This is a genomic window from Kitasatospora sp. NPDC056531 (assembly GCF_042794375.1).
Taxonomy (GTDB): Bacteria; Actinomycetota; Actinomycetes; order Streptomycetales; family Streptomycetaceae; genus Kitasatospora.
Window position 1 is genome coordinate 1 of sequence record NZ_JBHTTU010000059.1, and the last position, 42,267, is coordinate 42,267.

General features: G+C 72.4%; 37 protein-coding genes and 4 pseudogenes. 15 read left to right on the forward strand and 26 right to left on the reverse strand.

Annotated features, from left to right (window positions below; translation table 11 throughout):
* Positions 1 to 137 precede the first annotated feature (137 nt).
* The 11 genes and pseudogenes from ACFQ87_RS32740 to ACFQ87_RS32790 all read right to left on the reverse strand — a co-directional run bounded on the left by ACFQ87_RS32740 (position 138) and on the right by ACFQ87_RS32790 (position 7,438).
* Positions 138 to 1,280 carry a globin domain-containing protein gene (locus ACFQ87_RS32740; protein ID WP_380614516.1) on the reverse strand — a complete coding sequence of 381 codons (1,143 nt, stop codon included), beginning with the start codon at positions 1,278 to 1,280 and terminating at the stop codon, positions 138 to 140.
* Positions 1,281 to 1,484: 204 nt separating this feature from the next.
* Positions 1,485 to 1,607 (reverse strand): annotated as a pseudogene (locus tag ACFQ87_RS32745) (GntR family transcriptional regulator); the annotation flags it as partial.
* 34 nt (positions 1,608 to 1,641) lie between these two features.
* A pseudogene (locus ACFQ87_RS32750) lies at positions 1,642 to 1,800 on the reverse strand (ATP-binding cassette domain-containing protein); the annotation flags it as partial.
* A 103-nt stretch (positions 1,801 to 1,903) separates the two neighbouring features.
* A complete protein-coding gene (locus tag ACFQ87_RS32755; protein ID WP_380614517.1) occupies positions 1,904 to 2,158 on the reverse strand; it encodes a dsRBD fold-containing protein in 255 nt (84 codons plus the stop codon).
* 81 nt (positions 2,159 to 2,239) lie between these two features.
* Entirely contained in the window at positions 2,240 to 2,668 is a 429-nt protein-coding gene (locus ACFQ87_RS32760) for an Hsp20/alpha crystallin family protein (protein WP_380614518.1), read from the reverse strand.
* Between the two features lie 37 nt (positions 2,669 to 2,705).
* Positions 2,706 to 3,131, reverse strand: coding sequence for a cyclic nucleotide-binding/CBS domain-containing protein (locus ACFQ87_RS32765; RefSeq protein ID WP_380614519.1), 426 nt, complete (start codon positions 3,129 to 3,131; stop codon positions 2,706 to 2,708).
* Positions 3,128 to 3,787 (reverse strand): OsmC family protein, encoded by a 660-nt coding sequence (locus tag ACFQ87_RS32770; protein WP_380614520.1) that lies wholly within the window; start codon positions 3,785 to 3,787, stop codon positions 3,128 to 3,130. The genes ACFQ87_RS32765 and ACFQ87_RS32770 overlap by 4 nt, the downstream gene beginning before the upstream one ends.
* Before the next feature lie 285 nt (positions 3,788 to 4,072).
* Entirely contained in the window at positions 4,073 to 4,228 is a 156-nt protein-coding gene (locus ACFQ87_RS32775) for a hypothetical protein (RefSeq protein ID WP_380614561.1), read from the reverse strand.
* Positions 4,229 to 4,329: 101 nt separating this feature from the next.
* Positions 4,330 to 4,641 (reverse strand): annotated as a pseudogene (locus ACFQ87_RS32780) (nicotinate phosphoribosyltransferase); the annotation flags it as partial.
* Positions 4,642 to 4,645: 4 nt separating this feature from the next.
* Positions 4,646 to 7,180, reverse strand: a complete 2,535-nt coding sequence (locus ACFQ87_RS32785) for a cation-translocating P-type ATPase (protein WP_380614521.1) — start codon at positions 7,178 to 7,180, stop codon at positions 4,646 to 4,648.
* A 12-nt stretch (positions 7,181 to 7,192) separates the two neighbouring features.
* Entirely contained in the window at positions 7,193 to 7,438 is a 246-nt protein-coding gene (locus tag ACFQ87_RS32790; RefSeq protein WP_380614522.1) for a DUF1918 domain-containing protein, read from the reverse strand.
* Positions 7,439 to 7,636: 198 nt separating this feature from the next.
* Here ACFQ87_RS32790 and ACFQ87_RS32795 point away from each other — a divergent pair, with 198 nt between their 5' ends.
* From ACFQ87_RS32795 to ACFQ87_RS32805, 3 genes are all read left to right on the forward strand, one after another.
* On the forward strand, positions 7,637 to 7,801 hold the full coding sequence (locus tag ACFQ87_RS32795; RefSeq protein WP_380614558.1) for a universal stress protein: 165 nt from the start codon (positions 7,637 to 7,639) through the stop codon (positions 7,799 to 7,801).
* 253 nt (positions 7,802 to 8,054) lie between these two features.
* Entirely contained in the window at positions 8,055 to 8,243 is a 189-nt protein-coding gene (locus ACFQ87_RS32800; protein ID WP_380614523.1) for a hypothetical protein, read from the forward strand.
* A gap of 5 nt (positions 8,244 to 8,248) precedes the next feature.
* Entirely contained in the window at positions 8,249 to 8,935 is a 687-nt protein-coding gene (locus ACFQ87_RS32805) for an HPP family protein (protein WP_380614524.1), read from the forward strand.
* A 234-nt stretch (positions 8,936 to 9,169) separates the two neighbouring features.
* On the opposite strand, the gene ACFQ87_RS32810 is transcribed toward ACFQ87_RS32805, so the two are convergent.
* Complete coding sequence (locus ACFQ87_RS32810) at positions 9,170 to 10,147, reverse strand: MBL fold metallo-hydrolase RNA specificity domain-containing protein (protein WP_380614526.1); 978 nt, start codon at positions 10,145 to 10,147, stop codon at positions 9,170 to 9,172.
* A 261-nt stretch (positions 10,148 to 10,408) separates the two neighbouring features.
* On the opposite strand from ACFQ87_RS32810, the gene ACFQ87_RS32815 reads away from it, so the two are divergent.
* From ACFQ87_RS32815 to ACFQ87_RS32825, 3 genes are all read left to right on the forward strand, one after another.
* Positions 10,409 to 11,095 carry a response regulator gene (locus ACFQ87_RS32815; RefSeq protein WP_380614528.1) on the forward strand — a complete coding sequence of 229 codons (687 nt, stop codon included), beginning with the start codon at positions 10,409 to 10,411 and terminating at the stop codon, positions 11,093 to 11,095.
* 113 nt (positions 11,096 to 11,208) lie between these two features.
* Entirely contained in the window at positions 11,209 to 11,496 is a 288-nt protein-coding gene (locus tag ACFQ87_RS32820) for an SHOCT domain-containing protein (protein WP_380614530.1), read from the forward strand.
* Between the two features lie 22 nt (positions 11,497 to 11,518).
* Positions 11,519 to 12,505: an Acg family FMN-binding oxidoreductase gene (locus ACFQ87_RS32825; RefSeq protein ID WP_380614532.1), complete on the forward strand. Its 987-nt coding sequence runs from the start codon at positions 11,519 to 11,521 to the stop codon at positions 12,503 to 12,505.
* Between the two features lie 24 nt (positions 12,506 to 12,529).
* Here ACFQ87_RS32825 and ACFQ87_RS32830 read toward each other — a convergent pair whose 3' ends face one another.
* Positions 12,530 to 14,245, reverse strand: a complete 1,716-nt coding sequence (locus ACFQ87_RS32830; RefSeq protein ID WP_380614533.1) for a GAF domain-containing protein — start codon at positions 14,243 to 14,245, stop codon at positions 12,530 to 12,532.
* Between the two features lie 187 nt (positions 14,246 to 14,432).
* Between ACFQ87_RS32830 and ACFQ87_RS32835 the strand changes: the two are divergent.
* A pseudogene (locus ACFQ87_RS32835) lies at positions 14,433 to 14,606 on the forward strand (alcohol dehydrogenase); the annotation flags it as partial.
* Between the two features lie 91 nt (positions 14,607 to 14,697).
* On the opposite strand, the gene ACFQ87_RS32840 reads toward ACFQ87_RS32835, so the two are convergent.
* From ACFQ87_RS32840 to ACFQ87_RS32870, 7 genes are all read right to left on the reverse strand, one after another.
* Complete coding sequence (locus ACFQ87_RS32840) at positions 14,698 to 16,056, reverse strand: hypothetical protein (RefSeq protein WP_380614535.1); 1,359 nt, start codon at positions 16,054 to 16,056, stop codon at positions 14,698 to 14,700.
* A 60-nt stretch (positions 16,057 to 16,116) separates the two neighbouring features.
* Positions 16,117 to 16,419 (reverse strand): hypothetical protein, encoded by a 303-nt coding sequence (locus ACFQ87_RS32845; protein ID WP_380614537.1) that lies wholly within the window; start codon positions 16,417 to 16,419, stop codon positions 16,117 to 16,119.
* A 255-nt stretch (positions 16,420 to 16,674) separates the two neighbouring features.
* Positions 16,675 to 17,295, reverse strand: coding sequence for a hypothetical protein (locus ACFQ87_RS32850; protein WP_380614538.1), 621 nt, complete (start codon positions 17,293 to 17,295; stop codon positions 16,675 to 16,677).
* Between the two features lie 701 nt (positions 17,296 to 17,996).
* Entirely contained in the window at positions 17,997 to 18,749 is a 753-nt protein-coding gene (gene pflA / locus ACFQ87_RS32855; protein ID WP_380614540.1) for a pyruvate formate-lyase-activating protein, read from the reverse strand.
* 194 nt (positions 18,750 to 18,943) lie between these two features.
* Complete coding sequence (gene pflB / locus ACFQ87_RS32860; RefSeq protein ID WP_380614541.1) at positions 18,944 to 21,208, reverse strand: formate C-acetyltransferase; 2,265 nt, start codon at positions 21,206 to 21,208, stop codon at positions 18,944 to 18,946.
* A gap of 14 nt (positions 21,209 to 21,222) precedes the next feature.
* Positions 21,223 to 23,886: a bifunctional acetaldehyde-CoA/alcohol dehydrogenase gene (gene adhE, locus ACFQ87_RS32865; protein WP_380614542.1), complete on the reverse strand. Its 2,664-nt coding sequence runs from the start codon at positions 23,884 to 23,886 to the stop codon at positions 21,223 to 21,225.
* A 179-nt stretch (positions 23,887 to 24,065) separates the two neighbouring features.
* Positions 24,066 to 24,944, reverse strand: a complete 879-nt coding sequence (locus ACFQ87_RS32870; protein ID WP_380614543.1) for a universal stress protein — start codon at positions 24,942 to 24,944, stop codon at positions 24,066 to 24,068.
* Positions 24,945 to 25,158: 214 nt separating this feature from the next.
* On the opposite strand from ACFQ87_RS32870, the gene ACFQ87_RS32875 reads away from it, so the two are divergent.
* Entirely contained in the window at positions 25,159 to 26,844 is a 1,686-nt protein-coding gene (locus ACFQ87_RS32875; RefSeq protein ID WP_380614559.1) for a GAF domain-containing protein, read from the forward strand.
* A 58-nt stretch (positions 26,845 to 26,902) separates the two neighbouring features.
* Here ACFQ87_RS32875 and ACFQ87_RS32880 read toward each other — a convergent pair whose 3' ends face one another.
* The 4 genes from ACFQ87_RS32880 to ACFQ87_RS32895 all read right to left on the reverse strand — a co-directional run bounded on the left by ACFQ87_RS32880 (position 26,903) and on the right by ACFQ87_RS32895 (position 30,195).
* Complete coding sequence (locus ACFQ87_RS32880; protein ID WP_380614544.1) at positions 26,903 to 27,286, reverse strand: pyridoxamine 5'-phosphate oxidase family protein; 384 nt, start codon at positions 27,284 to 27,286, stop codon at positions 26,903 to 26,905.
* Positions 27,287 to 27,392: 106 nt separating this feature from the next.
* Positions 27,393 to 28,094 (reverse strand): response regulator, encoded by a 702-nt coding sequence (locus ACFQ87_RS32885; RefSeq protein ID WP_380614545.1) that lies wholly within the window; start codon positions 28,092 to 28,094, stop codon positions 27,393 to 27,395.
* 521 nt (positions 28,095 to 28,615) lie between these two features.
* Positions 28,616 to 29,263: a hypothetical protein gene (locus ACFQ87_RS32890; RefSeq protein WP_380614546.1), complete on the reverse strand. Its 648-nt coding sequence runs from the start codon at positions 29,261 to 29,263 to the stop codon at positions 28,616 to 28,618.
* Between the two features lie 53 nt (positions 29,264 to 29,316).
* Positions 29,317 to 30,195: a universal stress protein gene (locus ACFQ87_RS32895; RefSeq protein ID WP_380614547.1), complete on the reverse strand. Its 879-nt coding sequence runs from the start codon at positions 30,193 to 30,195 to the stop codon at positions 29,317 to 29,319.
* 400 nt (positions 30,196 to 30,595) lie between these two features.
* On the opposite strand from ACFQ87_RS32895, the gene ACFQ87_RS32900 reads away from it, so the two are divergent.
* The 5 genes from ACFQ87_RS32900 to ACFQ87_RS32920 are packed head-to-tail and all read left to right on the forward strand — an operon-like array spanning position 30,596 to position 36,204.
* Positions 30,596 to 32,119 (forward strand): amino acid permease, encoded by a 1,524-nt coding sequence (locus ACFQ87_RS32900; protein WP_380614548.1) that lies wholly within the window; start codon positions 30,596 to 30,598, stop codon positions 32,117 to 32,119.
* A gap of 18 nt (positions 32,120 to 32,137) precedes the next feature.
* Positions 32,138 to 33,361, forward strand: coding sequence for an arginine deiminase (locus ACFQ87_RS32905; protein WP_380614549.1), 1,224 nt, complete (start codon positions 32,138 to 32,140; stop codon positions 33,359 to 33,361).
* A 24-nt stretch (positions 33,362 to 33,385) separates the two neighbouring features.
* Positions 33,386 to 34,390: an ornithine carbamoyltransferase gene (gene argF / locus ACFQ87_RS32910; protein ID WP_380614550.1), complete on the forward strand. Its 1,005-nt coding sequence runs from the start codon at positions 33,386 to 33,388 to the stop codon at positions 34,388 to 34,390.
* Between the two features lie 2 nt (positions 34,391 to 34,392).
* Positions 34,393 to 35,388 (forward strand): carbamate kinase, encoded by a 996-nt coding sequence (locus ACFQ87_RS32915; protein WP_380614560.1) that lies wholly within the window; start codon positions 34,393 to 34,395, stop codon positions 35,386 to 35,388.
* Positions 35,389 to 35,415: 27 nt separating this feature from the next.
* Complete coding sequence (locus ACFQ87_RS32920) at positions 35,416 to 36,204, forward strand: HPF/RaiA family ribosome-associated protein (RefSeq protein WP_380614551.1); 789 nt, start codon at positions 35,416 to 35,418, stop codon at positions 36,202 to 36,204.
* Positions 36,205 to 36,478: 274 nt separating this feature from the next.
* On the opposite strand, the gene ACFQ87_RS32925 is transcribed toward ACFQ87_RS32920, so the two are convergent.
* Positions 36,479 to 38,068: an oleate hydratase gene (locus ACFQ87_RS32925; RefSeq protein ID WP_380614552.1), complete on the reverse strand. Its 1,590-nt coding sequence runs from the start codon at positions 38,066 to 38,068 to the stop codon at positions 36,479 to 36,481.
* 250 nt (positions 38,069 to 38,318) lie between these two features.
* Here ACFQ87_RS32925 and ACFQ87_RS32930 point away from each other — a divergent pair, with 250 nt between their 5' ends.
* Positions 38,319 to 40,703, forward strand: a complete 2,385-nt coding sequence (locus tag ACFQ87_RS32930) for a phosphoketolase (RefSeq protein WP_380614554.1) — start codon at positions 38,319 to 38,321, stop codon at positions 40,701 to 40,703.
* A 324-nt stretch (positions 40,704 to 41,027) separates the two neighbouring features.
* Positions 41,028 to 41,174 (forward strand): hypothetical protein, encoded by a 147-nt coding sequence (locus ACFQ87_RS32935; RefSeq protein ID WP_380614556.1) that lies wholly within the window; start codon positions 41,028 to 41,030, stop codon positions 41,172 to 41,174.
* Between the two features lie 250 nt (positions 41,175 to 41,424).
* Here the strand turns inward: ACFQ87_RS32935 and ACFQ87_RS32940 are convergent.
* Positions 41,425 to 42,267 (reverse strand): ABC transporter permease subunit (locus ACFQ87_RS32940; protein ID WP_380614557.1); only part of this gene is annotated, 843 nt, incomplete at its 5' end.

The following is a 42,267-nucleotide window of genomic DNA, read 5'->3' on the forward strand; positions in this document are numbered from 1 at the left end:
TCCCTCTGCCCAACGCCTCTCCACTAAGAACACAGCCCCCCCCCCCCAACACCCCACCCCCCCTGTCCCTAGCCCCGCCCCCCACCCCGCCCCCACCACCGGCGGTCCTTTGGTGCCGGGCGGGGGGTAGTCGGTTCCTACGCCTGGGACAGGTCGGGCCGGACGAAGGGGTCGTGGTGGATGCGTTCGACCGGGACGCCCCCGTGGTGCAGGACCCGGGCGGAGTCGATGATCATCGGGCCGGGCCCGCACAGGTAGGCGTCGTGCCGGGGCCACGGCCCGCACTGCGCCAGCAACTCGGGCAGCGGGCGGTCGGCGTCGGTGAGGACGGCCCGGACGCTGAGCCAGTGGTGCCGCTCGGACAGTCGCAGGAGGTCCTCCGCCGCGTGCAGTGCATCGCCGGTGCGGGCGGCTGCGAAGAGTTCGACCCGGCGTTCCGCCCCGTCCAGGACGGCCTGTTCGATCAGCGCGCGGATCGGCGCGATCCCGGTGCCGCCGGCGACGCACACCACGTCCCGGGTCGAGGCCGGATCGATGGCCAGGTCCCCGAGCGGCCTGCCGAGCCGGAGGGCGTCGCCGACCTTCGCCCGGAACACCAGCAGGTTGCTGATGGCGCCGCCGGGGACGGCTCGGACATAGAAGGTGAGGGTGCCGTCGGGCCGGGCGGCGTTGGCGGGTGAGTAGTAGCGCCAGATCTTCGGGAACCACGGGGTCTCCAGGCTGACGAACTGGCCGCCGGTGAACCGGTACGGCTGGTCGGTCCGCACGGTGATCTCCGCCAGGTCCGGGCCGCGTCGGACGTGTCGGACGATCCGCGCCTCCCACACCGCCGGCCGTACCTCGGCGTCGGCCGTGGCGGCCTGGTCCATGGCGTCCGCGACGGTGGTGTAGGCCCGGGTCCAGGCGGCGGCGATGTCCGGCGTCCAGGCCGGGCCGGCGAAGTGTTCGAGGGTGGCGAGCAGGCATTCGCCGACCGCCGGGTAATGGGCGCTCAACGTTCCGAACTTCCGGTGGTCCCGCCCGAGATCCGCACAGAAGCGCGTCAGATACGCCGGATCGTCGACAAGATCGACAATGAGCAGGAGTGCCCGCACCAGCTTGTCGTGCTGGACGTCCAGGTTCGGCGGGAAAAGATCACGCACTCCCGGATAGCGGCGGAACAGCTCGTCGTAGAAGTACCTCGGGAGATCCGCGACATACGGCTCCACCACGGCCACACTGGCTCTGACCAGGGCTATCTCCTGGTCGGACAGGCCGGCATCGATGGTGCGGAAGCTCACGGCGAATACTCTCCAGGGCGATCACGGGTGGCAAACGGGCATCATCTTGCACATGCCTGCGATCGGGCTGGCAACCAGAATTCGGTGAAGTATTTGTGAATTGGATAACGAAGTCGAATGACCATTCCGATGCGCGGCGGAAAATACTGACGGATAATCATTTCCGTCAAGTTGCGGCACACCGGAGTTCGCGGCCGGAGGGTACGCCAGGAAGCCCCGGAGGAGTGCGGCCGTGGCGGCGAGGTGTTCCTCGGTGGCGCGGCGCGCGGCGTCGCTGTCGCTGTCGCTGTCGCCGGAGAGGAGGGCCCGGACCATCGCCCGGTGCTGCTCGCAGGGCGACGCTGCTGAAGAGCTGGTGGCGGTCGGCGGTTGTGGTGTCTATGCCGTCCCACCGGACGCGGCCCTGGTGAGGCGGGTAGACCCCGCCCAGGATGTCGGCGAGGGTGGACTTGCCGGAGCCGTTCGCGCTGTGAACAACTGGATCAGTTCGGCCTCGGCCCCACCTGCGAGATGTGCGCACTTTACAGGGCAGAGGGGATTCCGGTCGCGCGGCCTGCCCGGGTGCGGAATCGTCGGACTCCCTGCGTCACTGGACACTGAGGACGGCTGAACTGCCAGCCCGGTCAGCCTGCTTCGGAGGGGGCGTTGGCGGCGGAGTCGGAGAGGCCGGCGCGCAGGAGCTGGTGGCCGAGGTCGATGAGGGCGCGGGCGGCGGCGTACTCGTCGCCGATCTCGGGGGCGGGTGGGTCGTTCGGGTTGCGGTGGGCGGCGGTGCGGGCCTCCAGCTTGTTGTCGCCGGTGTCGAGGACGGCGTGGACCTTGGTGGTGTCGCCCTCCTCGAAGAGGTCGATGCGCAGTGACCACTGCTTGGTGCGCATCAGTGTCGTCGTGTGCGGGTTCATTACGGGCCTCCCGGGCTCGGCCGGGCCCGGGGCGCTGTCCCGGGCCCGTGACGGGTGTCAGTCGCCCTGCGTGATCTGGACCTTGCGGGCGGGCTTCTTCTCCTCGCCGATCGGCGCGCGGACGGTCAGCACACCCTTGTCGTAGGCGGCGGTGACGTCCTCCTCCCGTACGCCGGCGGGCAGCCGGACGCTGCGGGTGAACGAGCCGTAGCGGAACTCGGAGCGCTGCTTGTCCTTCTTCTCCTCGCTGCGCTCGGCCTGGACGGTCAGGACGCCGTCGTCGACGCCGATCGTGATGTCCTTGTCCGGGTCGACGCCGGGGAGTTCGGCCTTGAGCTGGTAGACGCCGTCGGTCTCGGACTCCTCGATGCGGATCACGTGTTCGCCCGCCGGCATGCGGAATTCGACGGGGAAGTCCTCGAAGAGGTCCGGCAGCGACGGCCACCGGTAGCCGAAGGGGAATCTCCTGAGCAGGTCGCCGGCCATGATGTCCTCCTGTGGGCGGTGGTGTTTCCTGATGGGCTCAGGCCGCGGTCTCGGGCAGCGCGCTGCGGGAGACCGGGACGAGCAGGTCGAAGAGCCGCTGGACGACGTCGCGCAGCAGGTCGTCGACGGTGAGCATGCCGACCGGGCGCCCGTGGTCGAGGACCGGGAGCCGGCGGACGCCGGAGCTGCGGAAGGTGCGGTAGGCGGTGTCGAGGTCGGCGCCGACGTCGACGGTGGTGACCGGGGTGGTCATGAGGTCCGCGACCGGCTGTCCGGGTCCGAACCCGTGCGCCAGGCCGCGGAGGGTCAGGTCCCGGTCGGTGAGGATGCCGCAGAGCCGGCCGTCCAGGGTGACGAGAACGCAGCCGACGGCCTCCTGCGCCATCCGCCGGGCGACGTCGAAGGCGCTCGCGCCGACGTCGACGGTGACCGGCGGGGCGGTCATGAGGTCCGCGGCCTTCATGACGAGAGGACCTCTCCGGCGCCGTTCAGCGAGACCGTGACGGTGGGCGGGTGGTCGAGGGTGTTCTTCACCGTGCAGTGGCGGACGACCGCGAGCAGGCCGGGCGCCCGCTCGGGCGGCAGGCCGGGGGCGGTGACCTCGATGGCCACCGAGGCGATCCGGGCGGGGCGGTCCTCGGCCATGGTGTAGTCGGCCGTGACGTGGAGCGCGGCACGGCTGAGCCCGTGCCGGTCGAGGTAGCTCCCGGCGTAGTGGGCCGTGCAGGAGGCCAGGGCGGAGGCGCACAGCTCGACCGGGGTCGGTGCCGCGTCGCCGCCGCCGGCCTGGAGGGGCTGGTCGACGGCCAGGGTGTGCGAGCGGAGGTCGATGGCGTACAGGTCCTCGGCGACCGGGTCGACCTCGATCCGGCCGGGTTCCAGGGCAGGGGGGCGTTCGACGGCGGCTGCCTGGCGCAGCAGCATCCCGGCCAGCTGCCGGGCCTCGGCCGGGGTGAGCGAGGCCCAGACCTCGTCCGTGTCGTACGGCTCACAGGCCGTGTCGAGGATGACCCGGCCGGTGTCCGGCAGCACCGCCGGGGCGAAGCGGGACACCGCGATCGTCCGCCCGCCGGCGGTGTGCATCAGCTGCTGGGTGGTGGTGCGGGTGTCGTCGGTCACCACGGCTGTGCCTCCGGTGCTCAGGACCCGGCACGGTGCACCGGGCCTCTGCGTCCATCACACCGCCGCCGGGCGTCGGGCAGCAGGGCCGTTCGGCCCGCCACTGGGCCCCATCGGCGGGGCCGCCGGGGCCGCCCGGGGACTGCCTGGAAAGGCCGGACGTACACCCCCGCTACCTCGCCCACCGTGACCCTCGGCGGCGTCGTGGCGACCGTGGCCCGCGAGGCGCGGATGGAGCGCTTTCCGAGTGCGGGCATCGGCATGGGTCTGCCGATGCCCGGTCTGTCATCCGGACTCCGCGTATCCGGAGTCCACGATCGGCGGGCCGTCGGGGCGGATGATCCGGCCGGTGATCCCCGTGGGCCGGATGCGGGCCCAGGTGTCCCGGTCGCCGCCCGCCCAGGGGCGGGGATCGGCGTGCTGCTCGAACCAGCGCACCACGTCCTCGTCGGCGACGGTCGTGGCGCCCTCTTGGTGCAGAAAAGGTTGAGCAGGTAGGACTGCACGAACTGCGCCTCCGGCAGTGGCGCGGTGACCTCCAGCAGTGGCTCGCCGGACAGCACGATCCGCCCTTCCGGCGCTGCCCGCACCTCGCCGGTGAAGCGCCGATCCAGCAGGGGCTCCAACTCGGCGTACGGGCGGTCCAGCGCTTCGGCGAAGTCTCGTCCACCCGGAGTTCGGCGAGATGCGAGATGGTCGAGGGCCGGTTCCAGGACCGCCGCGACCAGGAAACCGCGTTCGGGTGGCGGCTTCCGGACGAAGAGGCTGAACGTGGCCGGGGCCGTCATGTCCTCCCGCAGGTAGGAGAAGGCCATCGTCACCTGGTACAGGTCGGTGACCTGGGCGTTCGACATGGCGTCAGATCCCTTGCTGGCGGCGCCGGGCGGCGACGAACCCGGCGAGCCCGGCGATGGCGGGTGCGGCGAGATCGGTCCAGGTGAGTGGCACGGTGTCGAGTACGTCGCGGAGGAACGGCAGGTACAGGGCGCCCGCGGCGAGTACGGCGGAGGCGAGGACGGCCAGCGGGAGAAAGAGGTTCGCGCGGGTCAGCAGCCGTTCGCGCAGGCCCAGGACGGTGCCGAGCTGAGCGGCCAGGAGGGCGACGAACAGGACGCTCTGCCAAGGGCGTTCACCGTGGCGGGCCCAGATCGCCGCGCCGAGGGCGGCTGCCGCGAGCACGAGGCCGAGCAGCAGCACCCGCTGCCAGACACCGGAGCCCAGGATGTGTTGATGCGGCGGGCGCGGGGGCCGGGTCATCGCGCCGGGGGAGACCGGCTCGGCGCCCATGGCGACGCCGGTGAGGCCGTGGGTGAGCAGGTTGATCCAGAGGATCTGGCCCGCGCGCAGCGGCAGCGCCAGGCCGAACAGCGGACCGGTCAGCATCACCAGGATCTCGGCGGCGCCGCCAGCCAGCCCGTACACCAGGAAGCGGCGGATGTTGTCGTAGACGCGGCGGCCCTCCTCCACCGCGCCGACCACGGTGGCGAGTTCGTCGTCGGCGAGGACGAGGTCGGCGGCCTGGCGGGCGACTTCCGTGCCTCGTCGGCCCATGGCGACGCCGATGTCCGCCTGGCGCAGGGCGGGACCGTCGTTGACGCCGTCGCCGGTCATCGCGGTGACGGCGCCGCGGGCGCGCCACGCCTGGACGATGTCGAGCTTCTGCCGGGGGTCGGTTCGGGCGAACACCCGCGCGCGGGTGAGGTCGGCAGCGTCTCCGCTCACCACGGCCTCGGGCCCGGCGGTCGGTTCGAGCAGGCCGACGCGGACGGCCAGCGCCCGAGCGGTGGCCGGGTGGTCGCCAGTGACCAGGATCGGAACAATGCCGGCCCGGCGGCACGCGCCCAGGGTGGCGGCGGCCGAAGGTTTCGGTGGGTCGGCGAGCGCGGTCATCCCGAGCAGGCGGAGAGCCGTTTCCGCACGCTCGGGCGGGTCAGGGAGCCGGTCGAGAGTTCTCCGGGCCACGGCAAGCACCCGGAATCCCTCGGCGGCGAGTTCGGCGGCGGCGCGGTGGGCGCCTTCCAGCACTTCCGGTGGTTCGGCCAGGACGGCGGGGTCGAGAACGGCCTCCGGGGCGCCCTTGAGGCAGACCAGCAGCGAACCGTCCGGCGCCCGGTGCACGGTGCTCATCCGCTTGCGAATGCTGTCGAACGGCGCTTCGGCGACCCGGGGGAACGATTCCCGCAGCCGCTCATAGTCCAGGCCGGCCTTGGCGGAGGCCGTCAGCAGCGCGGCCTCGGTGGGGTCGCCGAGCGCTCCCCACTCGCCGTTCTCGCCCGTGGGCGGCCGGAGGGCGGCGTCGTTGCACAGTGCTGCGGTGGTGAGCAGGCCCCGCGTCTCGTCGTCTGCGGCTCCGTCGAGCAGGATCTGGCCCTCCGGCCCGTACCCGAGACCGGTCACGGTGGCCGCCGAGTGCGGTGTCCAGAGGCGTTCGACCACCATGCGGCCCTGGGTGAGGGTGCCGGTCTTGTCCGTGGCCAGTACGGTGACCGAGCCGAGCGTCTCGACGGCCGGCAGCCGCCGCACGACGGCGTGGCGGGCCGCCATCCGGCGCGCGCCCAGGGCGAGCGCGAGCGTGACGACGGCGGGCAGTGACTCCGGCACGGCGGCGACGGCGAGACTGATCGCCGTCACCCCCATCTCGCCAGGCGGCTGGTGGCGGAGCAGGCCGAGGACGAAGACCAGCGCGCACAGCCCGATCGCCACGACGGCCAGTACCCGCCCGAGCCCGGCCAACCGCTGCTGGAGCGGGGTGGGTTCAGGGCGGGGGCGGAGCAGCGCGGCGATCCGGCCGAGCGCGCTGTCGGCGCCGGTGGCGGTGACCACGGCGAGGGCACGGCCGCGCAGCACGACCGTCCCCGCCTGCACGACACCGTCTGCCGACTGCCGCGGCTGTACGGCCTTGGCCACCGGGAGGGACTCGCCGGTCAGCATCGACTCGTCGACCAGCAGAGCCGCGGCCTCGGTGAGCCTGGCGTCGGCCGGGACGATGTCACCCTCGGCGAGGGTTACCACGTCACCCGGTACGACTTCGGTGGACGGTACCCTCCGCTGCTCGCCGTCGCGCAGCACCCGCGCGGCGGGTGCGGAGATCCGCGACAGCGCCGCGACGGCGCTCTCGGCCCGGACCTCCTGAACGACGCCTACGGTCGAGTTGACGACGATCACCAGCGCGATGACCACCGCGTCGGGGTGGTCGCCGATGGCCAGCGTCAGCGCCACGGCCGCGAGCAGCACCGTGATCAGGGGATCGCGCAACTGGGCGGCCACCCGGGTCCACAGCGGCACCCGGTGGTCGGCGCCGACCTCGTTCGGGCCGTGCTCGGCGAGCAGCTGTGCGGCCTCGGCGGTGGTCAGGCCCGTTGTGGTGTCGGGTCCGTGGGTGGAGACGGTCACGGCGGCCGTCCGTCAGTCGGCGAACAGGTGCGGGTGGGGCGGTAGGGTCGCCGCGGCGTCTTCGGGTGCGTGGCGGTAGTGGTGGATCCGGGTGTCCGGGCCGGGGAAGTACTCGGTCACCCGGTCATTGTCGGACCAGCGAACGTCCCACGGCGGGCTGCCGTCCGGGTGGTGCAGGCCGACGATCTCGCCGTCCCTGCGTGCCGCGCCCGGCCGGGTGGCCTGGACGATGATGCGGTCTCCCACGGCGGCTTTCATGCCGTCCTCCTGGGTCGGTGCGGGGCCGGGGCGCGCCCGACCGTCCGTACTCCCATGCCACCACTGCAGGCCGGACGCCGCAGGGGCCGGATGGTCCAGGGCAAGGGGCCCGCCGACCCAAGCGGCCGGTGCTCGGTGGGCGGTGCGCTGGGGAGCGCGGGTGCGGCGGAATGCCCGGGCTGCACGGAGGTGAACGAGATGAACGGCGCTGGCCGGGCAACGGATATGCGGCGGATCATCGTCGGTGTGGACGGCTCGCGCCTGTCCAGTGCGGCGCTGCGTCGGGCTCTGGAGGAGGCCCGGCTGACCGGGAGCGTCGTGGAAGCGGTGACCGGCTGGGATCAGCCGGGTGTCTACGGATAGGGCGTGACCGTGTCCGCCGAGGAGTCCGACGAGGTGGCCGGGGCGAGGCTCGCCGAGGTGGTCGCGCGGGAGGCGGGCCCGGAACCGGGAGTCGTCATCCGTGGTGACTTCGTGGCCGACCCGGCCGGGGACGAGTGGCAGCAGGGGGCGTCTGGGCCTGCAGCCTGGACCGTCCGGCCCTCGGATGGTCGACGAGGAGCAGAAACACTTATCCCTGAGGGAACATGCCACCCCGGCACGGAGGAGGCGCGTCATGTCCGCCGCAGCCACCACGCACAGGCACCCGGTCTTCCCGGAGCTGGTCGAGGCCGACCTCAACCCCGTCATCGCCCGCCCGGACGGGGCGGTCTGCGTGGACGCCGGGGTCCGCCTCGAACCCTGGCCCTCCTTCGACCAATACCTACGACGGTTCCGGCGTCCGGCAGCCGCCGAGGGGAAGTGAACACGATGAAGCACAGCATCCTCGACGGCACCGCGGCCGACATCTTCCCGGCGGGCCCTTCCGCACGGCCACCCGATCGGACCCGGGTCCGCGACTGCATGAGCCGGCCTGGTGTCGCCGTGACCCCTGGCACCGACCTCGCGACTGTCGCCGCCGTGCTCAGCGCCTCGCGGCGCGGCATCGTGCCCGTGGTCACGGCTGACGGCACGGTCACCGGCGTGGTCGCTGCCTCCGACCTCCTTGCCGCCTATGCCGAGGAGGATCCGCCGCAGGAGCTCCTTGCCCGCGACCTCATGACCTCCCCGGCGATCACCGTCACCGACGGAACGAGCGCCGGTGACGCGGTCGCCCTGGTGGCCGAGCACTCCCTGCACCACCTGCCCGTCGTCGACGCCGACGGGCGGCTGATCGGCCTGCTGTCCTCGCACGACCTGCTGGATGCGCTGCGCCGCGATGACGAGGCGATCCGCTTCGACGCGCTCGCCCTCGCCCTGACCCCCGGCAGCGGAGTCGTCCCCGGCTCGCTGCGCGTCCGTTGCGAACGTGGCTTGGTCTCGGTTGCCGGCCGCACCCGCACCCGCAGCGACGCCGCCGCCCTCTGCCTCCAGATCGCCCACCTCGACGGACTCACAGGTCTCGCCGACCACCTCACCTGGGACCTCGACGACACCGAGCCACCGCCGCCGCGCTGATGGCACGTCGGCTGAGCAGGCAGTACGCAGGCGGTCGGCGGGTCGGAGGACCGCCGAAGGATTGTGGCACCACCTGTCGAATCTGCTATCCCGTCCCGGGCGTGGACCACCCCCACCGAGGACGGGAGCTGCGGGTCTCTCATATCGCAAGACCTTCAAGGCCGGCCCCTTCCGCGCCACCGTCTCCAAGTCCGGCCGCTCGACCAGGATTCGTCCGCCTGACGCCGGGCTCGGTCAGCGGATCAGCACCCGTTCGCCCGAGCGCGGGACCACGGCGGTCCAGCCGAGTTCGCGGTCGATGCGGTCGCGCAGGGCCTGCGAGCCCTCGGGCTCGCCGTGGACGAGGTAGACCGCGCTCGGCGGCGGGGCCGTCCGCAGCCATTCGATGATCTCGGCGGCGTCGGCGTGCGCGGAGAAGGCGGGGACGTTGACGACCTCGGCGCGCACGGGCACGTACGTCCCGTACATCTTCAGCGTGCGCGCGCCGTCCACCAGGTCCCGGGCGCGGGTGCCCTCGGCGGCGTAGCCGACCACGACGACGGTGTTGCGGGCGTCGGGCAGCAGGCGGCGCAGGTGGTGGACGACGCGGCCGCCGGTGGCCATGCCGGAGGCGGAGACGATGACGGCCGGGCCGTGGGCGCGGTCCAGGGCGAGCGAGTCCTGGAGCGAGTGGATGAGGGTGAACGGTTCCGGGTCGAGGGCGGTCAGGCCCTCGGCGAGGACGTCCGGGCGCAGCTGGTCAGAGGCGCCCGCGAAGGCCTCCCGGTAGATCTGCAGGGTGGCGAGCGCCATCGGACTGTCCACGTACACGGGCACGTTGGCCGGTAGGCGGCCGGCCCGGCGCAGTTCGGTGAGCTGGTGCAGCACGACCTCGGTGCGGTCGACGGCGAAGGACGGGATGACGACGGTGCCGCCGCGGGCGAGGGTCCGCTCCAGCGTGCGGGCGAACCACTCGCGGGCGGCCGTCTCCTCGTGGTGCCGGTGGCCGTACGTGGACTCCATGAGCAGCACGTCGGCGCCGGTGAAGGGCTCGGGCGGGCGCAGCAGCGGGTGGACGGGGCGGCCGAGGTCGCCGCTGGCGGCCAGGGTGTGGCCGTCCTCCAGGGTGAGGTGGGCCCAGGCGGAGCCGAGGATGTGGCCTGCGCGGTGCAGGCGGAGCACGGTGCCGGTGGTGATCTCGACGTCGGTGTCCAGCGGGACGGGGTCGAACATCCGCAGCGCGTTCTCGACGTCCTTGTCGTCGTAGAGCGGCTCGGCGGGCCGGTGCTTGGACCAGCCGTGTTCGTTGGCGTGGTCGGCGTCGAGATCCGGCTCACCGCGCCGGCCTGACCCGGCGGCGTCTGTGACCGGGCCCGTGATCGCCGCCGTCGACCGCCGTCGTGCCCCACGACTGAATCCGCTCTCCGGTGCGCGGGGCGGCGTGGCGGCGCAGAATCGGTGGTGTCACCGACCGCGCACCCCAGGGAGCAGGCCATGGACACGCCCCGGTCAGAGAGGCCCGTACGGGTTTTCCTGCTGGACGACCACGAGGTGGTCCGCCGGGGTGTCCGCGACCTCCTGGAGGTCGAGCCGGACATCGAGGTCGTGGGCGAGGCGGGGAGTTGTGCGCAGGCCCTCGCCCGGGTCCCGGCGCTGCGTCCGGACGTCGCCGTCCTGGACGTCCGGCTGCCGGACGGTGACGGCGTGACCGTCTGCCGGGACCTCCGCGACCGGATGCCCGAGCTGGTTTGCCTGATGCTGACCTCCTTCGATGACGACGACGCCCTGCTCGACGCGATCATGGCCGGCGCGGCCGGGTACGTGCTGAAGCAGGTGAAGGGCGCCGATCTGGTCAGCGCGGTGCGTACGGTGGCCTCGGGCCAGTCCATGCTCGACCCGGCCACCACCCGCAAGCTGATGGAGAGCCTGCGCCACCACGACGAGAGTGAGGCCGACACCGCGCTCGCCGGGCTCACCCCGCGAGAACGGGAGATCCTCGCCCTGGTGGGGGAGGGCAAGACCAACCGGCAGATCGGCCAGGAGCTCTACCTCGCCGAGAAGACCGTGAAGAACCACGTGTCGCGCCTGCTCGCCAAGCTGGGCGTCGAGCGCCGCCTCCAGGCCGCCGTGATCGCCGCCCATGCCGAGCCCGACCAGCAGCACCATCAGCGCCCACACTGAGGAACTGTGGCCCGGGTGGGCCCGGGGATTGAGCCGAACGGCCCATGCGCCACGAAGCCCCCCGGCCGCACGGTGGAGGTGACCCACCTCCCACCACGGTCGAGGAGACGGCGATGATGTACTGGAACGGCATGGACGGCTGGGGCATCGGCCTCATGACCGTGGCCATGGTTGTCTTCTGGGCGCTGGTGGCGTACGCCGTGGTCATCCTGGTCCAGCAGCCGGGACAGACGACCCGGCACAGCCTGGCGGCCTCCACGCCCACCGCAGCACCCGGGGAGCGGCCCACCCCGGAGCAACTGCTCGCCGAACGCCTCGCCCGTGGCGAGATCGACCCCGACGAGTACCACACCCGCCTGGACGCCCTGCACGGCGGCGGCGCCCCGCCGGCCTCCGGCTGACGACGCACCCCGGGAGACGGCCGTGCCCACCCTCGTCCTCGACGCCGCCGCACTGGAGAAACTGGTCTCCGCGGCGGTCGCCGCACCTTCGATCCACAACAGCCAGCCCTGGCGCTTCCGGCTGGACCCGGCCACGTCGACGGTGGAGGTCCAGGCCGACCGGAGCCGGGCCGTCCCGGCCGCCGACCCGCAGGGCCGGGCGCTGCACATCTCCGTCGGCGCCGCCGTCCTCAACCTCCGGGTGGCCGCCCGCCACCTGGGCTGGGCGCCCGAGGTCCGTCTGCTGCCCGACCCGGCCGAGCCGGACCTCTTCGCGGCCGTCCGGCTGGACGCCCCGGCCACGGCGCCCGTCCCGGGCAACGACCGGCTGTTCGAGGCGATCTGGCGCCGGCACTCCAGCCGTGCACCGTTCACCGGCGAACCCGTCCCGGCGGCCGTCCTCGACGAACTGGGCGGCGCCGCCCGGGCCGAGGACGCCGCGCTCCACCTGCCCGACCACACGGAGACGGCCCGGCTGCTCCACCTCACCGCCGAGGCCGAACGCCGCAACACCACCGACCCGGCCCAACGGGACGAGAGCCGCAGCTGGATCCGCACCGGCGACACACCGCCGTACGGCATCCCGGTCAGCGCGCTCGGCCCCCAGGATGCGGCCGGCCACCTCCCGATGCGCGACTTCTCCGCCATCCGCGCCGCCGAACACCAGACCCCCGCCCTCTTCGAACGCGAACCGCGCATCGCCGTCCTCACCACCGACCACGACACCCCGCAGGACTGGCTGCGCGCCGGAATCGCCCTGCAACACGTGCTGCTCGTCGCCACCGTCCACGGCGTCCGCGCCTCCCTCCTGCACCAGGCGATGGAGTGGCCCCACCTCCGCTGGGAGGCCCGCGACCCGCACCAGCGCCCCGGCTACGTCCAGATCCTGATGCGTCTCGGCTACGGCCCCGAAGGAGCCCCCACGCCCCGCCTGGCGGCTGGCGAGGTGCTGGAGGCGGGATCTGCTTGACGGGCAGTTGGACGACCGACATTGCTAAGCCTTCGGCAGAGGTGCCCGCCAGACCAGTTCGGTGCCGCCTTCCGGGCGGGTGCGGGCGGTGAAGGTGCCGCCAAGGGCAGCGGCGCGGTCGGCGAGGTTGGCGAGGCCGCTGCGGCGGCCGCCTTCAAGGAGGCCGATGCCGTCGTCGGCGACGGTGAGGGTCAGGTCCGTGTCGGCGGTGACCGAGGCCTCGACGGAGGTGGCCTTCGCGTGGCGGGCGGCGTTGGCGAGGGACTCCTCCAGGACGGCGACGGCCGCGTCTGCGATTTCGGCGGGGACGGTGACGTCGAGCAGGCCGGCCATCCGGAGGGCCGGGGTGAAGCCCAGGGCGCGGGCGGCGCGTTCGACCACCTCGACGAGCCGGGTGCGCAGGCCCACGGCCGCCGGGCCGGTCTCGCGCAGGCGCAGGCCGAAGATGGTGGCGCGGATCGTCTTCGCCGTCTCGTCCAGGTCGTCGATCGCCCGTAGGACGCGGTCGGTCGCCTCGGGGTGCTCGATGAAGCGGGTGGCGCCCTGGAGGGTCATCCCGGTGGCGAAGAGCCGCTGGACGGCCAGGTCGTGCAGGTCGCGGGCGATCCGGTCGCGCTCCTGGAGCAGGGCGATCTGCTCGGAGTCGCGGCGTCGTTCGGCGAGTTCCATCGCCACCGCCGCCTGGCCGGCGAAGCCCAGCAGGGGCCCGGACTCGCCCTCGTCGAACAGCGGCGCGCCAGCTGCCCGGGCGAGCATCAGCACGCCGCGCACGCCGCGTTCGGCGGTGCCGATCGGGACCGCCACGGCCGGGCCCAGGCCCTCCCAGCGTGGCGGTCCGGAGGTGATCCTCGGGTCCTTCTGGACATCGGGACTCACCACCAGGCCGCCGGTGCGGACGGCGGCGCCGACGAAGGAGCCCTCCACGGGCAACACCAGGCCGCGGTGCTGCTCCTCGCCGAGTCCGACGGCGATCCGGACTTCCAGGTCGCCGGTGTCCGGCACTGGCAGGCTGACGACGGCGAGGTCCGCGCCGACGATCTCGGTGGCCCGGGCGAGCAGCAGGTCCAGCACCTCCTGCTCCGCGCTTCCCGAGAGCAGGCTGCTGGTGACCTCGGCGCTCGCCTCCAGCCACCGCTCCCGCTGGCGGGCCCGGGCGTAGAGGCGGGCGTTGTCGATCGCGACCCCGGCGGCGACGGCGAGGGTGGCGAGCACCGACTCGTCCTCGGCGTCGAAGTCGCCGCCGCCGCGCTTCTCGGTCAGGTAGAGGTTGCCGAACACCTTGTCCCGGATGCGGATGGGGACCCCGAGAAAACTCCCCATCGGCGGGTGGTTGGCCGGGAACCCGTAGGAGGCGGGGTGGTCGGAGATCCGGGCGAGCCGCAGCGGCTCGGGATGGCGGATCAGCTCCCCGAGGATGCCGTGCCCGGACGGCAGGGCGCCGATCCGCTCGACCTGCTCGTCCGTGACGCCGACCGGGATGAACTGGGACAGCCGCTGGTCCTCGCCGATCACGCCCAGGGCGCCGTACTGGGCATCCACGAGGGTGACCGCGGCCTCCACGATGTGCTTCAGCGCCTGGGCCAGCTCCAGGTCGCGGCCGACCGCCAGCACCGCCTCCAGCAGGCTGTGGACCCGGTCGCGGGTGCCCCGGGCCGCGTCCAGCCGGGCCTGGAGCTCGTCCAGCAATTCGTCCAGCCGTAGCTTCGGCACGGGGGCGGGACTCTCCGATGCGCTGCCCAAGGAATCCTCCGTGGTCCGCCCGACGCCACTGACCAGCGTAGGTGCGGACGGCCCGCCGCGCCGGGCGCGAGGGGGCCCACCGGCCCAGCGGGAGGACCCCATCGGGCCCCTGGCAGCGGCCACGGACCCGCTGGAGGCCGGAAGAGCGGAACCGCCGGCTCCGCCATCCGAGAGGAACGAACGCACCATGAAGGCGCTCACCTACCACGGACCCGGCCGCCGCACCTGGGGCGATATCCCCGATCCGGCTGGGCGCGACCCGGAGGACGCCGTCGTCCCGGTGGACGCGGTGACCATCTGCGGCACCGACCTGCACATCCTCAAGGGCGACGTCCCCGAGGTCGCCGAGGGCCGCATCCTCACCATCGCACCGGCCCTTATTCGCTACCGCTGACTCGCCACAGGAGGTGACTCCTGAGCACGGAGCCGTTGCAGCCGGAGCGCCTCCATGGTCAACGGTGGGGGTAGACGAGGATACTCTCGCCGCCGGCCGTCGAGGTGCCAAAGACGGCGACACCGGCCCCGGTCAGACTGGGCACCAGGGTGCCGTCCGGCAGGGGCGCGGCCTGGTCGGAGGCCAGCACAACGCTGGTGGGCAGGCCATCCTGCGAGCCGGCGCCGGCCTGGCCGTAGGCCGTGCCGTCCGGGTCGACGGCGGTCACCGTGACCTGCTTGCGGGCGGCGGTCGCCGCGAAGCAGTGACCCTGCTTCGCCTGGAGGTCGAACACGGCGAGGTCGGCGATCAGGTAGCGGCCGTCCGCCGAGAACGTGGGCTCGACGGTATGACTGCCGTTCTTCTTGCAGGCCGTGCTGGCCAGCACCTGGCCGGTCCGGCCGTCGTGGACGGCCCAGAGGACGTCGTCCCCGCCGTCGGTCGGCCACGCCGCGACCACCTGGCCGCCGGGCGTGCCGTAAGCCGTGACGTTCCCGGAGCCCACGTTGGCCTGCGCCCCGGCGGGGACCGCGTTGCCACTGAACCACCCGTTCGACCAGAACGCCCGGAAGCCCTGGACCAGCGGACCGACGGGCGTCTGGCCGACGATCTCGGCGTTGAGGCCGCAGTCGCCGACGAGCATCGGGCAGGACGCCGGCGGCTTCAGCACCGGGCTCTGAGCGCCGTAGGTGGTGACCTCACCCGTCGTCACGTCAGTGGTGGCGGCTGCCTGGTGCTGCTGGACCAGGACGGTCCCGCCGTCCAGCAGCGCGCTGTAGCCGTTGGTGGCGAGACCGGGGACGGTGATCTCCCGCAGCGGCGCGACCTGGTCGCCGGATGACGCCACGTCGTACACGTCGAGCCTGGTCACCGGGCTGCCGTTGTTCACGCCGTCGCCGCCGTCGACGCCGGTGCTGGCGAGGATCGCGTACTCCTTGCCATCCTTGTGGGTGACCAGGACGCGGGTGTCGGTCTGCACGGACCCGCCCGACTGCCCGCTGGGCTTCGGCACGGCGACCGGCTTGCTGCTCCACCGGACCGCACCGGACTTGGCGTCGCGGGCGACGATCCGCGAGCTCGCGCCGTCGGCGGCGTTCCAGCGCAGCAGGACCAGCTTGCTGTCGGCGGTGATCGCGGGGTAGGCCAGCTCGCCACCGTCGCCGGGCTTGGAGACCGACCAGCCCTTGGTGTTGTCGAAGGCGGCGGGAACGGGCTTGCTCGGCACGGCCGACGCAGTCGGCGAGGCGGCGGTCTTGTTCGAGGTGGCACTGGCCGACTTCGCATCGGAGCCACCGCCCGAGGATCCGCCGCAGCCCGTGAGCGAGAGGGCGACGACTCCGGCGGCGACGGACAGGCCGGTCTTGGTCAGGTGCTTCACTGCGGTACTGCTCCCCCGTGTGCTGGTGACGTTTCGTCAGAGCCTATCGCCCGCGGACTGTCAGGAGTCCGCTCCGCCCTGCCCCTTGAGCGGCAACTTCAACGCCAGCGCGAAGCCGCGGTCGTCCAGCGTGCCCGGGCCGCCACCGCGCCCCGCGGAGGCTGTGAGCACGTCGGCGAGGTCCAGCCGCCTCACTCGCCGAATCACCCGCCCCATGGCCAGAACCTCCGGAGTCGACGGCGAGGTGCTGGTCTGGACGCCGCCGCAGTACGACGACCCCGCGTACAAGGACAAGACCTTCCCGGTGGTCGAACTGCTCGCCGGGTTCCGCGGATCCTCCAGCGCCTGGTTCGGCGATGCCATGGAAGCGACCAAGCAGCTGGAACCACTGGTGAAGTCCGGTCAGGTGACCCCGTTCATCCTGGTCGCACCACGCGTCACCCTCCTCGGGAAGACCGACACCGGGTGCGCCGACGTCCCCGCCAAGGTCAACGCCGAGACCTGGCCCTCGCGGGACGTCCCGCAGATGATCGTGGACAACTTCCGGGCCGACACCACCCCGGACCGCTGGGCCCTGGAAGCCGCTGGTCATGCCGACCTTCAAGTGGCTGACGGGGATCATCCTGCCCCGCTGACCCCGGCGCATCGACCCCGGCCCACGTACCGGGCCAGCTGCCCGGCCAGGACCTCGTTGGTCGACTGGGAGGTGTCGTCGTCCCAGGTGAGGATGGAGCTCTCCGGGATCCCTTGCCGGATGAGGTGGTTGCGCAGGTTACCCAACACTCCGGAGTCCGCGTTGCGACCGTGGATGAGGATGACGGGGATGGTGACGGCCTGCTCGGCCGTCCAAGCGCGGCGCTCGTCGGCCCGGGGGCGGGGGGATGACGATGGGCTGGGCCGCGTTGTGGAGCAGTCGGTGGCGGCGCACGGCGTCGTCCGGGGCGCTGGAGAGCGTGGCAGCACGTGATAGACGGTCTGGCGCTCGCGTTTGGCGTCCAGCTCGCGGCGGGCCCAGGCGGCGATGTGGTCGTGGGACAGCTCGTCCAGGCGTATGAGGCCGAGCGCAGGGGTCAGGTCCTTCTCGACGTAGACCCGATAGTGGGAGACGGTGGTGACCTTGAGGACCATCTCCTTGCCGCGCAGCCATTCCAGCAGGTAGTTGGCGACGGTCTGGTTCGGATCGGCATCGAACCCGAGCTCACGCCCCTCCAGGAAGCGCCGCAAGGCCTTGCCGGCCATCTCCTCGTCGTCGAAGCCGCCACGTCGTACGGTACGTCGACCTTCGAGCGAGGGGAGATCGACTGCGAACGTCCATGTCCCGTGCCTCGCGTCCATGAGACCAGGGCACTTCGCCCCGAGCTGACGCCGACTCTCGTCCCGGCACCCGCACCGACGGTAGATCCGGCCGCGACGCGCTGAGCTCCGCATTGTCTCGCCCCCTGTGGAGTTCCTCTTGATCAGCGGGGGAGCCTGCCGACGGAGAGCAACGGGCGGACGTTGAGACCACAATGCGATCACCATGCTGTCCATGCCGCCTGTGATCTGCACCTTCGTGGTGAGAGTGCGCAGCGGGAGCTCTCCGCGTTCGTCAGTGCGAGCAGAGCCCGCAGCAGGGCTGTGGCGTGCTTGCCGTTCATGCGAACCTTGGGGAGGGACGGCACGGCTATCGGGACGGCCGTCCCGGTCGGGCTGAGCGACGCCGGACTGATCAGCGTACCCAGGTCGAACGAACTGATCGTCTTGGACGCCGTCCTGGCGGGCATCGGCACGGTCTCCGTGCTCGGGTTCGGTACGGGGGCGTGCTGTGCCGCCACCAGCTGGATCGGCGGGCCGAGCGGAGCTGGGAGTCCGCTTGGGAGCAGGTGGAACCGAGATGGTCCGGGCGCCGGTGCTGAGCAGCCGTACCGCAGCCCGGGACCTGCCGGGGAACCCGTCCGGGTTCAGACGGTGTGCAGGCCCTGTGCGGCGAAGATCGCCCGGGCTCGGGCGATCTGGTCCGGCGTGGGCACCGGGGTCTCGGCGAGGGGGAAGTCGAGCCCGAGGGCGCGCCACTTGGCGGCGCCGAGTTTGTGGAAGGGCAGGACGTCGACCCGGGTGACGTTGCCGAGCGAGGCGGCGAAGGCGGCGACGCCCTCGATGTTCGGGGCGGGGTCGGTCAGGTGCGGCACGAGGACGAACCGCAGCCAGACCTCCCTGCCCAGGTCGGCCAGGCGGCGTGCGAAGTCGAGCGTGGGGCCGAGCCGCTGTCCGGTCAGGTGCCGGTAGAGGGCGCGGTCCCAGGACTTGATGTCGAGCAGGACGAGGTCGGTGTCGGCGAGCAGCGTGTCGTCGGCGCGGGCGCCGAGGAAGCCGGAGGTGTCCAATGCGGTGTGCAGGCCGAGTTCGTGCTTGAACCGGTGCAGCAGTTCGCCGGTGAGGGCGGGTTGGAGGAGCGGCTCACCGCCGCTGACGGTGGCGCCGCCGCCGGAGGCGCGGATGAATTCGGTGTACTTGGCGGCCTCGCGCACGATCTCCTCGGCCGAGCAGGGGCGGCCGTGGTGCATGGAGCGGGTGTCGGGGTTGTGGCAGTACAGGCAGCGCAGCGGGCAGCCGGCGAGGAAGGTGACGAAGCGAGTGCCGGGACCGTCGACACCCGTGGACAGGTCCCAGGAGTGCAGCATGCCGGTGACCGGTTGCGGGGCGGCCGTGGCCATGGAGGTGTGCTCCTTCTGCGGGGCGGCGCGGTGCCGGCGCCGGTGGTCGGGGTGGCGCCGGCACGGGAGGGGAGGGGGGTGGGGGATGGGTGGGGGGGGGGCGGGGGAGGGGGGGGGGTTTTTTTGGGGGGGGGGGGCGGGGGGTGGGGGTGGGTGTTGGGGGCGCCCCCGACCCCGCGAGCGGGTGGCGGGGACTACAGCACGTCGTGGAAGGTGCGGCCGATCACGTCGAGCTGCTGTTCGCGGGTGAGCCGGAGGAAGTTGACCGCGTAGCCGCTGACCCGGATGGTGAGCTGCGGGTACTTCTCCGGGTGGGCCATGGCATCCAGGAGGGTGTCCCGATTGAGGACGTTGACGTTCATGTGGAAGCCGTGGCAGGTGGTGTAGCCGTCCAGCACACCGACCAGGTTGCGCACCCGTTCCTCGGGGGTGCGGCCGAGCGCGTCCGGGGTGACGGTGTTGGTGAGCGAGATGCCGTCCTCGGCGTGGTCGTACGGCAGTTTGGCGACGGACAGCGCGCTCGCCACGTAGCCGTGGGCGTCACGTCCGTTCATCGGGTTGGCGCCGGGCGAGAACGGTTCGCCCGCTCGCCGTCCGTCCGGGGTGTTGCCGGTCTTCTTGCCGTAGACGACGTTGGAGGTGATGGTCAGCACGGACTGGGTGTGTTCGGCGCCCCGGTAGGTGGGGTGCTTGCGGACCTTCGCCATGAAGTCCTCGACCAGCCGGACCGCGATCGCGTCCGCCCGGTCGTCGTTGTTGCCGTACGCCGGGTAGTCACCCTCGACCAGGTAGTCGGTGACCAGACCGGTCTCGTCCCGGACCGGGGTGACCTTGGCGTACTTGATCGCCGCCAACGAATCGGCAGCGACCGCCAGCCCGGCGATGCCGCAGGCCATGGTGCGCCGGACGTCCCGGTCGTGCAGGGCCATCTCGATCCGCTCGTAGGCGTACTTGTCGTGCATGTAGTGGATGACGTTGAGCGCGTGGACGTACGTCCCGGCGAGCCAGTCCAACTGCTCGTCGAAGCGAGCCGTCACCTCGTCGTAGTCGAGGGCGTCCCCGCCGACGGGGGTGGTGGCCGGGCCGACCTGGGCGCCGGACCGCTCGTCCCGCCCGCCGTTGATCGCGTAGAGAAGGGTCTTGGCGAGGTTGACCCGGGCGCCGAAGAACTGCATCTGCTTGCCGACCTCCATGGCGGAGACGCAGCAGGCGATCGCGGTGTCGTCGCCGAAGCGCGGGCGCATCAGCTCGTCCGACTCGTACTGGATCGAGGAGGTGTCGATGGACACGCGGGCGCAGAACTCCTTGAATCCCCTGGGGAGTTGCGGCGACCAGAAGACCGTCATGTTCGGTTCGGGGGCCGGGCCCAGGTTGTAGAGGGTCTGCAGGTAGCGGAAGGAGGTCCGGGTGACGAGGGTGCGGCCGTCTGTGCCCATGCCGCCGATCGACTCGGTGACCCAGGTCGGGTCCCCGGAGAACAGCTCGTCGTACTCGGGGGTGCGCAGGAAGCGGACGATCCGCAGCTTGATGACGAAGTCGTCGATCAGCTCCTGAGCCTGCTGTTCGTCCAGGAGCCCTGCCGCCAGGTCGCGTTGGAGGTAGATGTCGAGGAACGTCGAGGTGCGGCCGAGCGACATCGCCGCGCCGTTCTGCTCCTTGACTGCCGCCAGGTAGGCGAAGTAGAGCCACTGGACCGCCTCGCGGGCGGTGGCGGCCGGGCCCGACACGTCGCACCCGTAGGCCGAGGCCATCTCCTTGAGTTCCTCCAACGCCCGGATCTGCTCGGCGAGTTCCTCGCGCTGCCGGATGGTCTCCTCGAGCCGTGCCGGGTCGCTGGGCGCTGCGTCGAGCTCGGCCTTCTCGGCCCGTTTGGCCGCGATCAGCCGGTCCACGCCGTAGAGCGGGACGCGGCGGTAGTCGCCGATGATCCGGCCGCGGCCGTAGGCGTCCGGAAGCCCGGTGATGACGCCGGCCTTGCGGGCCGCGAGGATCTCGGGCGTGTAGGCGTCGAACACGCCGTCGTTGTGGGTCTTGCGGTACCGGGTGAAGACCTTCTCCAGCTCCGGATCGACCGGGTAGCCGTAGGTCCGCAGTGCGCCCGCCACCATTCGCCAGCCGCCGTACGGCATGATCGCCCGCTTCAGCGGGGCATCGGTCTGCAGGCCGACGATCAGCTCCTTCTCCAGGTCGATGTATCCGGGAGCGTGCGCGGTGATGCCGGCCGGGACATCGTGTGCGACGTCGTACACGCCCTTGGCGCGTTCCTCGGGGAAGCGGTCGGTGATCTGCCGCCACACGTCGGTCGTCCGCTCGGTGGGGCCGGTGAGGAAGCCGGCGTCGCCCTCGTACGGGGTGTAGTTGCGCTGGATGAAGTCGCGAACGTCGACGGTGTCCCGCCAGGATCCTCCCACGAAGCCGTCCCAGGCGACGGTGGTCCGCTCGTGCTGCGAGGCGGTCATCTCGGTGTCCTCTCTCAGGCCTGGTCGCCGTAGTAGGCCTGGCGCATCAGCTGCTGCATGTCGGCGAGCATCGGCATCCGGGGGTTGGCGGGGGCGCACTGGTCCTCGTAGGCGTTCATGGCCTGCTGGGGGAGGGCCGCCAGGAATGCGGCCTCGTCGACGCCGGCCGCCTTGAAGGAGCGCGGGATGCCCGCCCTGTCACGCAGGTCCTCTACTGCCGCCGCGAGGGACTCGACGCCCTGGTCGGGGGTGACGGCTGGCAGGCCGAGCATCCGGGCGATGGCCTGGTAACGCTCGGGGGCGGTGTAGCTCCGGTACTTGGGCCAGCCGGTGACCTTTGCGGGGGCGGAGCCGTTCCAGCGGATCACGTGCGGCAGCAGCAGGGCGTTGGTGCGGCCGTGGGCGATGTGGAAGGTCGCGCCGAGGGTGTGGGCCATGGCGTGTACGGCGCCGAGGAAGGCGGAGCCGAAGGCCATCCCGGCGATCGTGCCGGCGTTGTGCATCCGCTCGCGGGCGAAGGGGTCGTCCGGGCCGTTCAGTACCGCGCGCTCCAGGTTGTCGAAGATCAGCCGGATGCCCTGGAGCGCGAGTCCGTCGGTGAAGTCGTTGGCGTAGACGGACACGTAGGTCTCGATGCAGTGGGTGAGCGCGTCGAAGCCGGTGTCCGCGGTCACGTGCTTCGGCAGGCCTGTGGTCAGCGTCGGGTCGACGATGGCCACGCTCGGGGTGAGCGCGTAGTCCGCGAGCGGGTACTTCTGACCGGTGGCGGTGTCGGTGATCACCGCGAAGGGGGTGACCTCGCTCCCGGTGCCCGAGGTGGTCGGGACGCACACCAGCTTCGCCTTCTCACCGAGGTCGGGGAAGGTGAAGGCGCGCTTGCGGATGTCGAAGAACTTCTCCTTCAGGTCCGCGAACTCGACCTCCGGGTGCTCGTACATCAGCCACATCACCTTGGCCGCGTCCATCGGTGAGCCGCCGCCCAGCGCGACGATGGTGTCCGGCTCGAACTCGCGCATCAGGGTGGCGCCCTTGCGTACGGTGTCGATGCTCGGGTTGGGCTCGACGTCGTCGACCACCCGCACCTCGACCGGGTCGCGGCGGCGGTCGAGCACGCCCCGGATCCGCTCCAGATGGCCGATGTCCACCATGGTTCGGTCGGTCACGATGACGATGCGGTGCGCGCGGGGCATGCTCGTCAGGTACTTGATCGAGTTGCGTTCGAAGTAGATCTTCGGCGGGACCTTGAACCACTGCATGTTGGTGTTGCGTCGCCCGATCCGCTTGATGTTGACGAGGTTCAGCGCCGAGATGTTCCCGGAGACCGAGTTGTGTCCGTAGCTGCCGCAGCCCAGGGTCAGCGAGGGCGTGAAGGCGTTGTAGACGTCGCCGATGCCGCCCTGCGAGCTGGGCGCGTTCCAGATGATCCGGCAGGCTTTTACCGCGTGCCCGAACTCCTCGACGAACGCCGCGTCCTCGGTGTGCACCGCCGCCGAGTGCCCGAGGCCGTTGAACTCCACCATGGCGGCGGCCAGTTCGACGCCTTCCGTGCGGGAGCGGGCGGTGAGTACGGCCAGGACCGGGCAGAGCTTCTCCCGGGTCAGCGGCTCCTCGGGCCCGACCCGCTCGCAGTCGACGAGGATCACCGAGGTCTGCGCCGGCACCTCGAAGCCCGCCGCCTCCGCGACCTGCGCCGCCGAGCGGCCCACCACCTCGGCGTTCAGTCGGTCGCCGGCGCACGCCGTACCGTCCCCGGCCCCGAACAGGTACCGCTCCAGCAGCACCTTCTCGTCGGCGCTCGCGTGGTGCGCCTTCAGCTTTCGGAACTCGGCGAGCGCCGCCTCCCGGATCTCCGCGTCCAGCACGACGGCCTGCTCGGAGGCGCAGATCATGCCGTTGTCGAAGGACTTCGACAGCACGATGTCGTTCACCGCCCGCTTCAGGTCCGCGCTCCTCTCCACGTACGCGGGGACGTTGCCCGCGCCGACGCCCAGGGCCGGCTTGCCGCAGGAGTACGCGGCCCGCACCATCGCGTTGCCGCCGGTGGCCAGGATGGTGGCGACGTCCGGATGGTTCATCAGGGCGTGGGTGGTGGCCATCGAGGGTTCCGCGATCCACTGGATGCAGTGCGCCGGGGCGCCGGCCGCCACCGCCGCGTCCCGGACGATCCGGGCCGCCTCGGCCGAGCAGCGTTGGGCCGACGGGTGGAAGGCGAACACGATCGGGTTGCGGGTTTTGAGCGCGAGCAGGCACTTGAAGATCGTGGTGGAGGTCGGGTTGGTCACCGGGGTGATGCCGGCGACCACCCCCACCGGCTCGGCGATCTCCACGATGCCGTCGATCTCGTCGCGGTTCACCACCCCGACCGTCCTGGTCCGGGCCATCACGTGGGTGACGTTCTCGCAGGCGAAGACGTTCTTCACCGCCTTGTCCTCGAAGACCCCGCGCCCGGTCTCCTCCACGGCCAGCACTGCGAGCCCGGTGTGCTCGGCCAACGCTGCCAGCGAGGCCTTCTTGACGATGTGATCGACCTGTTCCTGGGTGAACGAGGCGTACGCGGCCAGCGCTTCGAGTGCGTTCCGCACCAGCCGGTCGACGGCGGTGGGCGGCTGGGGCGTGAGGCTGGGAAGGCTGTTGCTCGCGGGAGTCGCCTTCGGCTCGTGTTGCGGGCGACGTGCCATGGTGGACTACCTCTCCGGATCATCGTCCGAGCTCAGGGCGCCGGGCGGGTGCCGTGCGCCTTCTCCTCAAGGCTTCCTCGTACGGCGCGCCGGGGGATCCGACCAATGGGACCCGCTTTCGGCCGAAGGTCCCGGGCCCGGCGCGCGGTTGGTCCCGCGGCCGGGACCCGGTGGACGGTTCAGTCGTGCGGTACGACGGCGACCGGGCTATGGACGTGGTGGAGCACCGACTGGGCCACCGCCCCCAAGCGGGGTCCGGCCATCGGATGCTTGGGAGCCCGTCGGCCGAGGACGACCAGCGAGGCGGTGCGGGAGGCCTCCACGAGCATCCTGCTCGCGCTCCAGGCGCACACCTCTGCCTCGGTACGGACCTTGGGGAACTTGTCCTGCCAGCGTGTCAGGGCGTCCTGCAGTCGCACCTGTTCGGCGGCCGCCAGGGACTCCCTGATCTCCCGCTGGTCCACCGGCGCCGCCGTCGCGTACGGGCCGCGGAAGGTGTCCCGGCTCTCCATCACCCGTAGGGCGGCGCCGGTGCCGGCCGCGTGCTGGAAGGCGAAGGCGAGCACCGCGTCGCACGGCCGGTCGCCCTCGACGCCCACGACGACGGGTCCGGGCGCCGCGGCCGGTCCGTCCGTCCCGGTTCCTCCGTCCGAGTCGGCGCGGACCAGCACCACCGGGCAGGCTGCGCGGGCGGTGGCGCGCAACCCGACCGAACCGACCAGGAGGTCGGCGAAGCCGCCCAGGCCGCGCGAACCCAGCACCAGCATCGTGGCCCGCCGGGCGGTGGCGGCCAGCGCGTGGGCCGGGTTCCCGGGGATGATCTCGCAGGAGACCGCCAGGTCGGGCAACTCGGCCGTGATCCGGTCCCGAATCTCGGCCACCGGGCCCGGCAGCGCGCTGCCGCCGCCGAGGTCGGGGTCGAGCGCGTCCACCTCGCCGCCGGCGACATGGACCATCCGCAGCGCGAGCCCGTTCCGGCGGGCCTCAAGGGCAGCCCACTCGACCGCCGCCGCACTCTGTGCCGAGCCGTCGATCCCCACCACCACACTGTGCGACATCTCTGTGACCTCCCTGGTCGGCGGAGGACCGCGACACCTGTAGGCGCGGTCCCGTCCGGCGACCAGACTCCCGCCGTGCCGGCGGTCGGCCACAGGGGCCGAGCAGCCCCACCCCGGTACCGAAGGTCCCGGAATCCGGTGGCCGTCTGCGAGAATCGGCCGCGACTTCGGCGAGGAGGAGGGGCCCGTGAGCGGCGAGACGGTGCGGTCACGGATGCCGCAACTGCGGTTGGACGAGCTGTTGGAGGAGCTTCAGGCGCGGATCGACGCGGCCCGGGGCACCCGGGACCGGGTGCACAGCCTGCTGGAGGCGGTGCTGTCGGTCGGCCGGGAGCTGGATCTGACGCAGGTGCTGCGCAGGATCGTGGAGGCGGCGGCGGTCCTGGTGGACGCCCGCTACGCGGCGCTCGGGGTGATCGGGCCGGACGGGGAGACGCTGTCGCAGTTCCTCACGGTGGGCCTGTCGGAGGAGGAGATAGCCCGGATCGGCCCGTACCCGACAGGGCGGGGCCTGCTGGGCGAGCTGATCCGCCACCCGGCGCCGCTGCGGCTGGAAGACCTGTCCGCGCACCCCTCGTCGTTCGGGTGCCCGGCGCACCACCCCGTGATGCGGACCTTCCTGGGCGTGCCGGTGCGCGTGCGCGAGGAGGTCTTCGGCAACCTCTATCTGACCGACAAGCAGGGCGGCGAGCAGTTCGATGCCGATGACGAGGCGGTGATCTCCACGCTGGCCGTGGCCGCCGGGGTGGCAATCGACAACGCCCGGCTGTACGAGGAGGCCCAGCGCCAGCAGCGCTGGCTGAGCGCGAGCGCGGAGATCACCCGCGCCCTGCTGTCCGGGGGGTCGCGATCGGAGGTGCTGGAGCTGATCGCGCAGCGGGCGCGGGAGATCACCGGTGCCGACCTGGCCGACGTGTCCGTGCCGGTGGTCGGGACGGAGACGGTGCGGGTGGAGCTGGCGCTGGGCGGGGAGACGGGCGCCCGGGCGGGATCGGTGGTGCCGCTGGAGGGGTCGCTGTCGGGTGAGGCCTGTGCCTCGGGGGTGCCGGTGACCACGGCGGACCTGGCAGGCGATCCGCGGCTGTCCGCGGGACCGAGTCGGTTCGACGGGCTCGGGCCGGCGGTCGCGGTGCCGCTGGGCCGGGCCGAGGGGCAGATCGACGGTGTGCTGCTGCTGGCGAGGGAGGCCGGCGCGTCCGAGTTCACCGACCGGGAGATCGGCCCGTTGCTGGGCTTCGCCGACCAGGCCGCGCTGGCGCTGGAGCTGGCGGCGCGCCGCCGGGACGTCGAACAGCTGGCGATGCTGGAGGACCGGGACCGGATCGCCCGGGACCTGCACGACCTGGCCATCCAGCGGCTGTTCGCCACGGGGATGACGCTGCAGAGCGCGGCCCGGGTCATCGACCATCCCGGCGCCTCGGACCGGGTGCTGCGTGCGGTGGGGGACCTGGACGAGACCATCAAGATCATCAGGTCGACGATCTTCGGCCTGCGGGCGCGGGAGGAGAAGGGCGGCCAGGGCCTGCGGTCGCGCGTGGTGCGGGTGGCCGAGGAGGCGCAGGCCGCGCTGGGCTTCCCGCCCAGGCTGAGCATGGAGGGCCTGCTCGACACGGACGTGCCCACGGAGGTGGCCGACCATGTGGTGGCGGTCCTGGGAGAGGCGCTGAGCAACGCGGCCCGGCACGCGCGGGCCGGGCGGGTGGAGGTGGTGCTGCAGGCGACCGGGTCGCGGGTGGTGCTCACGGTGCAGGACGACGGGGTGGGCATCCCGGAACAGGGGCGGCGCAGCGGGCTGCGCAACCTCGCGGAGCGGGCCGAGACCCTGGGGGGCGTTTTCGAGCTGGCCTCTCCGGAGACCGGCGGCACCAGGCTGTCCTGGTCGGTGCCGCTGGAACACTGACCCGGCCTCTCGGCACCGCGTTCGTCGTGCCGTCCGCCGGCTGGAGGTGGTGATCCGGTCAGCGTTGGACCAGGCGGGTCGGCGGGAACAGGCGGCCGCTCACCAGCTCGGGAAGGATGCGGACGGTGACCGTGTCGGTCGGACCGGTTGCCGTCCGGTCGGGTGTGACCTCGACGCGGCCGAGGACGGTCACGCTCCAGCCGGTGCCGTCTGCCGCGTCGAGCTCCCCGGCTTCGAAGGCCACCAGCGCGCCGGAGACCGCTCGGACCAGCTCGGAACCGGCGATGGCGCTCAGCAGCACGCTGCCGTCGGCGCCGATCCTGTACTGGGTGGGTTGAACGGCGGGCAGGGCACCGAGGGTGTAGACGACCCGGCCGACCGAGAGGCCGGCGAGGAGCCGTCGGCACTCTCGCCCGTCCAGCGGCGTGGTGTCAGGTGTCATGGCATCGATGGTGTCGCCGCATCGGGCGCCGGGGGAGGGGTCGTTGGTCCCCGGCGAGGATGCCGACCGGACCTGGTCGGTGGGGCCGGTGTCCCGGGCGGCCGGTTCAGCGGCCGGGCCGGCCGGTCGGCTTCCCGTGGGTGGCCAGGGTCTGGGTGGCGATCAGGGCGGCCTGGACGCGCCGTTCCACGCCGAGTTTGGCCAGCAGGCGGGAGATGTGGTTCTTGACGGTCTTCTCGGCGAGGTAGAGCCGCTGGCCGATCTGGCGGTTGGTGAGTCCCTCGCCGACCAGGGCGAGGACTTCCCGCTCGCGTTCGGTGAGCTGGGGCAGGTCGGAGCTCTGTTCGGTGACGGCGTCGCCGCGCAGGCGGGCCATCAGCCGGGTGGCGGCGCCGGGGTCGAGCATCGACTGGCCGGAGGCGACCGTGCGCACGGCGGGGACCAGGTCGGTGCCGCTGATCTGTTTGAGGACGTAGCCGGCGGCCCCGGCCATGATGGCGTCCAGGAGTGCCTCCTCGTCGTCGAACGAGGTGAGGATCAGGCAGACCAGTCCGGGCATGCGGGAGCGCAGTTCGCGGCAGACCGTCACGCCGTCGCCGTCCGGCAGCCGCATGTCGAGGATGGCGACGTCGGGTCGGAGCGCGGGGACCCGGGCGAGGGCCTGCTCGACAGTGGCGGCCTCGCCGATCACCTGGAGGTCCGGCTCGGCCTCCAGCAGGTCGTGCACGCCCCGGCGGACCACCTCGTGGTCGTCCAGCAGGAACACCGTCACTGAGCCGCTCGTCCCGGCCGCCGGACTCTCCGTCATCACCGCTCCAACCCCGTGGGCCCGCCCTGGTGGCAGGCCGCGTGAAACCTCCACGAAGTCTGGCGTGACCGGGGGCGGTTTCGATAGGGCCGTCCGGCCCTACCTCGGCCGGGACGCCGGGGCGGCCGGGGACAAGGCGGGCGAAGCGAGGAGCGCGGGATCCGGTACGTCACACCGGTCCGGGGTCTCCGCGTCGGGAAGCAGCCGCACCACCGGCTCCCGGCCGAAGTGCACTGCGGCGGCGCGGGGGTTGAAGAGCGCCGCGCCGACCGAGACGTGCAGCGCCCTGGCATCGGGATCGGTCCGGGGCAAACCGTGGACCGGGGCGGAGTACACCTCGAACGCCGGGGTGTCCTCGTCGAAGCGGAAACGCCACGGCTGGGTGTTGTGGATGGACGGTGCGGCGCACGCGGCGGCGACGACGGCCCGTGCGATGTCACCGGTGGTGTCGGGTTGGTCGGGCGCGGTCTTCCTTTCGGGGGCACCGGCTTGGGGAGGGGGAACCGTGCTGTCGTGTCCGGTCAGCCGTGATGGTCGCCGCGCGGTTCACGGCCGCTCCACACGGGCTCCGACCGGGCCCAGGACCGCGTCCACGCCAGGTCGGCCCGACGGTCGAGGGCGCTCAGCCTCGCGCAGAGCCCCGCGGAGGCGAGAACGCTGAGCAGACCGAAGAGGAACAGGCCGAGGCACACGGCGTCGGCCACGAGGTCGGCGGTGCTCGGGGGTGCGGCGGTCGGGCGGCCGTTCTGGTCGACCCAGATCCCGACGGTGGCGCCGGGCCCAGTGGTCCGGGGGACGTCGATGCTGCCGGTGTTGCGCTGGTCGCCGGGGTAGGTCCAGGCCGCGTCGGCGCGATAGACGGCCTTCCCTCCGACGACGGTGGATTCCGCCTTCCGGATGGAGCCCTGCACCAGGGCGTCGACGCGGTGCAGGCGGGCGGCCGTGGCCTCGGCCTGTCGCTGGCCGTCCGCGAGATGGGTGACGGCGGCCCCGGTGCCGAGGAGTGCCGCGAGCGCGATCCCGAGGGCGGTGAGCACCACCGCCCGGCTCCGGGCCCGGTCGAGGGCACGGCCGAGCGGATTGCGCTCCAGGCCGAGAGCCCGGCGCAGGTGGCCGCACGGCGGTGCGGGCGGGCCGGCGGGCCGGGCGGGGCGGTGGGTGCTGGACACGGTCGTGCTCCTTGTCGCTGCTCGGGTGGGCGATGGCGAGGGGTGCGCACGGCTCACGGGCGGGGGACCACGACGACCGGGGCCGCGCAGTGGTGCAGAACGGCGTGGGCCACCGGGCCGAGGCGCGGCCCCAGGCGGTGACGGGTTTCCCGCCGGCCGACGACGACGAGGTCGGCATGGGTGGACGCCTCCAGCAGGGCCCGGGCTCCGCCGCCGAGGCGGATGTCTTCGACGATGTCGACACCGGGGTGCTTCGCCCTCAGGCCGGTGAGGACCGGGGAGATCAGGGCCGTTTCGACGGCCTCCTGCTCCACCGGGTCCACCAGGGGCGGCATCAGGCCCCCGTAGGCCCAGGCGGGCACCAGGTCCCACCCGTGCACGACGCGCAGCCGGCAGCCGCGCAGCTTTGCCTCGGCGACGGCGAACTCGACGACGGCGTCGCCGGGTTCACGGCCGTCGAGACCGACCAGCACCTCCCGGGTCGCCTCGACGGCCGCGGGCCGCTCGGTGGGTGCCTGTCCGGAGCGGACCAGCACCGTCGGGATGGACGTGCCCGCTGCCACCGCGAGTCCCACCGAGCCGACCAGGAGGCCGGCGAACCCGCCGAGCCCGCGGGACCCGAGCACCAGCAGCTCCTGCCCCTTCGCTGCGGCGATCAGCCCGTCGACCGGATCGTCCGAGATCACCGCGACCTCCACCGGCAGGTCCGGGTCGTCGTGCCGGATCCGGTCGCCGATCCCGCGAAGCGCGTCCAACGCCCTCGGCCGCAGGTCGCCGGGCCGCGGGACGTTCTCGTTCCCGGCGTCGAGCCACGGCCAGGCGTGCAGCAGCCGGAGCGCGCAGCCCCGGCGGCGGGCCTCCGCGGCCGCCCACAGGGCCGCGGCCTCGCTCTGCGGCGATCCGTCGATTCCGGTCAGGACACAGCGCGTCATGGTGGTTCCCCCTCGTGAGATCAAGGCATCGGGCCCGGACGGCCGCCGCCCGGCATGCCATCGAATCTCCCGCCCGGGCGCCGGGCGGGAGAAGGGACCGAAGGGACCGGCCGCTGGGCCGGTGGTCCCGGTCACGACAGCGGTGGTCCCGGTCGCGAGAGCGGCGGGCCGTGCGCCCGGGTGCGGTACCTCCTCGTGTCGACCGCGACGGGGCGGGGCCGGGCCCCGGTGGTCCCGGTCCGGGCCGGGACCACCGGGCGGGCGGACCGGGACCGCGGGCACGGGGGACAGGGACCGTCGGCCCCTGGGGCGGAGCCGCTCGGCGGACCGAGGATCTTCATCGGCGAGCGATGGGCAAGGCCCCCGCCCCGGACTTCCACTCTGACCGAGGAGCACCCTCATGTCCGCACCCGACCACTCGGATCGACGGGCCGCCGCAGCGGCCCCGGGGCAACGGAGAACCGACACGCGCTTCGGGCTGCCCGCCGCGACCGCGCTGGTCGTCGGCAGCATCATCGGGACGGGGGTGTTCGCCCTGCCGTCCGCGCTCGCGCCCTACGGGCCGATCGCCCTGGTGGCGTTCGTCGCCGTGACCGTCGGCGCCCTCGCACTGGCGGTGGTGTTCGGGCGGCTGTCCGAGCGGGTGCCGGGCAGCGGCGGCCCGTACGTCTACGCCCGGGAGGCGTTCGGCGAGTTCGCCGGGTTCCTGACCGCCTGGTCCTACTGGATCACCGCGTGGGCGGGCAACGCGGCCATCGCGGTGGCCTGGGTCGGCTACGTCGAGGTGTTCGTCAACAAGGGCCACCACACCTGGGCGTCGATCACGATCGCGCTGGCCGGGCTCTGGCTGCCCGCGGCCGTCAACCTGACGGGCGTGCGGAACATCGGCGCCTTCCAGGTGGTCACCACCGTCCTGAAGTTCCTGCCACTGGGCTTCATGGCGACCGCCGGACTGCTGTTCGTCAAGTCCGGTAACTTCGGGGCCTTCAACGCGAGCGGGGGGTCGGCCCTCGGCGCCGTCTCGGCGGCGGGCGCCATCGCCCTGTTCAGCTACATCGGCCTGGAGACCGCCTCGGTCGCCGCCGGCCGGGTCCGGGACCCGAAGCGCAACGTGCCCCGGGCGACCGTGTACGGCACGCTGGCCTGCGCGGCGATCTACCTGCTCGGCACCCTGGCCGTCTTCGGCACCGTCCCGCACGCCCAACTCACGGGCTCCACGGCACCGTTCACCGACGCGTTCAACACCATCGCCGGTGGCACCTGGGCCGGGAACCTGGTCGCCGCCGCCGCGATCGTCTCCGGCCTCGGCGCACTCAACGGCTGGACGCTGATCTGCGCCGAGATGCCGCTCGCCGCGGCCCGGGACGGACTGTTCCCCTCCGCCTTCGCCAAGGCCCGGGGACAGGGCCAGGTACCCGTCTTCGGCATCGTCTCGGCCACCCTGCTCGCCTCGCTGCTCACCGTGGTCAGCTACACCCAGTTCACCAAGGTCTTCACCGAGATCGTGCTGCTGAGCGTCCTGACCGCCGTCATCCCCTACCTGGTGTCCGCGGCCGCCCAGCTGCTCTGGCTGGTGCAGCACGGCCGCGCCGAGCTCGACCGGCGGCGCCTGGCCCGGGACGTCACCGTCACCGCCCTCGCCCTGGTGTTCTCCTACTGGTCGATCCAGGGCAGCGGCTACCAGACCGTCTACTACGGCTTGTTCACCATCCTGGTCGGCATCCCGGTCTACATCTGGCTCAAGCGGGAGCGGAGCGGGAACGGCACGGCCCCGGCGGCACCCTCCGGCCCCGGCACGGCCGACCCCGCGCTGCCGGCCCACACGTCCGCCCCCGCACCGGTGGCCCACCCCGCCCGCACGGCACACCCCGTCGGCCTGCCGACGATCATCCTCCGCGCGCTGCGCCCGCGGCACCAGCACTGAGAACAAGGAGCACCACCGATGAGCACCCTGCGTGTCGACTCCGAAGCCGGCCGCCTGCGCCAGGTCATCCTGCACCGCCCCGGTCTCGAACTCGCCCGGCTCACCCCCCGCAACGTCGACGATCTGCTGTTCGACGACATCCTGTGGGCCAAGCGCGCCCGCGAGGAGCACGACGCCTTCGCCCAGGTGCTGCGCGACCACGGCGTCCGCGTCCACCACTACGCCGACCTGCTCGGCGAGACCCTCGCCCTGCCGCCGGCCCGGGCCTGGCTGCTCGGACAGATCATCACCGAGGCCACCGTCGGGCCCGTCCTGGTCGACCCGGTCCGGGCACTGTGCGAGGACCTCGACGGCCCGACCCTCGCCGAGTACCTGATCGGCGGCGTCCTCAAGGACGACCTGCCGTTGAAGAGCCCGCACAGCCTGGTCTGGAGCGTCCTGGGGGAGCAGGACTTCGCCCTGCCGCCGCTTCCCAACCACCTCTTCCCGCGCGACAACTCCTGCTGGATCGGCCGGCGTTACAGCCTCAATCCGATGGCGAAGCCCGCCCGCCGCCGGGAGACCCTGCACACCGCGGCGATCTACCGCTTCCACCCGCTGTTCGCCGAGACCGCGCCCCCGCTGCTGGACGGCACCGTCCAGGCCCCGGGCACCACCCTGGAAGGCGGCGACGTCCATGTCCTCGCCGAGGGTGTCGTGATGGTCGGAATGGGTGAGCGCACCACCCCGCAGGCCGTGGAGACCCTCGCCCGGCAGCTGTTCCTGACCGGCACCGCGCACCGGCTGATCGCCGTCCGGCTGCCCGAGAGCCGCGCCTTCATGCACCTGGACACCGTCCTGACGATGATCGACCGGGACGCCTTCGTCGTGTACCCGGGCCTGGCCGACAGCCTGCGCTCCTGGACCCTGACACCTGCCCCCGAGCGCCCGGCCGGCTTCGACGTACGGCCCGACGCCGACCTCGCCGGCTCACTCGCCGAGGCCCTCGGCCTGGACAAGGTGCGCTTCCTCTCGGCCGAGCAGGACGTGCGCGCCGCCGAGCGCGAGCAGTGGGACGACGGCAGCAACTTCCTCGCCCTCGAACCCGGCGTCGTCGTCGGGTACGAGCGCAACACCACCACCAACACCTACCTGCGCAGGCAGGGCGTCGAGATCGTCACCATCGCCGGATCCGAGCTCGGCCGGGGCCGCGGTGGCCCGCGCTGCATGAGCTGCCCCATCCAGCGCGACCCTGCCAACTGACCACCCCACAAAGGAGAAGCCGCCATGACCACCGACCTTCACGGCCGCCACTACCTCGACGAGCTCGACTTCACCGCCGCCGAGATCCACCATCTGCTCGACCTCGCCGCCGAGCTGAAGGCCGCGAAGCGGGCCGGCACCGAGACGCCCCGGCTCACCGGCCGCCGCCTCGCGCTGATCTTCGAGAAGAACTCCACCCGCACCCGCTGCGCCTTCGAGGTCGCCGCCGCCGACCAGGGCGCCACCACCACCTACCTCGGGCCGGACAGCTCCCACATCGGCCACAAGGAGAGCGTCGCCGACACCGCCCGCGTCCTCGGCCGGATGTACGACGCCATCCAGTACCGCGGCTTCGACCAGGGGACCGTCACCGAACTCGCCCGCCACGCCGGAGTGCCGGTCTACAACGGCCTCACCGACGCCTGCCACCCCACCCAGAGCCTGTGTGACGTCTTCACGATGCGCGAGCACAGCGGTCGGCCGCTGCAGGAGATCTCCTTCTGCTACCTCGGCGACGCCCGCAACAACACCGCCAACTCGCTGATGACGATGGGGAGCCTGCTCGGCATGGACGTCCGGATCGCCGCGCCGCGCGCACTGTGGCCGCAGCCGGAGCGCGTCGCCAGGTGCCGGGCGCTCGCGCTGGACAGCGGGGCCCGGCTGACCGTCACCGAGGACGTGACCGAGGCCGTGCGCGGCGCCGACTACCTCTACACCGACGTGTGGGTCTCGATGGGCGAGGACCACGACCACTGGCCCGACCGCATCGCGCAGTTGCTGCCGTACCAGGTCAACGCCAAGACCCTCGCCGCGACCGGCAACCCGGACACGGCCTTCCTGCACTGCCTGCCGGCCCTGCACGACACCCGCACCGACCTCGGCGCCGAACTCGCCACCCGACACGGGCTCGACGGCCTCGAAGTCACCGACGAGGTCTTCGAGTCGCCCGCCTCGCTGGTGTTCGACCAGGCCGAGAACCGCATGCACACCATCAAGGCGATCCTGGTCGCCACCCTGGGGAGGGAATGACCGTGCGCATCGTCGCCGCCCTCGGCGGGAACGCCCTGCTCCAGCGGGGGGAACACCCGGACGCCGAGGTTCAGTTGCACCACGTCCACCAGGCGGCCCGCTCGCTCGCCGAGCTCGTCGAGGCCGGGCACGAGGTGGTGATCACCCACGGCAACGGCCCGCAGATCGGCCTGCTCGCCGTCGAGAGCGAGACCGACCCGGCGCTCACCGCGCCGTACCCGTTGGACGTGCTCGGCGCCCAGACCCAGGGCATGATCGGCACCCTGCTCGCCCGGGAACTGATGAACCGGCTCCCCGGCCGGGAGGTCGCCGCCCTCGTCACCCACACCGAGGTCGACCCGCACGACCCGGCGTTCACCCACCCCACCAAGTTCATCGGCCAGCAACTCGGCGCGCAGCAGGCAGAGACCCTGGAGCGCGAGCGCGGCTGGACCACCGCGCCGGACGGCGCGCACCGCCGCCGCGTCGTCCCGTCGCCCGAACCACGGGCGGTGCTCGAAGCGCCCGTCGTCCGTCGCCTGCTGGCCGGCGGAGCGGTGGTGATCTGCGGGGGCGGCGGGGGCGTCCCGGTCATCCGAGACCACGACACCGGCCTGCTCCGGGGCGCCGAGGCCGTCGTCGACAAGGACCTCACCGCCGCCCTCCTCGCCGAGCAGCTCGACGCCGACGCCCTGCTGATCCTCACCGACGTCACGCACGTGTTCACCCGCTTCGGCGCCGCCCACCCCCGCCCGCTGGTGACCACCACACCCGAGCGCCTGCGCGCGCTGGACCTGCCCGAGGGCTCGATGCGGCCCAAGGCCGAAGCCGCCGCCGCGTTCGCCGAACGGACCGGAGGCCTGGCCGCCATCGGCCCGCTCGACAACGCCCTCGGCACCGTCCTGGGCACCACCGGGACCACCGTCCGCGCCGCCCTGAACGGCGGGGAGAAGGGCCCCAGGGCCCTGCCGGCGGGACGTCCGGCCGACGACGGTGCCTCCCGGCACCCGGCAGTCTGAAACCACATCCGAAAGGCAGGACTCCTGATGAACCGTCCGCACACGCCGATCGCCCACGACATTCAGGTCGAGACCCGGGGCGAGGTGTCCCTCGCCGCGCCGGACTACGCCAAGGCGAAGTTGCTGGCCGTCGTCGAGCGGCAGCACGAGCCGGTGCTCGCGGCCCGGGTGAAGCTCACCCAGGAGAGCAACCACGCCGTCGTCAAGCCCGCCATCGCCCAGGCCGTGGTGGACCTCAACGGCCGCCCGGTCCGGGCCCAGGTGGCGGCCGCGACCATGCAGGAGGCCGTCGACCTGCTCCAGGACCGACTGACTCACCGGCTCGCCCGGGTGCGGCAGCACCGCGACTCCCACCGTCACCGCGCCCCGGCCGGCCTCGGAGCGTGGAACGAGGAGGAGGCCCGCGAGCACTGCCCGCGCCGGCGAGGCCTGGCGCCGGAGGAGCGGCGGATCGTGCGGCACAAGGCGTACAGTCTGCCCAGCCAGAGCGCCCGGGCCGCCGTGTTCGAGATGGAGGCCATGGACTACGACTTCCACCTGTTCACCGACGCCACCACCGGCTGCGACAGCGTCGTCTACCGCGACGAGCGCGCAGGCGGGCACCGCCTGGCCACCGCCGGGCCCGCCGGCGAGCCGGAACCGGGGCTCACCGTGAGCACCGCCGGGGTGCCGGAACTGGCGGTGGCCGAGGCGGTGTCGAGGCTCGACCTCACCGGGTTGCCGTTCGTCTTCTTCACCGACACCGCCACCGGGCGGGGCAACGTCCTCTACCACCGCTACGACGGCCACTACGGCCTCATCACGCCCGCGCGGTAGCGGCTGGAGGAGCCGCGCCGAGGACGTGGAGCCGGGGACGGGTGAGACCGTCCCCGGCTCGCGCCGTTCCGGAACCCGGAGCAAGGACCCGGCGCCGGCCGTACGGAGCGCTCACCCCGGGGAGGCGCCGCAGTCGGCCGTCGGGCCCTCACCATGCACATCCACCACCGCCGGCACCCCGCCGGACCGTACGGGGGCAGGAGAAAAGGCGGTGGGCCCCACGTCTTCGGGGGGCCCACCGCCTGCGAGGGGTATCCGGTCAATGGGACGGGGCTCAGCCGAAGGCGGTCTTCAGGGCCTGGAACGCCGTCTTCGGATCGAGCAGGGCGTGGTGCACCGGCGGGACGGGCAGGTCGAGGCCGAGCAGCCGGTAGACGGCGTGCATGGCGCCGCGTACCGAGTACTCGACGGTGAACACCACGTCCTCGGGGATCTCCACGTACTGCCCGAGGAAGGCGAAGTTGCGGGCGCCGTGCGGGATCACCAGCGGACGGTCGCTGACGTCGCGCCGTGCGAACTGGCTGGTGATGTAGGGCATCATCACCGTGGTCACGGCGGTGGTCGCGCGGACCTCGTCGGCGATGTCGTCGAAACCGAGCTGGCCGAGCAACTCGTCCAGGACCTCCCGGCCGGTCGACTCCGCCATGGCCTTGCCGGTGTGCTCGCCCGGGGCGTCGATGAACAGCCCGTAGCCCCACAGGGTGAACACGTCCTCGGGCTGGCCGTCGAAGTGCGGAGGGCGAGGCACGACGATCGACATCAGCCACGGCGAGTCCTTGAAGGTCATGAGAGCGCCAGTGCCGGGGGCGTTGCCGCTGAACTCCTCGATCCGCTCGATCAGGGCGGGGCTGCGCATCGTCAGGGTGAAGGACTCCCAGGCGGCTTCGGCGATGTTGCCGTTGAAGACGGCGGGCCGGCCGAGGCCGGGGGCCTTGCGGGAGAGCGTCTCCCACAGGGCCCATCCGCCGTCGCGCTTGTCCCGGACCAGCTCGGGCACGGTGTCGTCACCGCCGTAGGCGGCGTCCGCGGTCATCGAGCCGAGCGTGATCAGCGCCAGGTCCGACGCCGCGAGTTCGACGCTCTCCGGACGGCCGTCGCGGACCAGGTGAAGGCGCCGAGCGCGACGGATCCCGTCGTTCTCGGTGAAGTCCACATCGGTGACCCGAACGCCGTGCTCGAACCGCACACCGCGCTCGATCAGCCACCGGGTGAGCGGGCGCACGATCGAGTCGTACTGGTTCAGCCGCGTGCGGCGGACCCCGGAGAGGGTGTGGATGCGTGGGAACTCCTGGACGAAGCGCAGGAAGTAGCGCTTGAGCTCGATCGCACTGTGCCAGTTCTGGAACGCGAACGTGGTGCGCCACATCGCCCAGAAGTTCGTGGCGAAGAAGTGCTCGGAGAAGAAGTCGTCGATCCGGCGGGCGCCGATCACCGACTCCGGCAGCGCCAGCAGCCGGGCCAGTTCGATCCGGTCGCGGGTGTCCAGGCCGAGCTGGGAGGCGTCGAGGACGCGGTGCTCCCGGTCGATCAGACGGGCCTTCGCATCCGTCGGCCACTCCTGGTTGAAGTCGAGGATCTCCTGGCGCACGCTGGTGTCCGGGTCGTCCAGGCTGGGGATGGTCTCCAGCAGGTTCCACAGGCAGGTGTAGGCCTCCTCCTCCAGCATCCGCCCGCCCCGGGTGACGTAGCCCCGCTCGGCCGCGCCGTGCCCGTCCAGCGAGCCGCCCGCGAGCGGGCGCTCCTCCAGGACGTGGATGTTCGTGCCGGGGAACTCGCCGTCCCGGATCAGGAAGGCGGCTGCGGCGAGCGAGGCGATCCCGTCTCCCACCAGGTAGGCCCTGGTCTCGCGAGTGCTGTCGATCATGTTCCGTCCAGGGTGTCGGAGAGCGGCGTCGTGCGGCGCGCCTGCACCGATCGGCAGGCTCCGCCAGCCTCCGTCCTCGGGGGGGCGCCGGCCCAGGGCCGGGCAGCCCGGGAACGCAGGGCCACAGGTCCTGTCCGTCCGGTCCCGACGTGCCCCGACCGGCCCTGTACGCCATCGCGTCCCGGCGGTGACGATGGTGCCGAGCGCGGCTGCCGGGTGCCGCGCCCGACGACCAGAGGAGACCTCAGCCATGTCCGTCACCCCGTCCCCTGCGCCCGCAGCCCTCTCCGGCCAGGAGATCCAGGAGCTGGACGCGCACTGGCGGGCCGCCAACTACCTGGCGGTCGGCCAGATCTACCTGATGGCCAACCCACTGCTGCGCGAGCCGCTGCGGCCCGAACACATCAAGCCCCGCCTGCTCGGCCACTGGGGCACCTCACCCGGCCTCAACCTGGTGCACACCCACCTCAACCGGATCGTCAAACAACGGGATCTGGAAGCGATCTGCGTCTGGGGCCCGGGCCACGGCGGACCCGCCGTCCTCGCCAACTCCTGGTTGGAGGGCAGCTACACCGAGACCTACCCCGACGTCACCCGGGACGCCGAGGGCATGGCGAAGCTGTTCAGGCAGTTCTCCTTCCCCGGCGGCGTGCCCAGCCACGTCGCCCCCGAGACCCCGGGCTCGATCCACGAGGGCGGGGAACTCGGTTACGCGCTCTCCCACGCCTACGGCGCGGCCCTGGACAACCCCGGCCTGCTGGTGGCCTGCGTGATCGGCGACGGCGAGGCCGAGACCGGCCCGCTCGCCGCCTCCTGGCACAGCAACAAGTTCCTCGACCCCGTGCACGACGGCGCCGTCCTGCCGATCCTGCACCTGAACGGCTACAAGATCGCCAACCCGACCGTCCTCGCCCGCCTGCCCGAGGACGAACTCGACGCCCTGCTTCGCGGCTACGGGCACGACCCCCTGTACGTGTCCGGGCAGGACCCGCTGGCGGTCCACCAGGCCATGGCCGCCGCCCTGGACACCGCAGTGGAGAGGATCGCCGCGATCCATCGGGCCGCCCGGGAAGACGGCGCCACCGGGCGACCCGCCTGGCCGATGATCGTGCTGCGCACCCCCAAGGGCTGGACCGGCCCGGCCCAGGTCGACGGTGTCCCCGTCGAGGGCACCTGGCGCGCCCACCAGGTGCCGCTGGACCAGGTCCGCGACAACCCCATCCACCTCGCCCAACTGGAAGCCTGGCTGCGCTCCTACCGGCCCGAGGAACTGTTCGACACCGTCGGCCGTCCGGTGTCCGGGGTGCTCGCCTGCATCCCCGACGGCACCCGCCGCCTGGGTGCCAACCCGCACACCAACGGCGGCCTCCTGGTGCGCGACCTGCCGCTGCCTCCCCTGGAGCGCTACGCCGTACCCGTGGACAAGCCCGGCGCCACGCTGCACGAGCCCACCCGGATCCTCGGCGACCTCCTCGAACGAGTGATGGCCGCGACCGCCGATCGCCGCGACTTCCGCCTCGTCGGCCCCGACGAGACCGCCTCCAACCGCCTCCAGGCCGTCTACGCAGCCACCGGCAAGGCATGGCAGGCCGATACCGTGCCCACCGACGAACACCTCGCCCACGACGGCCGGGTGATGGAGATCCTCTCCGAACACACCTGCCAGGGCTGGCTGGAGGGCTACCTCCTCACCGGACGGCACGGCCTCTTCTCCTGCTACGAGGCGTTCGTCCACATCGTCGACTCGATGGTCAACCAGCACATCAAGTGGCTGCGCACCACCCGGCGGATCCCCTGGCGCGCCCCCATCGCCTCGCTCAACTACCTGCTCACCTCCCACGTCTGGCGCCAGGACCACAACGGCTTCTCCCACCAGGACCCGGGCTTCGTCGACCACGTTCTGAACAAGAGCCCCGAGGCCGTGCGGGTCTACTTCCCGCCGGACGCCAACACCCTGCTCGTCACCGCCGACCACGTCCTGCGCAGCCGCGACTACGTCAACGTCGTGGTCGCCGGCAAGCAGCCGTGCTTCGACTGGCTCACGTTGGACGAGGCCCGCGTCCACTGCGCCCGCGGCGCCGGCGTATGGGAGTGGGCCGGCACCGACGACGGCACCCGCGAACCGGACGTCGTCCTCGCCTGCGCCGGCGACGTCCCCACCCAGGAAGTGATCGCCGCGGCCGGCCTGCTCCGCCACCATCTGCCGGACCTGGCGGTGCGGGTGGTGAACGTGGTCGACCTGGCCCGGCTGATGCCCGCCGAGGAGCACCCGCACGGGATGCCCGACGCCGAGTTCGACGCCCTGTTCACCCGCGACAGGCCGGTCATCTTCGCCTACCACGGCTACCCGTGGCTGATCCACCGTCTGGCCTACCGCCGGGCCGTCCACCCGCAGCTGCACGTGCGCGGGTACAAGGAGTCCGGCACCACCACCACGCCCTTCGACATGGTGGTCCGCAACGACCTCGACCGCTACCGCCTGGTCATGGACGTCATCGACCGCACCCCAGGCCTCGCCGTACGGGCGGCCGCCGTCCGGCAGCGGATGGCCGATCAGCGCGCCCGACACCACGACTGGATCCGCGAACACGGCACCGATTTGCCCGAGGTCGCAGACTGGACCCAGGGTTCCTGACCGAGGATCAGAGGGCCGTCATCGATCAGGGACTCCCTGGCGGAGGCGGAGCTGGTGCGCCTCCAGGACGCGCCGGCTCGTGGGCGGGACAAGTTCCCCCAGGTCCGTGTGGCGGCCGAGGCCACCTCCCGCCACGCGGGCGGGGCGCTCGTCGAGGCCTCCTGAGGAGCCTCGCTCGTCGTGCTGGGGCGGCGGACCCCCGGACGCCAGGCGGCCGTCGCCTACGGCCGGCGGGCGGGTTCACCGCGAGGGCATGCGGATCGGCCGACCGCCATGGAGCGCGGTCGGCCGGGTGCGCTGTCGGGGCGTTCAGCGGAGCCAGGCGTGGTCGCGGACGACCGGGAGTGCGGCCCAGCGGTGTCCGAGGCCCCAGGTGTTGCCGGCTCCCGTGGCGGCGAGCGCGATGAGCAGCAGGGCGTAGACGAGGTGGTAGTCGGCGACCGGATTGCCTTGGCCATCACGGTCTCCTGAACTCTCGCTCTGCGCAGCCGGGTTGCCGATCGGCCGGTGGTGGTCGCCAACCCGGCGCGCCCCGGCCCCCGGTGGGGCCGGTGGTAGAAGCTTCGGGTCGGCTGGGCGCCCGGGTCTGTGGGGCGTTGGTCACCCCTCAGGGATCGACGGTCCCGGCCGTCCGGGGTCCTGCGGCCCCGACGGGCCGCACCGCGCCCGGCCGCGGGAAAGGCCTCCTGCCTGCCGAGGCTTCGGGTGCGGGATCACGCCGTCATGGCGCCAGGTCCCGGCGGAGCAGCAGCGGGGCGGCGGTTCCCAGGCCGGCGACGCCGACGGCCAGGAGTACGGTGAGCGGGCCCCAGGGGAGGGTGCCGTGGGCGAGGGCGTCGCCCGGCGTGTAGTAGTGGAACGGGCTGAGGTAGCGCAGCGGTTCGGCCGGGGACCAGGCCAGGGCGACGAAGTTGAGCGCGAAGCCGGCCGCACCGAGGGCCACGGCCGCACCGATCACGTACGCCCGCCGCCGGCTGAGCGCGGACACCGCCAGCACCGGCCCGGTCAGGCAGAACGCGAAGGCGCAGCCCAGCAGTCCGGCGGTGAACACCCCGCTCTCCGGGACCGCGTCGCGCAGCTTCGGCGAGACGGCCACCCCGAGCGCGACGGTCAGCGTGGCGGCCGCGTTGAGCAGCACCGAGGCGGCGATCAGCGCGCCGGCCCGTTCGGCGAGCAGCCGGCGCCGGGAGAGCGGACGGGTCATCAGCAACTCGATGGTGCCGGACTCGACGTCGGCCGCGACGGCGGCGGCGCCGAGCGAGCCGATCACGGTGAGCTGGAGCGCGATCCAGAACGGGTGGGTGAGCCCGGCGCCGAGCAGCCCGGGGTAACTGGCGATGGAGACATCGCTGTTGGAGCCGCTGAAGGCCTTGAACGCGCCGGGCGGGGTGCGGCGGGCGCCGAACAGCTCGGTGGGCGGGACGGTTCCGGCGATCACCACGATCAGCGTCTCGAAGACGACCATGCCGAGCAGCAGGGTGGTCAGCATCCGGCGCCGCCGGTGCAGGGCGAGCCAGACCAACGGGAGGCGGCGGCTGACGGTGCCGGGGGTCATCGTCCGCCC

Bases quoted from the DNA above. Each gene is read 5' to 3' on its own strand.
- ACFQ87_RS32755 (WP_380614517.1), bottom strand. From the start codon at position 2,158: ATGCGCACCAAGCAGTGGTCACTGCGCATCGACCTCTTCGAGGAGGGC.
- ACFQ87_RS32760 (WP_380614518.1), bottom strand. From the start codon at position 2,668: ATGGCCGGCGACCTGCTCAGGAGATTCCCCTTCGGCTACCGGTGGCCG.
- ACFQ87_RS32765 (WP_380614519.1), bottom strand. From the start codon at position 3,131: ATGAAGGCCGCGGACCTCATGACCGCCCCGCCGGTCACCGTCGACGTC.
- ACFQ87_RS32790 (WP_380614522.1), bottom strand. From the start codon at position 7,438: ATGAAAGCCGCCGTGGGAGACCGCATCATCGTCCAGGCCACCCGGCCG.
- ACFQ87_RS32795 (WP_380614558.1), top strand. From the start codon at position 7,637: ATGAACGGCGCTGGCCGGGCAACGGATATGCGGCGGATCATCGTCGGT.
- ACFQ87_RS32800 (WP_380614523.1), top strand. From the start codon at position 8,055: ATGTCCGCCGCAGCCACCACGCACAGGCACCCGGTCTTCCCGGAGCTG.
- ACFQ87_RS32805 (WP_380614524.1), top strand. From the start codon at position 8,249: ATGAAGCACAGCATCCTCGACGGCACCGCGGCCGACATCTTCCCGGCG.
- ACFQ87_RS32810 (WP_380614526.1), bottom strand. From the start codon at position 10,147: ATGTTCGACCCCGTCCCGCTGGACACCGACGTCGAGATCACCACCGGC.
- ACFQ87_RS32815 (WP_380614528.1), top strand. From the start codon at position 10,409: ATGGACACGCCCCGGTCAGAGAGGCCCGTACGGGTTTTCCTGCTGGAC.
- ACFQ87_RS32820 (WP_380614530.1), top strand. From the start codon at position 11,209: ATGATGTACTGGAACGGCATGGACGGCTGGGGCATCGGCCTCATGACC.
- ACFQ87_RS32845 (WP_380614537.1), bottom strand. From the start codon at position 16,419: ATGGCATCGCCGAACCAGGCGCTGGAGGATCCGCGGAACCCGGCGAGC.
- ACFQ87_RS32850 (WP_380614538.1), bottom strand. From the start codon at position 17,295: ATGGCCGGCAAGGCCTTGCGGCGCTTCCTGGAGGGGCGTGAGCTCGGG.
- pflA (WP_380614540.1), bottom strand. From the start codon at position 18,749: ATGGCCACGGCCGCCCCGCAACCGGTCACCGGCATGCTGCACTCCTGG.
- pflB (WP_380614541.1), bottom strand. From the start codon at position 21,208: ATGACCGCCTCGCAGCACGAGCGGACCACCGTCGCCTGGGACGGCTTC.
- adhE (WP_380614542.1), bottom strand. From the start codon at position 23,886: ATGGCACGTCGCCCGCAACACGAGCCGAAGGCGACTCCCGCGAGCAAC.
- ACFQ87_RS32870 (WP_380614543.1), bottom strand. From the start codon at position 24,944: ATGTCGCACAGTGTGGTGGTGGGGATCGACGGCTCGGCACAGAGTGCG.
- ACFQ87_RS32875 (WP_380614559.1), top strand. From the start codon at position 25,159: ATGCCGCAACTGCGGTTGGACGAGCTGTTGGAGGAGCTTCAGGCGCGG.
- ACFQ87_RS32880 (WP_380614544.1), bottom strand. From the start codon at position 27,286: ATGACACCTGACACCACGCCGCTGGACGGGCGAGAGTGCCGACGGCTC.
- ACFQ87_RS32885 (WP_380614545.1), bottom strand. From the start codon at position 28,094: ATGACGGAGAGTCCGGCGGCCGGGACGAGCGGCTCAGTGACGGTGTTC.
- ACFQ87_RS32895 (WP_380614547.1), bottom strand. From the start codon at position 30,195: ATGACGCGCTGTGTCCTGACCGGAATCGACGGATCGCCGCAGAGCGAG.
- ACFQ87_RS32900 (WP_380614548.1), top strand. From the start codon at position 30,596: ATGTCCGCACCCGACCACTCGGATCGACGGGCCGCCGCAGCGGCCCCG.
- ACFQ87_RS32905 (WP_380614549.1), top strand. From the start codon at position 32,138: ATGAGCACCCTGCGTGTCGACTCCGAAGCCGGCCGCCTGCGCCAGGTC.
- argF (WP_380614550.1), top strand. From the start codon at position 33,386: ATGACCACCGACCTTCACGGCCGCCACTACCTCGACGAGCTCGACTTC.
- ACFQ87_RS32920 (WP_380614551.1), top strand. From the start codon at position 35,416: ATGAACCGTCCGCACACGCCGATCGCCCACGACATTCAGGTCGAGACC.
- ACFQ87_RS32925 (WP_380614552.1), bottom strand. From the start codon at position 38,068: ATGATCGACAGCACTCGCGAGACCAGGGCCTACCTGGTGGGAGACGGG.
- ACFQ87_RS32930 (WP_380614554.1), top strand. From the start codon at position 38,319: ATGTCCGTCACCCCGTCCCCTGCGCCCGCAGCCCTCTCCGGCCAGGAG.